This is a genomic window from Thioalkalivibrio sp. ALE20 (assembly GCF_000381405.1).
GTDB lineage: Bacteria > Pseudomonadota > Gammaproteobacteria > Ectothiorhodospirales > Ectothiorhodospiraceae > Thioalkalivibrio.
This window is the reverse complement of sequence record NZ_KB906473.1, coordinates 114,464-170,067: the sequence shown is the minus strand read 5'-3', so window position 1 is coordinate 170,067 and position 55,604 is coordinate 114,464. Positions and strand designations below refer to the sequence as shown.

The window sequence follows — 55,604 nt, the reverse complement described above, 5'->3', positions numbered from 1 at the left end:
ACGGCATCTCGCGCAAGTTCGTCAAGGAGCTGAAGGACACCTACACCGGTCAGGCCTTCATCACCACCGACCAGGACGACAACCAGATCACCGCCTTCCATCCGGGCGCGATGGGCTTCTCGCACCAGCAGAAGGTCACCGACGCCGACGGCATCAAGGTCGGCATCGTCTCCCCGGACGGCCGCGACGGCATGATCGAGCACGCCCAGCAGTTCGCCGACGCCGGGATCCCGTTCATGTTCGACCCGGGCCAGGGTCTGCCGATGTTCGACGGCGACGACCTCAAGCGCTTCATGGAGAACGCCACCTATGCCGCGTTCAATGACTACGAGGCGCAGCTGACCGCCGATCGCACCGGCATGAGCATGGAGCAGCTGGCGGAGATGGTGGACGCGATGATCGTTACCCGTGGCGGCGACGGCTCCGACATCTACACCGGCGGCAAGAAGATCACCATCCCGTCGGTGGAACCGGCCGCGATCAAGGATCCGACCGGCTGCGGCGACGCCTACCGTGCCGGCCTGCTGTTCGGTCTGGAGAAGGGCTACGACTGGGAGACCACCGGCCGCATCGCCTCGCTGATCGGCTCGATCAAGATCGCCCATTCCGGGACCCAGAACCACCACTTCTCGGCCGAAGAGTTCGCTGACAAGTTCGAGAAGGCCTTCGGCTACCGCTACTGAGGCAGCCCCTCACCGGATCCGGCCGCGAGAGCCGGATCCCGGCGAGCTTCCGGCCCGGGCTCCCCTTGGGGAGACCCGGGCTTTTTTTGTGATTCCTTCAAGGATTAAATGGATTTTGTTATTGTGGGAAATCGTTCCGGTTCCCGTATGGAACACCGACTCATTGACGAGGACAACGACATGGAAAAGCAGGAAGTCCTGGACCGTCTGCACCAGGCCAAACGTGCCCACCTCGCCTGGGTCGGCCGCGCCGAACTCCTCACTCAGGGCGTACCAGTGGAAAAGGACCAGATCCCCCGACTGCCCGTTCGGGCAGTGGTATTTCAGTGACGGTCAGGCGCTCAACGATTTTCCCGAGTTCCAATCGATCGACGAGGCCCACCGCCACCTGCATCAGGCGTACGCCGAGATCTTCAAGCTGGTCACCGAGGAAGAGAACGCCTCGATGTTTTCGAAAATGCTGGGTTTCGCCCGGCGCCAGCACGAGCGCAACGAACCACTGATCCGGATGCACATGGAGGCCCTGGAGGAGGCCTCGCGCAGCGTGGTGCACCACCTCGACGCGCTGGAGAGGAAGATCCGGGAGATGGACGAGGAACGGTTCGAGGAGGCGGTGCGCACCTGACCCCCGCCGGGTCAGGCGGTTGCCGACCCCGCCTGCGCCCAGGCCGCCTTCCAGCTCTCGTAGTCCGCGACCAGCTGCTCGACATCGGCCTCGTCGAACGGCCGCAGGCCACTCAGGACCAGGTGCTTGCTGCCCCGAGCGACCACCGCCCCTTCGGTCACCAGCTCGTAATCCAGGCGGATCTCGCCGCGCTTGCCGTTGACCGTCATGACCGCGTCCTTCAGGCGCGGCTCCGGCACGGCGGCCGCGGCCGCCAGCGGCTCGGGCAGTTCGAACCCCATGCGCTCGTACATCACCAGCGGACGTTTGGGGTTCACCATCACCTGATGCTCGCGCATCAGCGGCACCAGCACGTGCGGGAAATTCTGTCCGGAGAACGACACGTAGCTGCGAATCAGCGACTCGATCGCGGCCGGGTCATCAACCACCGCCCCCGAACGTTCGATCTCGATCACGCTCTTGCCATTCTCGTCGGTGATCGCCACCTGTTCGCCGGGGTTCTCCGGGAAATGCACCGGGGCGTTACCGCCCACCATGCCGGTAAAGCGAAAGTTCATCGAAGCGCTGGCCCCCCAGGCATCCAGGGCCAGGGCGAACAGCAGGTCGCCGGGCACGCAGAACCGCCGCGAATCGGCGTCATGGATGGGGTTGAAGTCCCCCGCCACGGTCTTGGCAAAGCGGCTCCCCTGCTCCGGGGTGACCACGAGCTGCCCGTCCCGATAGCGATAGAAATCTTCCAGAAATGATATGCGGGTCACTCGACTCTCCCCGAACTTCGTTCTCGTTATTCCCGGACTTCCAGTCCCAGGTGTTCGCGGATCGCTGCCAGGAAGGCCTCGCCGTAGCGATCCAGCTTGTGCTGCCCGACCCCGGAGATGCCCAGCAGCTCGTCCGGAGTGCGCGGTGTGCCGGCCACCATCTCCAGCAGGGTGGCGTCGTTGAAGATCACGTAGGGCGGCACGCCCTGATCCGTCGACAGTTTCTGCCGCAGCCTGCGCAGAGTGTCCCACAAGGCCCGGTCTTCCGCATCCAGACCGGCAACCGAACGTGCGGTTTCACCCCGCGAGGGCTGTGCGGGCCGCGCCCCGGCGGCCTCGTGACGCAGGTGCAGGGATTCCTCGCCACGCAGCACGGCGCGACACCCGGGGTCCAGGCGCAGCCCGCCATAGCCCTCGGGATCCAGCCGCAGCAGGCCGCGCGCCAGCAGCTGACGCACCAGGCCGCGCCACTGACGCTCATCCAGTTCGGTGCCGATGCCGAAGGTGCTCAGCCGGTCATGGCCCAGCCGGGTGAGGCGTTCGCTGCGGCTGCCGCGCAGCACCGCGATCACGTGCCCGGCACCGAAACGCTCGCCGGTGCGATAGACGCAGGAAAGCAGTTTCTGCGCGGCCACGGTGGCATCCCAGGTGGCCGGTGGATCCTGGCAGTTGTCGCAGTATCCGCAGGGCTCGGGCAGGGTCTCGCCGAACCACGCAAGCAGGGCCTGACGGCGGCAGGTGGTGAGTTCGCTGAAGCCCAGCATGGCCTCGAGCTTCTGCTGCTCGATGCGCTGGCGCTCCTCGCCGGCCTCCGAGTCCTGCAGCATCTGCCGCAGCGTGACCACGTCCTGCAGCCCGTAGAGCATCCAGGCGTCGGCCGGCAGGCCGTCGCGTCCGGCGCGGCCGGTCTCCTGATAGTAGCCCTCGAGGCTCTTCGGCAGGCTCAGGTGGGCGACGAAGCGCACGTCGGGCTTGTCGATGCCCATGCCGAAGGCGATGGTCGCGACCATCACCACACCATCCTCGCGCAGGAAACGGCGCTGGTGCTCGGCGCGGGTCGCCGCCGACAGCCCCGCGTGATACGGCAGCGCGGTCACCCCGCGCGCCGCCAGCCATTCGGCGGTCTCGTCCACCTTGCGCCGCGACAGGCAGTAGACGATGCCCGCCTCGCCGGGGTGCTCCTCGCGGAGGAAACGCAGCAGGCGTTCGCGCGGCGGTCCGGACGCGCCGTCGGCCGCCGCGACGCGATAGCGGATGTTGGGCCGGTCGAAGGAACTGACGAACATCCGCGCCGACTCCAGGCGCAGGCGCTCGCGGATCTCCTCGCGGGTGGGTTCGTCGGCGGTGGCGGTCAGGGCGATGCGCGGCACCGACGGGAAACGCTCCGCCAGCACCGCCAGGCGCCCGTATTCCGGTCGGAAGTCGTGCCCCCACTGCGACACGCAATGCGCCTCGTCGATCGCGAACAGCGCCAGCTCCAGCCCTTCCAGACGATCCAGCATGCCGGGCGCGAACAGCCGCTCCGGCGACAGATACAGGAGATCCAGCTCCCCGGCGTGCAGCGCGGCCAGCACCCCGCGCGCGGTGGCCTCGTCCTGGCCCGAATCCAGCCCGGCCGCGGCCACGCCGTTCTGCCGCAGGGCCTGCACCTGGTCCTGCATCAGCGCGATCAGGGGCGAGATGACGATGGCACAGCCGCGCCGCGCCAGCGCCGGGATCTGGTAGCAAAGCGACTTGCCGCCGCCGGTGGGCATCAGCACCAGGGCGTCGCCGCCCCCGGCGACATGCTCCACCACTGCCTGCTGCTGTCCGCGAAAGGCCTGGTAGCCAAACGTCTCGCGCAGGATGGTTTCCGGGGCGCTTCCCTGCGCCGGTGTTGCTGCGGTCTGATTCCCTTCCACCGGACGGTCCACCTGCGTTGCCATGAAGCTGTTCAGACTGCCCCAGGCCCCGCGCCGGGCGCAAGAACGGGCAGCGTCCCGATGTGCATAGTAGGCTACGCGCTCCCTTCATCCGGGTGACTTTCCATGCGCGGCTTCGGCTCTTCGGTCCACGACGCCCCCGACAACGCGGTCAACTGGCGCATCGTCCGCAGCCTGCTGCCGTACCTGTCCGAGTTCCGCGGGCGGATGTTCCTCGCGCTGGGGCTGATGGCGCTGGCCAAGCTGGCCACCGTGACGGTGCCGATCGCGCTGAAATACATCGTCGAACATTTCGAGGAGGCCGGCGCGGAGGCCCTGGTGACCGTGCCGGTGGCGCTGGTGCTGGGCTACGGCCTGCTGCGCTTCGGCGGGACCTTCTTCGGCGAGCTGCGCGACGCGGTCTTTGTGCGCGTGGCCGAACGCGCGATGCGGCGCGCCTCGCTGCGAGTCTTCCAGCACCTGCACCGGCTGGAGCTGGGGTTCCATCTGGCACGCGAGACCGGCGGCCTGGCCCGCGACATCGAGCGCGGCACCAGCGGCATGAGCTTCCTGCTGCGCTTCATGGTGTTCAACATCCTGCCGACCCTGATCGAGATCCTGCTGGTGGCTGGCATCCTGCTGTTCGCCGTCGGCCCGGTGTTCATGTTCACCGTGCTGGTCGCGGTGGCGGTCTACGCGGCCTTCTCCATCTGGATCACCGAATGGCGCACGCGCTTCGTGCGCGAGGCCAACCAGCGCGACAACGAATCCAATACCCGGGCGATCGACAGCCTGCTCAACTACGAGACGGTCAAGTACTTCGGCAACGAGGATTTCGAGGCCGACCGCTACGACCGCGGTCTCGCGGCCTGGGAACAGGCGCGTACCAAGAACGTGCTGTCGCTGGTGCTGCTGAACTCCGGGCAGGCCCTGATCATCGCCGCGGCGATCACCGTGATGATGCTGCTGGCCGCCGCGCGGGTGGCCGACGGCTCGATGTCGCTGGGCGATCTGGTGATGGTCAACGCCTACATGATCCAGCTGTTCATCCCGCTGAACTTCCTCGGCTTCGTCTATCGCGAGATCCGCCAGTCGCTGGCCAACATCGAGCGCCTGTTCGGCCTGCTGGAGAAGCCCGTGCAGGTCGAGGACCGCCCCGATGCCCCGGACCTGGAGGTCGGCGCCGGGCACGTGCGCTTCGAGCACGTGGATTTCCACTACCAGCCGGACCGACCGATCCTCGAGGACGTGACCATCGACCTGCCGGCCGGGAAACGGGTCGCGGTGGTGGGCCCCAGCGGCGCCGGCAAGTCCACCCTGTCACGGCTGCTGTTCCGCTTCTACGACGTGACCGGCGGGCGCATCACCATCGACGGTCAGGACCTGCGCGACGTGACCCAGGCGAGCGTGCGCCGGGCGATCGGCATGGTTCCGCAGGACACCGTGCTGTTCAACGACACCATCCGCTACAACATCGCCTACGGCGACCCCTCCGCCAGTGACGCGGCGATCGAGCGGGTGGTGCGCCTGGCCCATCTGGAGGGCTTCGTCGCGCGCCTCCCCGATGGTCTCGACACGGTGGTGGGCGAGCGCGGCCTGAAGGTGTCCGGCGGCGAGAAGCAGCGCATCGCGATCGCCCGCATGCTGCTGAAGGACCCGCCCATCCTGGTGTTCGACGAGGCCACCTCGTCACTGGATTCCGACACCGAGAAGGGCATCCTGCAGGCGCTGGACGAGGTCTCCGCGCGCCGCACGACACTGGTGATCGCCCACCGCCTGTCCACGGTGAAACACGCCGACCGCATCGTGGTCCTGGACCAGGGGCGGGTCGTCGAAACCGGCACCCACCGGGAACTCTTCGCCCGCAACGGCACCTATGCACGCCTGTGGCAGCACCAGCAGTCCGAGGCCAGTGACGCCTCGGAATTCACCGACAACTCGTGATACATTCTCCTAAAACTCGTGAACCGCGGTGGCGATGAACCCACTGATCCTCCTGCTCTGGTGTCTGCTGGCCGTCACGGCCATTGCACCCGCAGCGGCCGATGAACCCTACCGGGCGCCGGAGGCCATCGCGGACACCACGCGCGTCGACGCCGACGGCGCCTGGAGGCTGTTTCGCGAGGGGGTTCCGTTCGTCGACGTGCGCCTTTCAGCCGACTATCGCGCCGGCCGCATCCCGGGCGCAACCAACCTGACCATCATGCGCGACGCGGACGACCGGCGGAACCGCTTCACCCGCGAGCAACTGCTCGAAGTCGCCGGAGGCCGGGACCGGCCGGTGGTCGTCTACTGCAACGAGTTCGACTGCTGGCGTACCGAAGCCGCCATCCGCCGCGCACTGGAATGGGGCTTCGACGACCTCCACTATTTCCCCGGCGGCTACCCCCGAGTGGAGTCGCCAGAACTATCCCTTCGAATGAGATGGGATCCGGAGCGGGGGCGCGGGTGATCCGGCTGCGAACGGCCATTGCACTGGCTGCTTTCGCCGGTCTGGCCCTGCTGGCCGCCGCCCTGGCTACCGGTGCCCAACTCGCCCTGCAGCAGGCGGATCAGCGGCTCGACCGCTTTGCCATGGAAACCCAGGAAGCCGCCTGGCAACAGGTGCTGGAGGCCGAACTGCAGGCGCTGCGCAGCGAGGCCACCGCGATCACCCGCAACCGCGCGCTGCGCGAGGCGCTTGCCGGCGACGAGCCGGTGGCGGGCTATGCCGACCCGCTGCACAACCGACTGACCGCCGCGGGCGTCGCCAGCGGCCTGGTCATTTATGACGCCGACGGCGAACGCCGGTTTGACTCCGTTCTCGAGGACGCCACCGAGTTTCCGCTGGCGCGGGCCACGCTGGAAGACGGCCGCATCCACCAGGGCCTGCACCGCACTCCGGAGGGGCGCTATTTCGCCGGCCTGACCATCCCGCTGTACGACCAGGGGCAGCTGGTCGGCGTGGTCGTGCCGCTGCAATCGCTGGCCGGGTCCGCCCTCGACACCCTCGCGGGCAAGGCGGATACCCGCGCCGTGCTGCTGGACGCCCGGGGGCGGGAGGAACACACCGCACCCGCAGCGGCCCTGCCCAACCCCGGCCCCATGCTGAACCGGGCCGCGGCACGACGGACGACCGCCGCCGGACGTCATGAACTCGCGGTGCACCTGCCGCTGATCCCGTTCGACGGCGAGGACGTCACCGGCAACATCGTGGTCATCCGCGACATCACCGACTCGGTCACGACCCAGCGCTTCATCAACAACGCCACGCGCGCCGGGGCGATCATCGCCCTCCTCCTGATCGGCTAGGCGCTGTACTTCTGGCTGGGACGCGCCCTGCGACCGCTGCGCGAGGCGGTGGCCACGCTGGAGGACGTGGGCCAGGGACGGTTCACCACCCGCATCCGCCGCGATTCGCGGCTGCAGGAAGTCGCCACCCTGCAGGGAGCCACCCTAGATATGGTGGAGCGGCTGCGGCGCATGCTGGAGGTCGAAGAAGATGCCCGCCTCGCCTTTCTCGATCCGCTGACCGGCCTGGCCAACCGCCGCCTGCTGCACGAGCGCCTGGACCACGCCATCCGCACCGCCGAACAGTCCGGGCGGCGCTCGGCCCTGCTGCTGATCGACCTCGACAATTTCAAGACCCTCAACGACACCCGCGGCCATTCGATCGGTGACCGGTTGCTGACGCTGGTCGCACAGCGCCTGCAGGGGCAGGTTCGCCCGCAGGACACGGTGGCGCGCATCGGTGGCGACGAATTCGTGGTCCTGCTGGAAGAGCTCAAGCCCGATTCCGACCAGGCGTTCGCGGATGCCGGCAATGTCGCCGCCAAAATGCTGGACCGTATCCGGGAGCCGCTGATACTGGACGGGATCCAGCATGTCATCCAGGCGAGCATCGGCGTCAGCGTGTTCCCGCAGGGCGGCGACACCAGCGAGGAACTGCTCAAGCAGGTGGATTTCGCGATGTATCAGGCCAAGCATCACGGTCGCGACACGATGCGCTTCTACGACCCGGAGATGCAGCGCCAGCTGCAGCGGCGGGCGGAACTGGAACGGGCCCTGCGGGATGCGCTGGATGCCGATGATCTGCTCCTTCACCTGCAGCCGCAGGTGGACACGGACGGCAACGTGATCGGTGCCGAAGGCCTGATGCGCTGGAACCCGGGCGACCCCCGGGAGGTTTCACCCTCCGAATTCATCCCCGTGGCGGAGCAGAGCGGCCAGATCCTCGCGATCGGCCGGGTGGCCCTGCGCCAGGCCTGCGAGCACCTGGCCCGCTGGCGCAACATCCCCGGCGCCGAGGCCCTGCAGCTCGCGGTCAATCTCTCCGCTCCGCACCTGCGCGATGCCCGGCTGCTCGACGAGGTGCGCCAGCTGCTGCACGAGACCGGCGCCCCGCCGCAGCGACTGACACTCGAGATCACCGAGAGCGTGATGGCCGAGGAATCCGAACAGTTGATGACCAACCTGCAGGAGCTGCGGGCGCTGGGCATCGGCCTCGCGCTGGACGATTTCGGCACCGGATACTCGTCGCTCGGGTATCTCAAGCGGTTGCCGGTGACCGAACTGAAGATCGACCGCTCCTTCGTGCGCGACCTCGAACACGATCCGGGCGACGCCGAGATCGTAACCACCATCCTGGCCATTGCCCGCACCATGGGGCTGGAGGTCGTGGCCGAAGGGGTCGAGACACCCGCCCAGCAGGAGTTCCTCGGACAGCGCGGCTGCAGACGTTTCCAGGGCTTCCTGTTCCACCGCGCCATGCCGGCACAGAGCCTGGAAGCGCTGCTGCCCTGACGAGCTCAGTCGCCGCGCCGCTGCCAGCCGGGGCTGCGCCGCCGACGCACCAGGTAGAGGGCCACCAGTGCCATCAGCACGTAGGCCGCCACGGCCAGCAGCATCACGCCCGCGCCGCCGAGCATGGCCGTGCGGTGACGCGGTCGCTGCAGCATGCCCCAGGCCAGGATCAGCGCCCCCACCACCATGCCGCCGACCACGGCAAAGTCGGGGAAGGGCGTCAGCATCGTCCAGTCGAATTCCACCCGGGTGAAGGTGTCCAGGAGCTCCGCCTCCGGATCGAACGCCTGCTCGTTGTCCGCATCGCCATTCATGCCCCGTCTCCCGCATAAATCCTGGATACACACGGAAAAGCATGCCCGAAAGCACGGAGCCATGCCCCCTCCGGATGCAGGGCATGCCGCGGAGGTAAGGGGGCATCAGTCGGGGTCGACGCGGCCGCGCAGGGCCTTCCTGCGCCCGCGCCGGGTCTTGGCGTCCAGCCGGCGCAGTTTGGCGGCACGGGGCGGTCGCGTCGGGCGCCGCTTCTTCACCGGCTGTCCGGCCTCGCGCAGCAGCTCGGCCAGGCGCTCGAGGGCATCCTCGCGATTGGCCTCCTGCGTGCGGTACTGCTGTGCCTTGATCACGATCACGCCGTCGCGGGTGATGCGCCGATCGCGCCGGCGCAGCAGGCGTTCGCGATAGACCTCGGGCAGACTCGCGGAGGCATGGATGTCGAAGCGGAGATGGATGGCGGTGGCCACCTTGTTGACGTTCTGCCCGCCGGCGCCCTGCGCGCGGATCGGCGTCAGCTCGATCTCCGCGTCGGGGATGGTCACGTTACCGGAGATCTTCAGCATCGGGAGGCTCAGCGGAACTCGCCGTCGACGATACGGCCGTCGTCGTCGAGTTCGGCGAAGAAGCGGCTGTTGTCGGTACGGTATTCGTGCGTCGCGATGTCGCCCGGGAGCACCAGCGTCACATCGGGATAGACCCGCCGGAATTCCTCCGGGGTGGGCCGGGTGTCCAGGAAGGCATGAAACGGCTCCATTGCCTCGACGGTGCCCGGACGCGGCTCGAACCCGTCGTCCCGGCCCTCGCTCTTCTGCAGCGTGCAGCCGCCCATCGCCAGCCCCAGCATCACAACCACCAGCACCGGCATCCGTTGCAATTTCACCGCCATGCCCACCCCCTCGGGATGATGAACCGTCATTGCGAGCCCCCGGGACCCGTCATTGCGAGCCCCCGGGACCCGTCATTGCGAGCCCCCGGGACCCGTCATTGCGAGCGCAGCGAAGCAATCTCGGGACACGCCCGACGAAGCCGACCCGACCGGGAACCCGGTGGTTCCGGATCCCCATGACTTCGTCGCTTCGCTCCTCGCAATGCCCCGCACGTAGACCGCGCAGCGGGACGAATCCGTGCGCAGCCCGGGCGCTACTCCCCCGGCTGTCCGTGCTCGCGAGTGGCCAGGAAGCGGATCTCCGGCCATTTCTCCTCGGCCATCTGCAGATTGACCCGTGTCGGAGCGATGTAGACCAGATCTCCGGCGTGGTCCAGAGCGAGGTTGTTCGCCGCCTTTTCCTTGAACTCCGCCAGCTTCTTCGGATCGTCGCTTTCCACCCAGCGCGCGGTCTGCACGTTCACGTTCTCGAACTGCGCCTCCACCTTGTACTCGGTGCGCAGGCGTTCGGCGACCACGTCGAACTGCAGCACCCCCACCGCCCCCAGGATCAGGTCGTTGTTCGTCAGCGGGCGGTAGAGCTGGGTCGCGCCTTCCTCGCACAGCTCCTGCAGCCCCTTGGTCAGCTGCTTCATCTTCAGCGGATCCTTCAGCTGCGCGCGGCGGAACAGCTCGGGCGCGAAGTTGGGGATGCCCTTGAACGTCAGATCCTCGCCCTGGGTAAAGGTGTCCCCGATGCGGATGGTCCCGTGGTTGTGGATGCCGATGATGTCGCCGGGATAGGCGGTCTCCACGTGTTCCCGATCGGAGGCGAGGAAGGTCAGTGCGTCCGGGATCTTCACGTCGCGGCCGATGCGCACGTGGCGCAGCTTCGCGCCCTTGTCGAAGGTGCCGGAGCAGATGCGCATGAAGGCGATGCGATCCCTGTGATTGGGATCCATGTTCGCCTGGATCTTGAACACGAACCCGGTGAACTTCTCCTCGGTAGGCTCGACCACCCGTGAATACGCCGGACGCGGCAGCGGACCGGGGGCAAACTCGACGAAGTCGTCCAGCAGTTCCTCGATACCGAAGTTGTTGATCGCCGAACCAAAGAACACCGGGGTCTGCTCACCGCGCAGATAGGCGTCCGGATCGAACTCGTGGGAGGCGCCCTGCACCAGCTCCAGCTCCTCGCGCAGCTCTTCGGCCTGGGTCCCCAGGACCTCGTCGAGGCGCGGATTGTCGAGGCCCTCGATGATCTCGCCGGTGGACTTCTTGCCGCCCTGCTCCGTGTCGTACAGGTGCACCGCATCGCGGCGGATATGGTAGACGCCGCGAAAACGCTTGCCGGAACCGATCGGCCAGGTGACCGGGGCGCACTGGATCTTCAGCACGTCCTCGACCTCGTCCAGCAGTTCGATCGGCTCGCGCCCCTCGCGGTCCATCTTGTTGACGAAGGTCATGATCGGGGTATCGCGCAGGCGGCAGACCTCCATCAGCTTGATGGTGCGGTCCTCCACGCCCTTGGCCGCGTCGATGACCATCAGCGCGGAGTCGACGGCGGTCAGCGTGCGGTAGGTATCTTCGGAGAAATCCGCATGGCCGGGGGTATCCAGCAGGTTCACCATGCGCCCCTTGTAGGGGTACTGCATCACCGAGGAGGTCACCGAGATCCCGCGCGACTGCTCCATCGCCATCCAGTCGGAGGTGGCGTGGCGCGCGGACTTGCGCCCCTTGACCGTACCGGCGAGCTGGATCGCGCCGCCGTACAGCAGGAGCTTTTCGGTCATGGTGGTCTTGCCCGCGTCCGGATGCGAAATGATCGCAAAGGTCCGGCGGCGGGCGGTCTCGTCGACAAAGGACATCGGTCGGGTCCCGTACGGGCAGAAAGCCCGACATTCTAACGTATTCCGCCCGCCGCATTGGCGGCGGGCGGAAACGGTTCAGCGTACGGCGGCTTCGGTGCGCATGGCCGTGCGCTGCTCGGCGAGGCTCTCGCGCGCGGCCGCCAGTTCGGCCTCGCTCATGCGGGACTCCAGGCGTTCCACGTGCTCGCCATCGTCGCCGAGGCTGTACCAGACCCAGGCCTGGACGCGGTCGCGATTCACGCCGCGGCCGGCCATGTGCAGGCGCCCGAGCCCGCGCTGGGCCTGGGCGTTGCCCTGCTCCGCCGCGAGCACATACCACTCGACGGCGTCGTCCACCGAGCGCTCGACCCCGCGCCCGGTCTCCAGCAGGTAGCCCCAGTGATACTGGGCGGAGGCCAGCCCCTGACCGGCGGCGCGTTCGATCCATTCCGCGGCTTCGGCCGGATCGGCCGATTCGTCCGCCAGCAGGTCACGCCCGAGGTGATACTGGGCATCCATGTCGCCCAGTTCCGCCGCGCGACGGTAGTGTTCGCCGCTTTTCTCCGCGTCCACGGGAACCCCGCGTCCGGCGGCATGGAGGTAGCCGAGGAAGTAGTGCGCGCGCGCATGCCCCTGCTCGGCGGCCTGCGCGAACCATTCGGCTGCCGCCGCGTCGTCCTGTTCGGTGCCACGCGCGGTGTAATGGGCCATGCCTACGTCGAACTGCGCGTCACGGTCGCCGCGTTGCGCATTGCGTTCACGGATACCGAACCAGACACCCAGCAGTTCCTGCTGGCGTTCGGCTTCGTCGTAACCGAATTCGGTGGCCACCGCGGGGCCGGCGGTCAACAGGAGCGGCAGGGCCGCGGTCAGGGCAAGAAGGGACTTTTTCATCACAGCCTCGATACGGAACCGGTCGTAAGGCCCTGAGAATAGACACATGCCCGTGGAACCGCAAAACCGACAGTGCATTTTTGCGCACCCTGACCGCAGAATGCGCCAGGGAAACGCTGATCAGCGTTTCCCTAGGCCCCCGCCGGTTCCTCGCAGCTGCGGCGCAGCACCCAGGCATCCTCGCGGCCGCTGGGAAGCGGGTAGTAACGCGGCCGGGTGCCAATGTGCTCGAAGCCCTCCGAGCGGTAGAGCTGCACGGCCGCGGCGTTGGAAGGACGCACCTCGAGGAACAGGGCCTCGGCGCGTTCAGCGCAGGCACAGGCCAGCAGCCGGCGCAGCATGAAGCGCCCCAGCCCGTAGCCCTGCCAGCGCGGATCCACCGTCAGATTCAGCAGATGCGCCTCGCCGGCGGCCACGGTCAGGATCGCATGCCCCACCTGACGGCCATCGACGGACAGGATCCAGCCGTCGTAACCGACCTTCAGGCAGTCCTGGAAGATCCGCGCGGTCCAGGGATAGTCATACGCCTGGCGCTCGATCACCATCACGCGATCGATGTCGGCCAGCTGCATGCGCCGCAGTTCGGGTCGGGTTCGGGCTTCGGCACTCATCGGTCATCTTCCCTCGTGCAGGAGTCGACCCCCGGATGGAGCCGGTGGTTCAGTCGGTGGCCGCGGACGGCAGGCACGCACGCGCCCGCTGCAGGTCCTCCCAGGCACGCGCCTTTTCCCGCGGCGAACGCAACAGATAGGCCGGATGCCAGGTCACGACCAGCGGAATGCCGCGATACTCGTGGACGCGCCCGCGCAGGCGCCCCACCGCGGTCTCGGTCTCCAGCAGCTGGTGCGCCGGGACCCGCCCCAGCGCCACGATGACCTCCGGGGCGATCGCCTCGATCTGGCGATCCAGGAAACCGCGGCAGGCCCGTGCCTCCTCCGGCTTCGGATCCCGATTGTTGGGCGGCCGGCACTTCAGGATATTGGCGATGAACGCGTCGTGCTCGCGATCCAGTCCCAGCGCCGCCAGCATGTTGTCCAGCAGCTGCCCGGCCCGCCCGACGAAGGGCTCGCCGCGACGATCCTCCTCGGCACCCGGGGCCTCGCCGACGAACAGCCAGCGGGCGCCGGTATCGCCCACCCCGAAGACCGTCTGCCGCCGGCTGGCCGCGAGCTCGCTGCAGGCAGTGCAGCCCGCGACTTCGTCTCGCAGGGCCTGCCAGTCGATGCCCGTGGCCGCCACGGACGACTCCCGCGGCGCCTGCTCCACGCTCAGGCCGGCCATCGGTTCAGGTGGTGGCTCCGGGGACGCTTCCGGCGCGGCGCCGGTATCCGCCGACGCGCGCGCCCGCCACAACGGGATGCCCATGTCGGCGAGGATGCGCCGCTTGTGCCGCGAGAGTTCCACGCCCGCCTCCCCGCTCAGGCTTGCGGGGCACGGCCGCGACGCCGGTGGCGCTGCCAGCGCACCAGCGTCAGCAGCGGCCCGGACAGCGCGTACACCACGAACCCGGCCAGCAGCATCTTGGGCGGATCCAGGGCCGCCAGCATCAGCGCCCCGACCACGCCCAGCATGGCCAGGAACGGGACCCGGTGGCGGAAATCCATGTCCTTGAAACTGAAATAGGTCAGGTTACTGACCATTGCCGCCCCGGCGAGCACGGTGATGATCAGCACCGCCACCGCCCCGGTGTCCCCCAGCTCCGCGGCCATGCCGAGGTCCTCGACCACCCAGACGGTCCCCACCAGCAGTGCCGCACTGGCGGGACTGGGCAAGCCCTGGAAGAAGCGCTTGTCGGTCACCGCCAGGCGGCTGTTGAAACGCGCGAGTCGCAGCGCCGCCGCCGTGGCAAAGAAAAACGCGGCCACCCAGCCGAAGTTGCCCAGGTCCTGCAGCTGCCACAGGTACACCACCAGTGCCGGGGCCAGACCGAAGGAGACCAGATCGGAGAGCGAATCGAACTGCGCGCCGAACTCGCTCTGGGTATCGGTCATGCGCGCGACCCGGCCGTCCAGGGTATCCAGCACCATGGCCACGAAGACCGCGATGGCCGCGGTAATGAACTCCCCGTCGATGGCGGACACGATCGCCAGGAATCCGGAGAACAGGACCCCGGTGGTGAACAGGTTGGGCAGCAGGAACACACCTCGCCGCCGCCGCGAACGCGGAGGCTCGTCGTCCAGCTCGTCCTCGCCACGGATGATGTCGGGGTCTTCGTCGGGATTCATTCGGCCAGCTCCACGGCGCCGCCCTGATCACCCGGCTCGCGCGGCGGGAGCCCGCCCAGCAGGGTCGTCCCCGCCAGCACGACCTGCCCCGGCCGCACCATCACGTGCGAGCCCCGGGGCAGCCACAGCTCCGCACGACCGCCGAAACCGGCAAACCCGATGCGCTTGCCACGGCCCAGCCGGTTGCCGGGCAGCACCTCCGCCATGCGGATGAACCGCGGCCAGTGCGTCACGCCGAGAGCCAGGGTCATGCGGTCATCCTCGTCGGTGGCCAGCGCGAACGCAAGCCGGCCGGCGAGCTGCGGGTCGGGCTCGCGATCCGTCTCCTGCCCCGGCCAGACGCGCTCGCGCACCTCGACCTCCTGCGGGGCATGGATATTGTATTCGCCGAGATAGCGCTGGCGCATGCGGATGCGCTCGGCCTCGCGCCCGGTGAACGGGTCGGTGGTGGTCTCCACCGATTCCACCACGCCGTCGACCGGGGCCACCAGGCCCAGCGCCTGGGCCGGCGCCCGGCGCCGCAGGTCGCGGAACAGGGCCATCAGGGCCAGCATCAGGATGACCAGGAACAGGCCCAGATCCGCCAGCCCGGACAGCAGCGTAATCACCGCCATCCAGGCGGTGACGATGACGAACAGGCGGCCTTCCTTCGCTACCGGAAACAGCATGTCCCCTCCGCGGCCCGCACCCGGGGCCGGTGGTGCCGCGGATCAGTTGCGCGACTTGTCGACCAGCTGGTTGGCCTGGATCCAGGGCATCATCGCACGCAGCCGCTCGCCCACCTGCTCGATCTCGTGGGCGGCGTTGCGGCGGCGATGCGCGGTCATGGACGGGTAGTTGGTGTCCCCTTCCTGGATGAAGCGCTTGGCGTATTCGCCGGTCTGGATGTTGTGCAGGGCCTCGCGCATGGCCTCGCGGGACTGTTCGTTGATGACCTTCGGGCCGGTCACGTACTCGCCGTACTCCGCATTGTTGGAGATGGAGTAGTTCATGTTGGCGATGCCGCCCTCGTACATCAGGTCGACGATCAGCTTGAGCTCGTGCAGGCACTCGAAATAGGCCATCTCCGGGGCATAGCCGGCCTCGGTCAGGGTCTCGAAGCCGGCCTTGACCAGCTCCACCGCGCCGCCGCACAGCACGGCCTGCTCGCCGAACAGGTCGGTCTCGGTCTCGTCCTGGAAGCTGGTCTCGATGATGCCGGTGCGCCCGCCACCGATGGCCGAGGCATAGGACAGCGCGATGTCGCGCGCCTTGCCGGAGGCATCCTGCTCGATGGCGATCAGGTCGGGGATGCCGCCGCCGCGGGCGAATTCCGAGCGCACGGTATGCCCCGGTGCCTTGGGTGCGATCATGATCACGTCGAGGTCGCCACGCGGCTCGATCTGGTTGTAATGGATGGTGAAGCCATGGGCGAACGCGAGGGTGCCGCCCTGCTTGAGGTTGGGCTTGATCTCCTCGCTGTAGAGCTTCGCCTGGTATTCGTCGGGGGCCAGCACCATGACCAGATCGGCGGCGGCCACCGCGTCGGACACGTCGGCCACCTTCAGGCCGGCTTCCTCGGCCTTGGCACGCGAACCGGAACCGGCCCGCAGGCCGACGGTGACGTCCACGCCGGAATCCTTCAGGTTGTTCGCATGGGCGTGCCCCTGCGAGCCGTAGCCAATGATGGCCACCTTCATGCCCTGAATGATGGAGAGATCGGCGTCTTTGTCGTAATAGAGCTTCATTGCGGTTTCCTTGGCAAGCGGTGAAAGGTGTTCAGATCTGGAGCGTGACGTCCCCGCGCGCGATGCCCATGACCCCGGAGCGCACCACTTCCTGCACGGGGAAGGGCTCGAGGGCCTGGAGGAAGGCATCCAGCTTGGAGCCTTCCCCGGTGATCTCGATGACGTAGGTCTTTTGCGTGACGTCGATGATGCGGCCGCGGAAGATGTCGGCGAGGCGCTTCACTTCTTCGCGGTCGCCGGGTTCGTCCACGCGGACCTTGACCATCGCCATCTCGCGCTCGATATGCGGATAGGAGGTCAGGTCGAGCAGCTTGATCACGTCGATCAGCTTGTTCAGCTGCTTGGTGATCTGCTCGACGATCTCGTCCGAGCCGCTGGTGACGATGGTCATGCGCGAGAGCGTGGGATCGTCGGTGGGCGCGACGGTCAGCGATTCGATGTTGTAGCCGCGAGCCGAGAACAGGCCGGCCACCCGCGACAGGGCACCGGATTCGTTCTCCAGCAGGACACTGATGATGTGACGCATACGGAATCCTTCCCTGTCAGACCAGGATCATTTCGTTCTGACCGGCACCGGCCGGGATCATCGGGTAGACGTTCTCGGACTGATCGGTGATGAAGTCCAGGAACACCAGGCGGTCCTTCTGCGCCAGGGCCTCCTTCAGCGCGCCCTCCACGTCGCCCGGCTTGTCGACCTGGATGCCCACGTGGCCGTAGGCCTCCGCCAGCTTGACGAAATCGGGCAGCGCATCCATGTACGACATCGCATAGCGGCCCTGGTAGAAGAACTCCTGCCACTGCCGCACCATCCCCATGTAGCGGTTGTTCAGGTTCAGGATCTTCAGCGGCAGCTGGTACTGATAGCAGGTCGACAGCTCCTGCATGCACATCTGGATGCTGGCCTCGCCGGTGATGCAGCCCACCGTCGCATCCGGATGTGCCAACTGCACGCCCATCGCGAACGGCAGTCCCACGCCCATGGTTCCCAGACCGCCGGAGTTGATCCAGCGGTTGGGCTTGTCGAAGCCGTAGAACTGCGCCGCCCACATCTGATGCTGGCCCACGTCGGAGGTCACGAAGGCGTCGCCGCCGGTCAGCTCCCAGAACTTCTGCACCACAAACTGCGGCTTGATCAGCTCGGAATCGCGATCGTACTTCAGGCAGTCCTGGCCGCGCCATTCGCGGATCTGGTCCCACCAGGCCTTCAGCGCGTCGGCGTCGGGCTGGCCGCCGTTCTCGTCCAGCGCGCGGATCAGCTCGCGCAGCACCGGCTCCACCTCGCCGACGATGGGCACGTCCACCTTCACGTTCTTGGAGATGGAGGCCGGGTCGACGTCCACATGCACGATCTTCGCGTGGGGGCAGAACTTCTCGATGTTGCCCGTCACGCGGTCATCAAAGCGCGCGCCGATGGCAATCAGCACGTCCGCGTGGTGCATCCCCATGTTGGCCTCGTAGGTCCCGTGCATCCCCAGCATGCCGACGAACTGCTCGTCCGAGGCCGGATAGGCGCCCAGCCCCATCAGGGTGTTGGTGATGGGGTAGCCCAGCTTGCGAGTGAATTCGGTCAGCGCCTCGGAGCCGCGACCCAGCACCACCCCGCCGCCGGTATAGATCATCGGCTGTTTCGCCGACAGGATCAGCTCGATCGCGCGCCGGATCTGTCCGGTGTGGCCGCGGGTCTTCGGGTTGTAGGAGCGCATGTGGATGCTCTCGGGGTACTCGAACTCGCAGCTGTCGGCGGTGACATCCTTGGGGATGTCCACCACTACCGGGCCGGGCCGGCCGGTGGTGGCAATGTAAAAGGCCTTCTTGATGGTGGTCGCGAGATCCTTCACGTCCTTGACCAGGAAGTTGTGCTTCACGCAGGGCCGCGTGATCCCCACGGTGTCCACTTCCTGGAAGGCATCGTTGCCGATCATGCTGGTCGGCACCTGGCCGGTGAACACCACCAGCGGCACCGAATCCATGTACGCATCGGCAATGCCGGTCACTGCGTTGGTCGCCCCCGGACCGGAGGTGACCAGGGCCACGCCGGGCTTGTCCGAGGATTTGGCGTAGCCCTCGGCGGCATGGATCCCGCCCTGTTCGTGGCGGACCAGCACATGCGAGACCTGGCTCTGCTTGTACAGCGCATCGTAGATGTGCAGGACCGCGCCGCCGGGGTAGCCGAAAACCAGGTCAACGCCTTCGGCCTGCAGGCTGCGGACGAAGATTTCGGCACCGGTGATGGCGGTGGACGATGCAGAGGTCTCGGACATGACGGTTGTTCCTTACCAGGGGCTGTCGGGCGATCGTGATCCGAGCGGACACGCCGAATCAAAATAGCCCACCATACTAATATGAAATCGCCCGCGCTTCACGCCATACGGCGCGCCAGCGAGCACGGTCCACGTGAGGGGCGCAATGCCCTGGCATCCCCGCGGGCCTTCCCCGGCCGGGCGGAACCCAACGCCGGGGGCCCCGTCCGGAGATTGCCACGGCCCCTGGCGGGGCCTCGCAATGACAGGAAACAACCCGCGGGGCCCCGCGATGACAGGAAGCAACCCGCGGGGCCCCGCAAGGGCGAAAGACAACTGGCGTGGCCTCGCGATGACGGGACGCAACCAGCACCGTCATCGCGAGGCGCGCAGCGCCGTGGCGATCTCCGGGGGCGGCCCCGGCGGAGCCGATCGTCAGTCGGGTTCGGCGCCGGCCTGAGCGGTGGGCAGCTCGGCGAAGTGCTGGCGCGCGCGCGCCACCAGGTCCCCCGGCAACCCTTCCTTCTCCGCGATGGTCAGACCGAAGGACACCCCCGGCTCGCCGATCAGCAGGCGGTAGGTGGGCGACAGGGTATCCGGGTCGAACTGCATGGAGGCGTTGAGGATGCCCGCCCGCTGAGCGGCATAGTCCTTCAGCGGTGCCAGGTGGGTGTTGACGATCCCGCGGGTGCCGCGCGCGCGCAGCTCGTCCAGCATCGCCATCGCCAGCGCCGCGCCCTCGTCCGGGTCGGTCCCGGTCCCCAGCTCGTCCAGCAGGATCAGGCTCTCCGGGCCCGCGTTGTCCAGGATGCGCTTGAGCACCGCCACGTGCCCGGCGAACGTCGACAGGTGGTGCAGCAGGCTCTGGTTGTCGCCCACGTCCACCATCACCTGGTCGAAACGGCCGATGCGGCAGTCCTGCTCCGCGGGGATGTGCAGACCGCACCAGGCCATGGTCACCAGCAGCCCGAGGGTCTTCAGCGCGACCGTCTTGCCGCCGGTGTTGGGACCGGTGATCAGCAGCAGCGGCTGCTCGTCGTCCAGACGGATGGACAGCGGCACCGGCTGCGGCCCGTTGCCCTCCGCGAACTGCAGCAGCAACAGCGGGTGGTAGGCCTCCGTCAGCTCGACCCCGGGGCGGTCTTCCAGGACCGGCGCATGGGCGTTCATCTGCGCGGAGAGCTGCGCGGCGGCCGAGGCCAGGTCGATCCAGGTCAGCGCCGTCAGCATCAGATCCAGCGGCTCGCCGTATTCGCGCACGGTGTCGGTCAGTTCGCGCAGCAGCCGCTGCTGCTCGTTGTTGATCTGCCCGTTCACGGTATCCAGCTGGTTGTTCAGCGGCACCGCCTCGATCGGCTCGATGATGTGATCGCGCCCGCCCATCGCGGTGCCCCGGCGCACGCCCTTGACCGCGCCGGCGGCATCCCCGCGCAGCACCATCACCGCGCGCTCCTGATGCCACTGGACCTTCAGCGCTTCCTCGCCCGACTGCGCCAGGTCCGACTGGGTCAGGCGCTTGTGCACCACCGTCTCGACCTCGCCGCGCAGCCGGTTGCGCTCGCCGAAGGCCTGCACCAGCGATTCGCTGGCGTCCTCGCGCAAGGATCCGCCCGGGTTCAGGCAGGCGGACAGGCGCTGCTCCAGCGCCTCCGGCGGGTACAGCTTGTTCAGGTCCGCGGGGTAGATCTCCGGGGTATCCGCCAGCTGATCCGCCAGCTCGCGCGCATGGCGCATGATGGTCTGCAGGTTGTGCAGCGCCTGCACCGGCAGCGCGGAACCCGGATTGCCGGCCTGGCGCAGCGCCGCGCGCACGTCCGGCAGCTGCCCCAGACGCGGCAGCGTGCCCGCATCCAGACGCTGGCGGGCCACGGTCACCGCCTTCTGCAGCGCGCGCGCCGCCTCCAGGTTGGGGGCGGGCTCCAGTCCGCGCGCGGCATCGGCACCGTAGGGCGTGGCGGTCAGGCGTTCCAGCAGGCGCTGGATCGCGGGAAATTCGAGGGCCTTCAGATCAACCTGCATGGGCTTGGACCTTGTGGATGTCGTTTCTTCACGGCGTTTGTTCGAACCCCCGTCATTGCGTGGTTCTTCAACCCCCCGTCATTGCGAGGTTCTTCACCCCCCCGTCATTGCGAGGAGCGCAGCGACGAAGCAATCTCCTCGAGCTTGCAGAGCGCGTGCAATCGAGACTCCGGTGGTTCCGGATGGAGATTGCTTCGTCGCTGCGCTCCTCGCAATGACGGGGGGCGCCATGACGGGGGCCGGATGGTTCGCAATGACGCCGGGTGGATGGTTCGCCATCACGGGAGATGGCGGTCCGGTGCTAATCCTCCTCGGCCTTCTTGAACATGCCGAGGTAGGCCTTCTTGTCCAGCATCGGCTCGCGCATCACCGCCAGCATGTCGTCCAGATGCTCCGGCGTGCTCATGCCCACCAGCGAGGTTCCCAGACCCGGCGTCGAGCGATTGAACTGCATCGCACGCTGCGCCGGATTGGCCAGCCCCGCCAGCTCCTTCTCCACCACTTCCACCGACTGCTGCGCGAGGTGGCCCTTGAGCATGGTGTGCGAGGCCATCATGTAGATCTCCAGCTGATGCGCCGCCTGCAGCGGGCTGGCCACGTTGCCCTGCCCGGTGGCCGTATTGAAGCGCGTGAAGCCCTCCAGCATCACCTGATTGAACGGCAGCATCGCCAGCTTGAAATGATCGCGCGCGAACTCGTCGCCGGTCACGGTCTGCGCCGCACGCTGGGCCAGCCCCTGGATCGAAGTCAGCGACTGGAATACCGGGGCGTCGGTCTCCTCGCGAAAACCCTCGAAGGTCGAGATCCCGTAGGCGCGGATCTTCTTGTCGCGCACCGCACGTTCCAGCATCTCGAACACCGGCTCCAGCTTCCAGTTGGTGCGCTCCTTGCCGATCTCGTCGATGTGCACTTCCGGCTGGTCGATGATGAACGCATCCAGGGTTTCCACGCCCATCAGCGAGCGCGACAGCTCCATCTGGTAGTGGATGTATTCCGGCGTCAGCAGATGCGCGCCCTTGGCCAGGTCCTCCTTCGTGCCCATGCCCGGGGCCTCGATCTCGCGCTGGAACCAGGCGTCCATGTCGTCCGGCTGACCGCCGCGCAGGGTCAGGAAGCCTCCCTTGGAGATCAGGAACATCGCCTCGCGCGGGACCCCGGCCTCCAGCGCCGTGCGCACGCCCGCGCCCACGGCCGCCAGCGAGCGGCCATAGCGGTAATGCGCGGAGGTATCCACCACGTTGATGCCCTCGGTCAGCCCGCGGGCCACGATCGCGGAGATCGCCGCATCCACCTCGGCGGTGGCCGCCCCGCCAAAGGTGCCGATGCCCAGACTGGACAGGCGCATCCGCGCGCGCGAGAACTCGCTGTAATGGCCCTCGGCCGCGCGCCCGTCGGCGAGGAACGACTCGGCGTACTTGCGCGTCGCCTTGGCGTTGGCGTAGCCGGGAATCAGTTTCTGCGAAGCTTCCATATTCCTCTCTCGAACCGCCGCAACTGGGGCAACCGCCGGATCCTGGTCTTCCGGCGCATCGCATCGGAAATGCGAATCCTAGGGAAACACCGCTCGATGTGCACGTTTCCCTCGACAGACGGAGGGTGCCCGACCTGCGTCCCCCCGATCGTTTGCGGCCAGCCCCGGAATGCTGCGAAGCTGACGGCCCCATCGTGCCGCCCGGAATACCGCCCGAGATGACCGCCCCCGAAGACCCCGCACACACCCCGCAGACGGGCGTCGAACCGGAAGACGAAGCCGGCTTCGAGGCCCTGGAACGCGGCGACTTTGCCGAAGCCCACCGAATCTGGAGTGAACGCGCCGACGGACCGCATGCCGGCGCCCATCTCGGCCTGGGCGTGCTGTACGCCAGCGGCCTGGGCGTCGAATCGGACGTGCAGCAGGCCCGCGAGCACTGGAAACGCGCGGCCGAGCTGGGCCTGCCGGATGCCTGCTTCAACCTCGGCCTGCTGGCCGAACAGGGGGTCGCCGAGGGGGACCCCGCAGAGGAGGCCGAGACCTGGTATCGCCGCGCGGCGCAGGCCGGTCACGCGAACGCCCAGTACAACCTGGGCGTTCTGCGCTTCGCCAGCGAAGTCACCCCGGAAGCCGCCGCGGAGGCCGTCGCCTGGTGGGAGAAAGCGGCCGAACAGGGCGATCCCGATGCCCTGAACAGTCTGGGGGTGGCGTACGAAACCGGCCGCGGCTGCGATGCCGACCCCGCCGAAGCCGGCCGGCTGTACGCACGGGCCGCCGGCGCCGGTCATGCCGGAGCGGCCTGCAACCTCGCCCGGCTGCTGGAACAGGGCCACGGCGTGATCGCCGATCTGGCCGAGGCCGTACGCTGGTACCGCCAGGCCGCGGAGGACGGCGACGGCGAGGCCGCCGCCCGCCTCGGCAACCTGTACCGCGACGGCAAGGGAGTGGAATGCGATCCGGCGCAGGCGGCGCACTGGTATCGCGTCGCCGCCGATGACGGCCATCCCGCGGCGCGTACCAACCTGGGCGTGCTGCTGGACCGCGGTCACGGGATCGCCCGGGACCAGCGCGAGGCCGCCCACTGGTACCGGCTGGCGGCCCGCCAGGGGCAGATGCAGGCGCAGTACAACCTGGGCATCTTCCTGGCCGAAGGCCATGGCGTGGAACAGGATCCGGTCGAGGCCTGGGTATGGTTCTCGCGCGCGGCCGACCAGGGACACCCCTCGGCCGCCGACGCCCGCGACTATGTCCACCAGCACCTGTCACTGGAGCAGCAGCAGGACGCCCTGGCCCGCAAGTCGCGCGAGTAACCGCCATCGGCCGCCGGAGCGGCGTTTCCCCGGACCCGGCCTCAGCCGACCCAGGCCCCGCCCACCGTCAGACTGAGCGCCAGGCCCGCCACCGCACGCCTGGCGGGCTTGATCGGCCCGTCGCTGTGTGGACACTTCGCCCGCATGAGCGAGGAGATGCCCATCGACGCCCTGCACGGGGACTTTGCCGCGGCGCTGGCCGCCGGTCCGGTGGTGGTATCGGCGGCGACCGGTTCGGGCAAGTCGACGCGCCTGCCGGTGTGGGCGCGGGAACAGGGGCGCGTGCTGGTGGTGGAACCCCGCCGAGTGGCGGCCACCAGCCTGGGGCACTGGGTGGCCGGCCTGCTCGGCGGAAAGCCGGGGCGCGAGGCGGGCTTCGCCGTGCGCGGCGAGGTGCGCTGCGACCGCGACACGCAGATCGTGTTCGCCACGCCCGGGATGGCCCTGCAATGGCTGGCGCACCACGGCCTCGCGGATTTCGCGGTGGTGATCCTCGACGAGTTCCACGAACGCCGCTGGGACACCGACCTGCTCTACGCCCTGCTGACCGAGACCGGACGCCACCGCCTGGTGATCACCTCGGCCACCATCGACGGCGCGCGCCTCGCCCGCGATCTCGGCGGCACCTGTCTCGAGAGCCCCGGCCGCTCCCACCCGGTCGCGCTGGAGCACCTCGCCGCGGACCCGCAGGCGATGCCCCATGCGAAGGACCTGGCCACGCGCGTGGCCGAAGGCGTACGCACCGCACTCACGCGCACCGACGGCGACGTCCTCGCCTTCCTGCCCGGGCGCGGCGAGATCGCCGCCGCGGCGCGGGCCCTGACGAACGACCCGGTGGCCTGCATCGAGCTGCACGCCGGCGCCAGCGCCGAGGCGCAGCGCCGTGCCCTGCAGCCGGGGCAGGAACGCCGGGTGATCCTCGCCACCAATGTCGCCGAAAGCTCGGTGACCGTGCCCGGGGTGACCGCCGTGGTCGACAGCGGCCTACAGCGCCGCACGGGTCGGCGCAACGGCCGCACCGTGCTGGCGCTGCAGGCGATCGCCGCCGACAGCGCGGAGCAGCGCCGCGGGCGCGCGGGCCGCACTGCGCCAGGGCTGTGCCTGCGCCTGTGGGGCCACAATGCCCCGCTGGCTGCGAACACCCCGCCGGAGCTGCAGCGCGAGGAGCTCACCGAACCCGTGCTGGCGGCCGCCTGCTGCGACCGCCCGGCACGCGAACTCGCATTCCCCGATGCCCCGCGCGAGGAGGCCCTGGAGCGCGCCGAAGACCGGCTGCGGGCGATGCACGCGATCGCCGCGGACGGTCGCGCCACCGCGCACGGCCGACGCCTGTTCGCCCTGCCGGTGGACACCGCGCTGGCCCATCTGGTGCTGGCCATGCCGGATGCGGCGACGGCCACGTTCATGGCCGACCTGGCCGGCGCCCTCGGCAGCCGCCGCGCGGTCGCGGTGCCGCCCGACGACGAACGCGAACGGCAGGATGCACTCGCCGCCCTCGGACGGGCCTGTGATGCGACGCTGCGGGTCGCCGCGGTGCGCGGCCACGCACCCGAGGGGGTTCGCATTCGCCGGGAGGAACGCCGCGAGGCACGCCATCTGGCCCGTCAGGTGCGCGAGCTGGCCGGCCTGCCCGCCCGGGAATCGCAACAGGAACCGCAGCAGGAACCGGAGTCGGAGCCGCTCGCGGCCACCGCGCCCCGGGCCCTGACCGCCGCGGTGGCTGCCGCCCCCGAGCTGGCGTTCGTGCGCCGCGAGCGCCGCCGCTTTGCGCTGGGCAACGGCGGCGAGGAGGCGGAGATCGGTCGGGATTCGCTGCTGGCCGAGGATGTCGAGGCGGCCGTGGTGTTCGACAGCCACAGCCTGCCCGGCAGGGGCACCCGCGACACCCGCACCATCGCCACGGTGCTCGCGCCGCTGGAGCCCGATGCCCTGATCGACGCGGGGGTGGCCACGCCGGCCATCGCCGATCCCGAATGGTCCGCGGACGGACTCGTGGTCCGCCGCGACTGGTGGCATGCCGGGCGCGTACTGCGCAGCGACCGCACCCGCCCCGCAGGCGCCGCGGCGCGCGAGGCACTGGCCGCGCTGATCCTGGAGGACCAACTGCTCGCCCCCGCCGGCTCGCGCCTGCGCGACGACCTCGACGCCTGGGCGCTGTATCTCGCGCTGGGCTTCGAGCAGGGCGAGGTCCCGGACGCCCGCGACTGGCTGGCCCGCCGCCTGCAGACCCTGGGCGTGGAGTCGGACGAGGACGTGGTCCTGCTGGAACCGGAGGACCTGGCGTTCGAGGGCGTACCCGAGTGGGAACGCGAACGGTTCGATCGCCGCTATCCGCGCGAGGTGCGGCTCTCGGGCCTGCACATGCGCATCCATTACAACGTCGCCCGCCGTACCGTCACCGCAGAGAAAATCGACGGCAACCGGCGCGACGACCCGAAGCGCTGGGAACTGCCCGCCTGGCAGGGCTGGCACGTTCGCTTCCAGCGCGCCAGCCGCGTGGTCGACGTGCGCTAGGCGCCGGGCGGTCGCGAGATCACGTAGCGGTTGCGCCCGGCCGCCTTGGCCCGGTACATCGCCTGATCCGCCTCGCGCAGCAGCTGTTCCGGGCCCGGTTCGGGGTCGTGCCCGTAGAATGCGACGCCCAGGCTGGCGCTGACCCGGAAAACGCTTTCGCCGTCCTCCACGGGCGCCGCGGCGGCCGCCAGCAGGCGTTCCAGCAACGGGACGGTGGCTCCCGGGTCCACGTCCTCAAGGATCGCGACGAATTCGTCGCCCCCCAGCCGGGCGAAGGTATCGCCCTCACGCAGGGAGACCCGCATGCGTTCGGCGACCACCCGCAGCAGACGATCCCCGGCATCGTGGCCGTAGCCGTCGTTGACCGCCTTGAAACCGTCGAGGTCGAGGAAAACCACCGCCAGCTGGGTTCCCCGGCGCCGGGCCCGGACCATGGCCTGATGCAGGCGATCGAGCAGCAGGACCCGGTTGGGCAGCGCGGTCAGGGCATCGTAATGGGCGCCGTGCTCGAACTCGCGCAGCAGATCCTTCTGCCAGGTGATGTCGGTCGAGATGCCCAGCAGGCTGTCGGGAAGGGTGTGAGACGAGTCCGTGTAGACCGGGGTCTTGACCTCCCAGTAGACCCGGTGGCCACCGCCCTCTTCGACCGCCTCGATCTCCTCGCGGCTGTCCTCGCCGGCGAGCACCCGGCTGTCCACCTCGTGCAGACGGGCGACCGTGGCCGGCGGGAAGAAATCCTCGTCGCCGCGTCCGTAGAGCTCGTCCGCCGTGCAACCGAACACCCGCAGGGTCTCGCGGTTGCCATAGGTATAGCGACGCTGCCGGTCCTTCACATAGACCGCGACCGGCACACGGTCCAGGGCCTCGTGCAGCACCTGGATATGATGCAGGGAACGGTGCAGCTCCTGTTCCGCGGCCAGACGCGCGGTGATGTCGTAACAGAAGCCGACATAGCCCCGGAACTCGCCGTGCGGGTCATGGCGCGGCCCGCCCTCGTCGAGGATCCAGCGATACTCGCCGTCGGCGCGGCGCAGGCGGTATTCCAGGGTAAAGGGCCGGTGCGCGGCGACGGCGGTTCGGTAGCTCTGCATGCAGGCGACACGGTCGTCGGGGTGGACCCCCTCCAGCCAGCCGTCGCCCTGCTCCTGCGCCAGTCTGCGGCCGGTGAAACGCAGCCAGGGCTCGTTGACATATTCCACGCCCCCGTCAGCCCCCGAGACCCAGATCAGGACCTGACCGGCGTCCGTCAGCTGACGGTAGTACTCCCGGCACTCCTCCAGCTCGCGGATACGTTCCGCCGCGTCCCGGAGCACCCGTCGCCAGGCGACCGGGATCGGCTCCTCGGGGAGATCGGTAAAGGGAAGCGCCGCACGCAGCTGCGACTCGGATTCGTCGTCCATCCGGGGCACCTGATCCATGCCCGCCTGCGCGGGGCCATCCCTTGAGCTTATACCATGACCGGGCACGGTCAACGGCGCCGGCGGGCTATCACCCCCCAGCGGCACTGCGCAGCAGGGGGTGGGTGCGGAACAGCCGCTCCAGGCGCTGTTCCAGTTCGGCGCGCACCGGGCCGCTGCGGTCGGCGTCGAGGCGGGATACGAACAGGTTGTCGTACCACTCCTCTTCCTCGTCCATGTCCCAGTCGACCTCGCGCAGCAGGGCCTGCCCGGCCTCGGGCAGCAGGGCGGGCAGCTCGCGGCCGGTGAGCTGTGCCCACACGCCGGTCCAGCAGCGGGCCAGCGCCAGCGGATGGTAGCCGCCGCCCCCGAGCACCAGCAGCTTCGGCGTGCCGTCGCCGTGGCGCGGGCTGGTCTCGATCACGTCGTCGATGCAGGCGAGGAAGCACTGGGTGGAGATGCCGAACTTGCCCAGCGGGTCCGGCAGCAGCGCATCGGTGCCGGCCTGCACCACCACGTAATCCGGCTGCCACCGGGTACGCGCCGCCTCCCAGATGCGGCTGAAGGCGCTGTGGAATTCCGTGTCGTTGGTCTCTTTCGGCAGCGGCAGGTTGACCGCGTTGCCCAGCCGGCCGGTGTCCTCGATGCGCCCGCCCTGGAACGGATAGCCGTATTCGGTATCCATGTGCAGGGACACGGTAAGCACGTCCGGGTCGTCGGCGAATGCCGCCTCCACACCGTCGCCATGATGGGCGTCGATATCCAGGTACAGCACCCGTGCCCCCCTCTGGCGCAGGCGCATGATGCCCAGGGCGCAGTCGTTGAAGTAGCAGAAGCCGCGCGCCTGGTCGGGGGCGGCATGGTGCATGCCGCCGGCCGGATTGAAGGCCATGCCACCCTCCAGCACGACCTCGGCACCCTGGATGGAACCATAGGTGGCGGTGGCCGGGGTGGAGAAGAAGCCGGCGAAGAACGGGTTCTCGAAGTTGCCGATGTTGTGGCGGTCGCGGTAGCGCTGGAACACCTTGCCCAGCGCCTCGGCGCGCTGCATGGCGGTCACGTAGTCGCGGGTATGCAGCCACTCGAGCTCGGCGGGCATGGCCTTGCGGGTCACCGCCATCTCGCCGGGGGTGACGGCATCGTAGGCCTCAATCAGGTCGATGGTCAGCGACACCCGCGGGATGCCGAGCGGATGGTTGTCGCCGTAGCTGTGCCCGCGATAGCGCGGGGCGTGCAGCAGCGTCGCGTGGCGGCGCGCCGGACCGGATGCGGCGTCCGGGGCAGCGACGGGGGCGGCTTCGGGGGCGGCTTCGGGGGTGGCATTCACTGGTGGCGCAGCCTCAGGTAGATCTCGGGCAGACGGCGCGGCAGCTCGTCCACGTGGTCGATGATGGTGTAGTGGCCGGGGCCGAAGATCGCCGGCAGGTATTCCGAGCCGGATGGGTCCAGGGTGACGCAGAACGGGTGCACGCCGGCGTCCACCGCCTCTTTCATGGCCATGCGCGTGTCCTCGTGCAGGTAGCGCTGATCGCCGCCGTCGTCGTAGTCGGCCGGGCGGCCGTCGGACAGGATCAGCAGCAGGCGGCGCTGGGCCGAGCTGCGCCGGAAGGCCTCCAGCGAGTGGCGAATGCCCGCGCCCATGCGCGAGGCCAGGCGCCCGGAGACCCCGGCGATGCGGTTGCGCACGGTGGCGCTCAGGTCTTCGTTGAAGTCCTTCAGCCAGTAATAGTTGACCTGATCGCGCTGTTTGGAGGCGAACCCGGCGAGCGCACAGGGATCGCCGACCCGGTCGATGGCCTCGGCGAACAGCATCATGCCCTCGCGCACGCGGTCGACGATCTTGCCCTGCCCGCCCGGATGACGCGCCATGATGGAGGTCGACATGTCCGCCAGCATCAGCACCGAGGTGTCGCGGTGCTGCACCGCGCGACGGCGGTAGATGAAGGCCTTGGGCGACAGCCCCGCCTTCTTGTCGGCGACATAATCGATCACTGCCTCGGTATCCAGCTCGTCGCCGTCCATCTGTTTGCGCAGCGGCGCCGGGCGCATCGGGCGCTGCATCTCCAGACCCCGGGTCAGGCGCTTCAGGGTGTCGGCATGCCGGGTGAGGATCTCCGCCGCGCGGTCGGGCTCTTCGTCGTCCAGCACGCGCTCGTAGAGGTTGACCCAGTCGGAGATGTAGCGCTGCTCGCGGTAGTCCCACTCGGGGTACAGGATGCCGTCCTTCTTCGGCGTGTACGGCGCCGCGCGCTTGGCCACCTGGGCCGGCTGCGGGATCCCGGTGCCGATCCGCCCGCCGGTGCCGGAGGTCTCCTGCTGCGGGGTCTGGATGTCCGCGTCCGGGTCCTTCTGTGCGTCCTCCGGGGCCTGCTGCGGCTGCTCTTCCTGCTTCTCGTGCTCGAACTTGTGCTCGTCGTGCGCCTCGTGGTCGCGGAAGTCCGCCAGCTCGCCGTTACGCTCGCGCTGGGGATAGACCGGCAGCGCCGCGTTCAGCGACAGCCCGGGCAGGTAGGCCTCGGCGCGTTCTTCGATGGTGATCTCGGGGAAGGCCCCGTCGGCGAACAGCTCCTCGGCCACCTCCCAGGCGGTCACCACGTCGGCCTCGGGCGCCAGCATGCGCGCGAGCCGTGGATCCTCCGGCTCACGCCCCTCCAGCAACGCCCGGTGCGCCCGCAGGGCGAAATCGAAATAGGTGCCGGCCGGTTCGGCCGGGCGCTCGTAAGCCTCGGCCAGCCGCACCAGCCGTTCGAGAAAGCGCGGGATGCGCGGCGCGACCCGGGCGTTCACCCGCAGGTCCTCGGCCAGGTCGAACAGGATCTGGAAACGGAACATGCGCTCGCCGAAGGCGGCGAACAGCGGCCGCCAGGTGATGCGCGAGCGGTCGTCCAGCGGCGGGTGCTCGCTGCCCGCGCGCTCGAACAGGCGCTCCACGCGGGACAGGGCGTAGGTGTCGTAGGCCAGATGGGCGGCGGCGTGCTGGGTGGCCACCAGGGCCTCCTCGCGCGAGTCCATCACCGCCGGCATGAACAGCCGCCGGCCGTCGGTCTCCAGCATCGGCCGGCCCTCGCCGGGCTTCCAGCTGGAATCCGCCAGCGGGATGTCGGCGTCCAGCCAGGCCAGCATCACCAGCCGCAGGAAGCGTCCGTGCATGCGCGGACGGAACCCCGGCAGCGCGTCCAGCAGCAGCTTCAGGCTCTCGTCGCTCTCCAGGCGGAAATACGCCTCGCCGCGCGAGCGCCCGGCCTTCAGCAGGTCGGCCCCGCGCCGCGCCCAGGACAGCAGACCACCATCGCCGACCAGGTTGCGCGCGATCGGCGCCCCTTCGAGGTAGCAGTCCAGGGTCAGGCCGCGCTCGTCGAACAGGGTCTCGGCCGGGTCGATCAGGGCCCGCAGCCCCTCGATGCCGCGACCGGCCGCGAGCCTGTCGAAATCGGTCTCGAAATAGGCCCGCGCGTCCGGCAGGCTGCGCTCGCACCAGCGCAGACCGGTCGCGTACCACTCGCGCTCGCCGTCCTCGCCCCAGGCGGCGAACACCCGGTCGGCCTGGCTCATGAACCCCTCGAGCGCATCGGCGGAATTCACCCAGCGGGCGAACTCGGCGGCCTGCGCGCGCCACGGTTCCACCCCGCCGACGTGTTCGGCCATCCGCGCGGAATGCCGCATGAAGCTCTTGCCGGCCTCGCGGTCATGGAAGAACAGGTCGCGCGCGGTCTCGATCCACCGCCGGGCGGGACCGGCACCGAACTCGCGGATCGCCGGCAGGGCCTCCTTCGCGTCGCGGTGGGCGACGAAGCTCATGTCCTCGAGGTGCTGCAGGATCTCCTCGATCTCGACGAGATCCTCGGCCTCGGTGTTCGCGCCCCCGTCGTTGCGGGCCTGCTCGCTCACGCGGCTTCCGACTCGGGGAAGTGGGCGTCGAAGATCTCCTCCAGCGCCTGGATCAGCTCGGGGTCATCGGTGATCGGCGCGATCATCGCGGCGCGGCACGCCACCCGCGGGCTCAGGCCCGCCTGCATCAGCTCGCCGGCATAGGCCAGCGCGCGGGTGGAGGTGGCCTCTTCCAGACCGTGGTCCTTGAGGGCACGCGCCTTGCGGCCGGCGGCCACCAGCTTCTCCACGCGGTCGGCATCCAGGCCACCGGATTCCTTGGCAACGATCTCGCGCTCGACCTCTTCCGAGGGGTAATCGAAGTGGATGCCGACGAAGCGCTGCTTGGTGGACGGCTTCAGGTCCTTCAGCACGGTCTGGTAGCCGGGGTTGTAGGAGATCACCAGCATGAAGTCCTCGTGCGCATCGATGATCTGCGACTTCTTGTCCAGCGGCAGCTGGCGGCGGTGGTCGGTCAGCGGGTGGATGACCACGGTGGTGTCGGTACGTGCCTCGACGATCTCGTCGAGGTAGCAGATCGCCCCCTCCTTGACCGAGCGGGTCAGCGGCCCGTCCTGCCACACGGTCTCCTCGCCCTCCAGCAGGAAGCGCCCGACCAGGTCGGAGCTGGTGAGGTCCTCGTGGCAGGACACCGTGACCAGCGGCTGGCCGATGGTATGCGCGACATGCTCCAGAAACCGGGTCTTGCCGCAGCCGGTCGGCCCCTTGAGCATCACCGGAAGGCGCTTGGCATAGGCCGCCCGGAAGATCTCGACCTCGTCGGCCTGGGGCTTGTAGAAGGGCGCGCCGCCCTGGCTGCCATCCTGGCCGGGCTTGTCGATGACGTCGCGTTCCACTCCGCGCATGCGGTTGATCAGGTTCTTCATGCTGGCTCCTGTAGGCCGCCTGGTATGTCGCGTCGCATGACGATTCCGGGCACATTCCCGGGGGGGCGCACCCCGGAATCGTCATCGCGCGGGGATTGTTGTATGATTTCGGGTTTGATTATACCCAACCAGTTCACTCGGATTCAGCGCGTAAATAGAGGACCCGCAATGAAACTTGTCAAACTCGTCAAGCTGAACAACCTGCAGTACAACCCGAACCGCGACCCGGAAGTGTACCGTCGCCCGGTGAACGAGGAATTCCGCCTGCAGGCCATGCTGAACGGCTCGGGCACCGCGCAGTGCCGCTTCACCGTGGAGGGCGAGACCCTCTGCGAAAGCAGCGTGTCCCTGCCCGGCAGCTTCGACTGCAAGTTCAGCTACGACACCGCGGGGACCCGCATGGGTGACCTGGAGATCGAGGGCAACGGCGAGACCTACCACCAGAAGATCCGGATCGACGTCCTCGAGCACGCCTGGATCGGCTGAGGCCGCGCCATTCGCCGGTCCGCGGCACACGCGGACCGACGAAGCGAAAAGGCCCCGTGGCTTGAGCCCGGGGCCTTTTCTGTTGGGGGCCTTTCTGACGGGGCACTCAGCCCCAGTCGTACATGCGGATGAACTCGGGGAGCTTTTCGACCATCTCGTCCCGGTCGAAGAAGCGATCCGCCCGCGCCAGACGCATCTCGTCACGAATGTCCGCATCTCCGCCGAAACAGAACACCGGCAGGTTGATCTGGTATTCCATGCGCAGGGTGCGGATCACGTCCAGCGGATCGAACACTTCGATCTCGTCCAGATCCAGCAGCAGGAAGCGATACAGCAGGACCTCGTTCCAGTCTCCCAGACCCTCCAGATCGGTGGTCGCTTCCATGTGCCAGTCGTCGGGCAACGGCGCCCGCAGGCGCTCGGTCATCTCGCTGTCCCGGCTCATCAGGATCATGCGCTTTTCCAGCCGGCGCTGGATCGTCGGTTCGGCCATCTCGATGTCTCCTTGGAAATTCAGGCGATGCCGCGGTACAGCGCATCGATGCGGGCGCTGACCGCATCGGCCACCGCAGGGTCGAGGCAGCCGGCCAGGCGCGAGCGCAGATGCAGACGTTCCGGCAGCTCGCCCGCCACGCGCTCGCCGAGGACGCGGTCCACTGCGGGGTCCTCGCACCAGACGCGGGCGATGTGCTGTCCTTCGACGTGCAGGCGCAGGCGCCCGCAGGCCACCCGTGTCTCGAACACGTGATTGTCACGATTGACCCGGATCCCCTCCGGCACGGACGGACGCGCATCCCCGTCCGCGAGATCGTCCAGTTCCTCGTAACCGGCCGCCAGCCAGGCCTCCAGGGTCGGCGCGTCCGGCGTCACCTCCACCGGCGGCGCCTCGAAGCGGCGTTCCGTGACCCGGCGCAGCGAGTCGCGCAGGGCCGCGGAATCCGGCGCCCGCCCCAGCTCCCCGGCGCAGTCGGTCATGCCGGCCTCCAGTACCGGGCGCAGCCATTCGCGATACCCCTCGCTGGGGGCCCGCACACAGGCGAGGAAATCCTCCACCGGGAAACGACCGAGAAAGCTCGCGCCGAATACCGAGCCCTCGTTCAGGGTGGCCGCACCGGTACCCATGATCTTGCGGCCCTGCACCCAGACATCCTGTCCGCGGGGTTCCACCCCCTGCAGGCCCAGCTCGCGCAACACGTCCACGGCCATGGCCAAGCCCTGCGCGAACAGATGCCGGGGGCCGCGCTTGAGGACACGGCTCGGCCGGATCACGAAGAAGCAGTCCTGGTCGGCATCCACCCATACCGAACCACCGCCCAGGGGGCGCCGCACCACCGGGATGCCACGCGCGGCACAGTGGTCCAGATCGAGGTCGGCTTCGGGGTCCTGACTGCCGCCCACCGAGACATGCGCCTCGCGCGAGCGCGCCCACAGTACCCGGGGCGGAGCGTCCGGCGGAGTGGACGCCGCCAGCCCGGTATACAGGGCATGCAGCTCCGTCGCCGACCGCTCCCCGGCATCGATCCATTCCGGAGCGGCCGGGGTCGTCATCGCGCCTTATTCCTCCGACGGCTGGCCGGCGGCCGCGTCGCCCTGCTGCTCCTGATCCTTGTCATCGTTCCCCGGCTTGTAGAAATAACGGAAATAGAAGTCGGAGCGCGACAGATCCTCGTACAGCTTGGCCCGTTCCTCGACCCCGGTGCGCATGATATCCACCAGCGCCTCGGCCTGCTGGCCATCGATGATGTGCATGCCGCCCAGCAGCTCCTGGTCGGTGTCGAGGAAATGCTGCGCCAGCTCCTCGGGCTCCTGCACGAACACCAGGAACGCCTTGCATTCGGGATCTTCGAGGTCCAGCGGCTGCATCACCAGTTTGCCGAGCCACGCCTGACGCGCGACCTGGTTGAACTGATGGATGTCCAGCTTGCGACCCTTCTTGTACTTGTTGAGTTCGTTGCGGATCTCGCCCATGTTGGCGATTTTCATTGATTTCATGGCCTGCTTCCTGCCGCGAGTGAACGGGGAGGATAAACAACCCCGGCCCCCCTACGTAAGAAACCCCGGCGGACCGGGGTTCTTGAGTGCAACCAGGGGTTTTTCCCGGGCCGGGATTCAGTCATCCCACTGGAAGCCGGAGGACGCGAATCCGGTGGCCTCCTGCAGCGCCTCTTCCACGGCTCCCGGGGCATTGCGCAGCTGGATGAAGCTGTTCGACCCCAGCATGCTCAGGTCGGGGAAATGCAGCGCCATGCGAAAGCGCATGTGGAGCGCCTCCACGTCGCCGCCATTGACCAGGACCTCGTAGGGCACGTAGGCGGTGTGGCGACGCGCGTTGACGTCCACGGTCTCCAGGGCGTTGCGATCGGACGCATCCTCCTCGGCCCCGTCCGCAACGCGGATCGCCACGCCGACCAGGGTTGCGTCGCGCCCCGGGATATCCACCCGATAGACCTCGCTGACACCGCCGGCCCGCTCCTCCAGACCTGCACTCAACGCCTCGAGCGCTTCCGCACGCGAACCCCGGCTGCCCAGCTCGTAGGGCGCGTCGAAACGTTCCATGCCGAACGCATAGCGATACCGGTTGAGGTCACGCTGGCTCTTGCCGTCCTCGTGGCCGAAGGTCTCCTCGGCCCCGAGGGCCTCTTCCAGCGACGCCGCGACACCGTCCAGTGGCACCTCGACACGGTAGGCGTGCTGGAAGTAAACCGGATGCGTGTAGCTGACCTGCACTTCGCCGTCGACCTCGGTGATGCCGACGCGCATCGGCGCGACATAAGCCGCACGGTCATGCGAGGCGGCAGCCTCCAGCAGGTCGTCGCTGGTCGCCACCAGCACGCGGGCCGAATCGGTGACGTCGTACTCACCGAGGATCTCGAAATCCGCGCCTTCCAGACGCTCGCGCGCCTCGTCGGCCACGTCGGAGACGCCGGCCCCGCCGTCGGTCCAGGCCAGCACAAACGGGCGATACTCGTCCGCGGTGGCGGACGCAGCCGCGGCCATCAGGGTCACGGCCGCCAGCCCGGCCGTCAGAGACCGGACGATCCCGGTCGAGCCGCCGGCTTGCAGCGGCTTGCGATGAAACAATGACATGGATACTGCTCCTTCGATCAATGGGAAGCGGGACATCGCCGTCGACCCCGGCCGGGGCCGCAACCCCGGGGCCGGTGGATCGACGGGCCGACCTCAGAAGCGGTAGCTGTAGCCCAGCTCCAGCTCGTACTGCTTCATCTCGATCTCGATGTCCTGGTCCTCATCAAACGCGTTCGATCCGGAGACCGAATTGCTGGGCGCGTACATGGCCGCGAAGCTCAGCTCGTGCTGGTCGCCGAAGGACTTGGTGAAGCCCGCGGTGTAGTGATGCTTCATCACCCCCGGGGCGAGGATGTTCATGGTCACCTCGTCCGAATCGATCGGGTTGTCGCCGCGGTTGTAGCCCACGCGCACCTGCCAGTCGTTCGGCAGCTCGAACTGGGCACCGATCTTGTAGACATTGATGTCGTCCCAGCCGAAGCCCCGACCGTCGGAGGTACCGAAGAACGGAGCCGACCCTCCCTGCATCTGCGCACCCATGGCGGCCTGCAGGTCCTGTGCATCGGGGCCCGAGTTGGAGATCGCGTCCACGTCGGAGTAGTTGATGCGCTGGTAGTCGGCCACCAGAGTCACGGTGGGCGTCACCTCCCAGGCCACCCCCATGCCCCAGGTCGACGGGATGTCGAATGACCCGCTCTCGGCGAACAGCCCGGCATAGTCGTCGAAGTCGGAGTTGCGGATCTTGGAGCGGTAGTTGGCACCCAGCCGCACCCCTTCGGCCACCTGGGCCTGGATGCCGATCTGCGCGCCGTAGCCCCAGGAATCGTCCGTGCCGTTGCCGCTGAAATTCTCCGAATCGTCGGACGCCCCGAAATCGGCAAAGGTCTGGATCCCTTTCGCCTCGAACCGCTGATAGGAGATGATCGGGCTGAAGCCCACGCTCACCCGGCCGTCGGCGAACTTTTGCGCGTAGGTCGGGATGATCGCCAGCTGTTCGAGGTCGACGCCGGCTGATCCATCGCAGAACACGCCGGTCTGGCTACCGATGGGCAGCATGTTACCGGTGGGCTGCCCGGTGTTCGGATCCATCTCGGGCATCTGACAGAACTGGCTGTTCTCGAACCCCGGGTAATTGGTGTTCATGCCACCGTTGCCGAGAAAGGCGATACCCCAGGAGCGGTCTTCATCGATCTGCTGGACGAAACCCAGCGACGGGATGAAGAAGTTCTTGCTGTCGCTCTCGACCTCGCCCGGGGCCAGAGGGAAGGTCCCCGCTTGCCCGGGCTGGCCCGCCTCATACGAACGTTCGGGCCGAAAGTAAGTCAGGGCCCCGTCGAAGCGGGTTTCCATGCCGGCGATGCCGGCCGGGTTGATGCCCGGGGCGTAGGCGTCCTGCGAGATGGCCATGCCGACGCCGCCCATGCCCTTGGCCTTGATGCCGTAGCCATGGGCGAAGTAGCCGTTGGTGGCCTGTGCGGTACCGGCGGCCCCCAGGGCCAGGCCGACCGCCATCGTCATCGCGCTGCGGCGAATGAAGCGTGCTTCCATTGTTGTCTCCTTTGGTGGTCTTCTTGTTGTAGCCGGGGGCGGATTGGCTCCCCCATCGGCTCGGGATACCCGCACCGCTGACCATACGGACGGGCATCTTTTTCGGCGGCCCCCTGCCGCTCGAAATTTCGGCGGCCCCCCTGCCGCTCGAAACCTGAATATTCAAAACCGCTTATCGGCGCCCTGACGTGCGAAAGCCCCGCAGGGCGGGGCTTTCGTCGGGGACTTGATTGTTATGCTTACCGGGCCGATGTTTCGTCCTCGGCCTCATCGTCGGCGTCGAAATCGAAGGTGCCGACGTCTTCGCCATCCATCTGCCGCTTCACGAATCCGACGTCACTGCTGTTCAGCGCGAACGGGAACGACAGGATGTCCGTCGGGCTGGAATCGCCATAGGGGCGATTGCAGGCCGAGACCTCCTCGTCCGACTTGCCGGGGCAGCCGGAGGTCTGGAACGGCTTGCCGGAGGCGATCAGTTCCTCGACCTCGGACTGCGGCAGACCGAAGTCCACCACCTGACCGTCGTCGTTGAACTTCATGTCGTCGATGCGGCCGCCGGCGTAATCGATGATGAAGCGGCCCAACTGCACGCGGCGCCACTGGTCGCGCGGGACCGGCTTCCAGTCTTCCATCAGCGAGCCTTCCTCGGGGAAGAAGGCGAACATGTGGTTGTGGCCACCCAGGTCACGGATGCGCTGGCAGACCTGCAGGATCTCTTCCTCGGTCTCGCCCATGCCGCAGATCAGATGCGCGCCGAACTTCTCCGGGCCGAAGATCTCGGCGGCCCACTCGATGGACTGCCAGTACTTGTCCCAGGTATGCGGGCTCTCGACCGACTTGCCGCGGGTACGCTCGAAGATCTCCGGGGTCACCGCGTCCAGCGCGACGGTGAAGATGTCCGCGCCCTTGTCCCGCAGGAGCTGGAGGTCTTCATAGCTCATGGTGGTCGGGTTGGACAGGATCGACACCGGGATGTGATTGACCTCGGCGACCCACTTCTCCAGCAGCTCGACGGTGTCGGCATCGGAGTTGGGATGGGTGATCATGGAGATGCACATGCGCTCGAACTGGCCGGCGTCGGCGTTGTTCTTCACGCGTTCGATCACCTCGTCGTATTTGGCGGTGGGCCAGTCGACGCGGATGAAGTTGCGGTCGGCGTAGTCACGCGATTCCTCGCGGTGGCGCGCCAGCCCGCAGTAGGAACAGTTGGCGCGGCAGCCTTCCGGATAGGTGACCAGCAGGTTCAGACAGTGGGTGCAGGACGTGCGATGCATGGTCCCCGGCACCAGGCCAAGCGTAATCGCGGCCGCCGTGGACATCTGCACGTACTCCGGCGAACGCATGTCCGGGGTCTTGATGTGATAGTCCGGCCGATAGAAGTTTACCGGCGCGACCATCTCCTCTGCACTTGCACTCATTGTTTTCCTCCAGCGTTGTCTCGGGGATGCGGGGCATCCATCGACCGGGCCCGATTACGCGGCCCGATCACCATCGTCGAAATACTCGGAAAATGCAATCCATCCACGACGCTGCGTTGCGTCTTCGTTCGCCCGCGGCGTGCGCCAGTGCTGATTGAGAAACGCACGCCGGCGGCAGGCACGCTCCAGCGCCGGCCCGTACTGGCTGCGCATCTCGTCGTCGTAGTCCTCCAGCGCCTCGTCATCGCCGCCCAGGTCATCCACGATCGCCTGCGCGGCCGCCTCGCCGGAGACCACCGCCGCGGCGATCCCGGCCCCGGTGATCGGATGGGTCAGCCCGGCCGCATCGCCCACGAACAGCACCGGCCCGTGCACGAGGTGTTCGCGCAGACCGCCCACCGGGATGGCACCGCCGGTGCGATGCACGATCTCGGTGCCCAGCAGCCCCTGCTCCACCAGCTGCGCATGCAGCGTCTCCAGCGGGGTCTTCATGTCGCGCTCCAGGCGCTTGTCGGCGCCCAGGCCCAGGTTGGCCCATTCGCCCTTGGGGAACAGCCAGGCATACCCGCCGGGGAAATCGTCCGACAGCCAGACGTCGGTCGCGGTGTACGGCCGCAGCAACGGCACGGTGTACTGGCGGGTCTGCACCACCGGCAGCGGATCCAGCCCCAGGGCCGCGGCCACGGGGGAATGCGGGCCGTCGCCGGCCACCAGGAAGCGAAAGCCGACCTCGACCGCCTCACCCGCGTGCTTCACCCGGGCCACGCGCCGGTCCACATCCACGTCGGTCAGCGGAGTGGACATCGCCACCTGCGCCCCGGCAGCCTCGGCGGCGCGGATGATCGCACGGTCGAACTCGCCGCGATCGACCATCAGGCCGGGGAAGTCGGACTGCTCTACCGCGCCGGAGGGCAGGAAGCTCTGCATGGAATCGATGCGCTGATGCAGCACGCCGTCCGGCTTCGCATAGGCGCCCATGGGGTTGGGGATGAACTCGGCGCATTGCACCGGCTCGCCGCGTGCACGATTGCGTTCCACCGCCAGCACCGACAGCCCCGCTTCGGCCGCCACGCGGGCGGCGGAGGCCCCGCCGGGCCCCAGCCCGACCACCAGTACGTCGACCGAAGCGGGCAGCATCAGGCGCACCCCGCCGGGTTGGGGACACCGTTCATTATTCGGCGGCCTCGTCGGTTTCCGCCTGCGCCAGGGCCTCGCGCAGGGCGGCGATGAAGTCTTCCGGCGTCAACTGCAGCATCTCCACCTCGCGTTCGGCGAAGAAGGCGCGCACACGGTCCTCCATCTCGGTGACGGGAGTATCCTTCAGGCTGGCCTCCAGATCCGCGATGGTGCGGGTCGGCTTGACGAAGACATCGCCGGTGATCCAGACCTGCTTGAGATGGCTGCGCTCAGGGTCCACCGCCGCGCCCACGCGCATCAGGCCCCCGTCGCAGCGATACACCGCCTCGTGCAGCGGGGCATCGGTCGCGGGGCGGTTGCGCTGGTACACCCATTCGTCGCTGTCGATCTCGGCCAGCGCCTCGCGGAACGCGGCGTCTTCTTCTGCCAGCAGGCCGGCCGGGGCCGCCTCCACCGCGAACTCGCGCGCGATCGCCTCGGCGATGGTGCTCTTCACGTGGTCCAGATCCGGGGTCTCGCCGAGCAGGGTCGCCATGTTGGCGACGCGATCGCGCGCCGACTCGATCGCCTTGTCGGAAAGCTTCTCCGCCGGGATGCGCAGGATGCGCAGCATGTCCTCAACGTCGAACTCGATCAGCAGGGTGCCCTGATAGAGGATGGACTCGCCGTCGAAGGCGCCGCCGGTCCCGGAGATCTTGCGGCCGTCCACCTCGATGTCGTTGCGCGGACGGAAGCGCGCATCCACCCCGAGCTTCTGCATGCCCTCGGCCGCCGCGGTGCAGATCCGTTCGGCGATGCGCCCCATGTCGGCGGTGCCGAGGAACTGCTTGTCGAGGTAAAGCTCCCAGCCCAGCTGGGTGCTGTCGAAGTAGATCGCGCCACCACCGGTGATCCGGCGCTGGATCGCGATGCCATTCTCCCGGCAGTAATCGGCGTGGATCTCCTGATCCACGTTCTGGTGGAAGCCCACCAGCGCGCAGGGCTCGAACTGGAGGAAACGCAGGGTATGCGGCGAATGGCCCTCCTGGTGGCACTCCAGCAGGGCGCGGTTGAACGCCATGTTCTCCGCGGCCGGGCGCAGGCCGGTATCCAGGATGCGCAGCGTCTTCTGATCACGTTCAGGCATGACAGCCACCCCCCGAGGCCACGGCCCCGCCTTCGGTCACGATGCGAATACCGCCCAGGCCCTCGCGCGCCTTGCGCTCCTGTTCGCGCCGGCGGGCCTCTTCGGCAACGATGGTGTCCAGATCCAGTTCAACCCCGCTGGCGTTGTCCGCGGCCTCGGCCATCACCTCGTCGCCCACCGCGATGGAACAGCAGGCGGGCGTGACGCGGACGTTCTTGCCCAGCCGCGCAGCCAGCTCGACCACGCCCTCCGCCGGATGCGCGATCCCCGACAGCCCGGCCATCACCGCATAGCTGTCGATCTGACTCTTGGCCTCGCCCGGCGGCCGGGCGCACCCGAGCAGCAGCGGGGTATCGCCCAGGCGTTCGCGGGCGTCATGGAAGAACCGGCCCACCGCGTGCACGTCCGGGGTTTCGAACGGCCGACTGGCCGGGGCATAGAACGGCATGACCACCACCAGCACCACCGCATCGGGCAGATGCCGGGCCAGCATCTCGAGCGCGTTCCACTCGCCGAGCAGCTTGCCGTAGTGGAGACCGACCACGATGTGCGGCACCACCTTCATGTTGGTCTTGACCAGGCTCTCCAGGGTCCGCTCGAAGTCGTCGACGCTGCGGCGCAGGTGATAGACCTGCGTAATGGTGTCCTGTGCACCGATCACGTCCATCATCGCCGCGTCGATCCCGGCCTGCTCCATGGACAGCGCGATGTCGTCGTCCACCAGGGCGGTGTGCATCGCGATACGGAAATCCGGGAACTCGTCCTTGATCCGACGGATGGTCGAGTAGTAGGGCCCGTACTCCACCTCGTTGCGGTGGTTCGAGCCGCCAGTGAGCAGCATCCCCTGGGCGCCGGATTCGATCACCTGATTGACCTCCCGCCACAGGTCTTCGGGGCTGCGCACCGGAATCATCGGTTCCAGGATCTTGGCCTTGCAGTGGTCGCAGGCCAGCTTGCAGTCCCCGCCGGTGATCGACATCGCGGGCCAGGCGCTTTTCCCGCAGTCGGCCAGTTCGCTCGTCTGGTAGGACTTGAAGGTCGGGGTGTAAAAATGGACCGAGTCACTGCCCGCAATCGCGCCGCCTCCCCGGGCCTGAAGATCCTCCACCAGCAACGGATCCACGGGGACGTCTTCCAGGGGTTCAACCCGCCGGATCACATCGTTCCAGCTCGTCATCGGCTCTCTCCGGGTGCGCGCAATTTGTTGAACGTTTTACTGCGGTATTAGTGACAAAAAAGAGGCCGTCGATCCCTCGGGAACGACGGCCCCTTCGCGAAAGACCTTCAGCAGCCGCCGAAGCCGTCCGCTTCCATCTTGGCTTCGAACGCCGCCAGGGCGTCGGAGCCGGTCTTCAGCTCGGCGCTTTCGCCGTCCCAGTCTTCCGGCTTCAGCTTGATCAGCCAGCCTTCGCCGTAGGGATCTTCGTTGATCAGGCCCGGGTTCGCGGCGACTTTGTCGTTGGTCTCGGTGACTTCGCCGGTGACCGGGGTCTTGGCCGGGCCAACCCACTTGCCGGATTCAACCGTGGTGCAGGACTTGTCCTTCTTGACCGACTTTCCCACTTTCTTGGGAGTGTACGACACGATCGTGCCGGCCAGCGAGCAGGCATAGGAGGTCAGGCCGACGGTGGCGGTACCATCGCTCTCCTTGCGCACCCAGACGTTGTTTTCAACGTTGTACATCAAATCTTCCGGAATATCACAACCCCGAACAGCGCCCATAATTACCTCCTGGATGAGTAAAGCGGGAAAGACTAGAAAGTTATCGTTTTGTCACTACGCAGGATCAGGTCAGCGAGCTCGCTGGCCCGATTGACTTCATCGACCTCGTCCACGAGATCGGAAGACGCGTCGATTCTATACCCCGGCAAAGCGGGCTGGCAAACGTGCAAACGAACCCCGGCACGCTTTGCGTCCCGGATGAACTCGCTGATCGGCTTGCCCCCTTCCATGGCCCTCAGATTCTCCGCCACGCCCTGCTCCATCAGCTTCACCCCTTCCATGGTGAAAAAGATGTACACGTCCACGTCCATCGACGCCATCACCGCGCCCAGATAGAACGGCGTGGCGCAGCGCGCGGGCGTCGACGGGCCCGAAGTCATCACGAACACGACGGTCTGTTCGTCGTTATCGAGATAGTAGTCGTCGTCGAGATCGGCCATGGGCACCCCTCAGCGCAGCTTGCGCTGGCACTCGATATCGTCTTCACGCGCCCGCCGGCAATAGCCTTCGTGCGCCTTGTCACCGGTGACGAACTCCGCCAGCGCCGCATCCGCCCCGTTGGTCGCCTCGACCCGCGCGATCCACGCGTTGTACGGGTCCGAATTCAGCAGGACCGGGTTCTCCAGCACGTCCTCGTTACCCTCGACGATCTTGCAGTCGATGAAGTTGGGGATCGGGCCGGCCCACTTGCCGCTTTCGATCGTCGCAACCGGCTTGCCCGGCGGCCGCCGGGTCCCCGGCCGCCGCACGCGCACGTGGATGATCTTGCCCGCGATGGTCTGGGACAGATCGGTCATGCCGACGGTCAGCGTGTCGTCGTCCTCCCGCCGCAGCCAGATCTGGTATTCGTCGTCGTAGAACAGTTCAGGATGGAACTCGCAGCCGTTGCAATCCATGATTCGCCTCGTTCCCGGACGCACGCGCGCCCGTGCTCCACAAAAAAACGGGCGCAGCGCGCCCGTTTTGTCGTATCAAGCCTGGATGCCGAAAGAAGGGGATCAGAGGACCCCCTTCTCCTTCAGCAGGCCGATCGAGTCACTCACGTTCTCGTGAATGCCCAGCTTGCGCGGCGACAGGCCCATGGCCAGCCCCAGCAGCTGCGTGAAGTAAAGCACCTTCACGTCGGTCTTGATGCCGAACTCGGTCTCGGCACGGACCTGGTGCATCTCCAGACCGGAGTGGCAGGTCGGGCATTCGGTCGCGATCACCTCGGCGCCGGAATCCTCGGCCGACTGCAACAGGTTCAGCACCAGCTGGGTCGAGGTATCCGAGTCGGACAGCGTATGAGCGCCGCCGCAGCAGGAGGTCTTCAGCGGGAAGTCCACGTTGACGCCGCCGGCGGCCCCCAGCAGGTCATCCATGAAATGCGGCTGATAGCTGGAATCCGACCCGGGACCATTGTCCTTTTCCGGGAAGATCTGCCGCGGCCGGGTGTACATGCAGCCGTAGTAATTCGCGATCTTCAGGCCGTTCAGGCTCTTGGTCATCTGCTGCTTGATGCCCTCGGGACCCAGCTCCTCCATCAGCCATTCCAGCAGATGCAGGGTGCGCACGTCCCCGGAATACACCGGATCGTCCGACTTCCGGGCCAGGTCCTGGACCGTGTTCATCGTCTCGTCGGACGTGGCGGTCTCGTACTCGGCCTTCTTCAGGTTGTGATAGCAACCATTGCACGGCGCCATCACCGTGTCCATGCCCATCTGTTCGGAGGCGATGGCCATGTTCCGGGCCGACAGATAGGTCTGCAGCATCGGATGGACGTTCTTCACCTCCATCGCCCCGCAGCAGTTCCAGTCGCGCAGGTTCTCCATCTCGAGGCCCAGCGCCTTGACCAGCACGCGGGTCGAACGGTCGTAGGGACCGCCGGAGCCCTCGAGGGCACACCCGGGATAGTAAGCAACCTTAGCCATGAGCGGCCTCCTTCTGTTCGCGCACGTAGTTCTTCAGCACGTCCCCGGTCTTGCCCCAGGACTTGGTGCGCGGCGTATGTACGGTATTGAAGCCCATCGCCATCAGGTGCTTCACCGGCAGGTGCTTCATCATGCGGAAGATGAACACCTTCAGCCATTCCTGGACCAGCGGCTGGCCGGACTTCTTGAAGAAGTTCTGCATGACCTTGCCATCTTCGATGCGGCCGGTCTTGTAGATCTGGTCGGCGAACTCTTCGTCGAACATCGTGGAGGGGGCCTTTTCCGTGATGCCCTCTTCCTCCATCCAGTGCGCCAGCGCCTTCATCACGCCCTCGGGCTTCACGTCCTTGGGGCAGATGTTGGTGCACTTGTTGCACGACACGCACTGCCAGATGATGTCCTTGTCCTTGACCAGCTCTTCCTTCATGCCCAGGCGGGTCAGGTAGATCCAGTAGCGCGGATTGAACTGCACGTTCTGCGCATACATGGTGCAGGAGTTGGTGCAGGACCCGCACTGCCAGCAGCGGTGCACGTACTCGCCGCCGGTGTAGCTCTGGATCTTCTTCTCGAAATCGTCGTCGTAGTCGCGGACCGTGCGCGGGGCAATCATGGTGTTCCAGTGCCCGGACACGTCCACGCCGTCGACCACCAGCTCGTCGTGCTGCTGGAGCCGCTCGTCCTCGATCAGTGCCTTCTCGTGTATTGCCATGACGTCTCTCCGAAAACCTGTCCAACCAGGCTCAAACTCGATTCAGTTATTATTCAGTGCAACGAAGCCTGCTCGCCCTTCAGGCGCCCCTCGGGAGAATCGATCCCGAGCAGTTTCACCACAAGCTCCAGCGGATCCTCGCGGGCCCCGAACTGGGCATCGATCAGCCCCAGGCTCATCGACAGCGACCTGGCGTAGTCGGAATACGCCTGCACCCAGAGCAGATCCGTCACGAAATGGAGATCCCGATAGAACCCCATGTCGTGCAGGGCCTCGTAGAACCATTGCCGCATGCCCAGCAGCGCTGCATAGCCGTCGTCGATCGGGATCTCCCGCAGGGTGTCGTTCCCGCGGATGAATTCCCGCATCGCGCCGGCCGTGGTACCGGAGTCCCACACCCAGCGATTGGCCAGCGGCAGCGCCTCCGGATCCGCGAAGTGCAGGATCTCCGAACCGAAGTCCCACAGTCCGCGCCGCAGCTTGCGATCGTCGCCGGCGAGATCGGCGAAGGCCTGCACCCGTTCATCCGGATGAACATCCGGCCGTACCAGACTGCGTACGCCTTCGACCACCGCGCCCTGACGCTCCGCCAGCAGCGGCCCCAGCTTGCGCCGCACCGAGAACACCAGGCCCCCCAGGGTCCGCACGTCGGCATCGTCGATCTCGTCACCCTTCGCGACGACCTCGGCGAACACCTCGTGTTTGGACTGCAGCGCCTCAATGAAGGTCTGCAATCCCTGAACCCCGCCGGCGTCGGCGATGTTCTCCTGCAGCGTGTTCAGCTTCGTTGCAAGGATGTCCCTGTCAAAGGTGACACGAGGCGGTACCGGCGTCAGATCCGGCACCGCCTCGTCCTTGACCACCTCAGCCGGCTTTCTGAACCAGCGCATGCAGGTCCGCCACGGCCCGGCCACCCGCGGCCGCACCCTGGGCGATCGAGTCGTCGATCGTCTCGGGGCCGTACGCCGCGCCGCAGGCATAGATGCCCTTGCGCGTGGTACCGCAGGTGTTGGTGTACTGCTCGGCCTTCTCGAGGAAGCCGTGCTTCTCGAGACCAACGCCGAACACCTGGGAGATCTCCGGGTTGTCGGCGTTGGGGTCCATGCCGATCGCATGCACGACCATGTCGAACGGGATCACGATCGGGCGCTTGACCAGGGTGTCCTCGCCCTTGACCAGCAGGCGGCCGTCACCGGAGGACGTCACTTCGGCGATACGCGCCTTGACGAACTTGGTCTTGAACTCTTCCTGGGACTTCCAGTAGTACTTGTCCTCGTACAGACCGAAGGTACGGATGTCCATGTAGTAGATGAACACGTCGGTCTCGGGGGACAGTTCCTTGATCTCCATGGCCATGTTCGCGGACACGGTGCAGCAGATCTTGGAGCACCACTCGCGACCGATCTGGCGGTCACGCGAGCCCACGCACAGCAGGATGCAGACCCGCTCCGGCACACGGCCGTCGGAGGGGCAGGCGATGTTGCCCGAGGCGACCATCTGTTCCACCTGGGTGGTGGTCAGCACGTCCTCGTAGGTGCCGAAGCCCCACTCCGGCTTGTTGATGGAGTCGAAGTGGGTAAAGCCGGTGGCCAGCACGACCGAGCCGGCCTGCACGGTTTCGCCATTGGTCAGCGTGGCGGTGAAGTTGCCCGCCTCGCCGTCCAGCTTCTCGACCTTGGCACTCTTGTGCACGGCCACGCTGGAGTCGTCCTCGACGCGCTTGACCATGCGGCCAATCGCCTCGGAAGCCCACTCGCCGGAGGGGACCAGCTTGGCATAGCCCGACAGGATCGGGGCACCGCCCAGGACGTCTTCCTTTTCGACCATGACGGCCTTGTAGCCGGCCGAGGTCACGTTCGCGGCGGCGGACAGGCCCGCCGGACCTCCGCCAACAACCAGTACAGTATCTTGCATCACACCTTGCCCCCGTATGCGAGTTCAGGATTGTAGAGGTATTCGATGTTCCCGGCCTCGACCTCCTTGAGGTACTCCTGGAAGGTCTTCTTGGCTTCGGACCAGGACATGCCCATCTTCTCGACCAGATCTTCGCAGGGCGACGCGTGCCACTGCAGCTGGACGATCTTGAACGGATCCGCGCCGCAGGCCAGGGCCGCGAACTGGACTTCCGCCATGATCGGGATCTGGAAGTTCTGGTTATGCGCCTTGCCGATCCACTGGTTCTTGTCCATGGTCGTGACGCAGCCGGTGTCGTTGGCCAGCATCACGTCGGCATTGGCCTCTTCGCGTGCCACCCGGATCTTGCGGTCCATCGTGAACGAGCGGGTGAACTCACGCTCGGAGATGATGTGCCGGAAGCCGAAGCCGCAGCAGTCGTACCAGGTGGAGTAGTCGATCACCTGAGCACCCAGTGCCTGGGCGGTGGAGGTGATGATGGCGGTACGGTTGCCGCCCAGCACGGACTGATCGTAGACCGCGTCCTCGTGCACCATCTTGTAGTAATGGCAGGCCACGTGGGCGGTGGTGCGGATGTTGGACACGTCGATGGTCTGCAGCTCGGACGCGATGCGGTTGCGCATCACGTGGACCCACTCGGAGTAGTGGATGATCTCTTCAGGGATCACGAGCTTGCCGTCGACCAGACGGCCCAGCTTGCCGAGGATCTTGGTGACCTTCTCGCGCAGTTCCGCGGACTCCACCAGGAACTTGCGGATCTCCTTGTAGTTGCCGAAGGAGGTGCCGCAGTGGACCAGCGGATAGAAGTGGCCCAGGTCGTGGCCGTGCTGCTTGCCGGAGACGTAGGCCTGGTGGAAGTTACGCAGGAATACCGCGGCCAGCGACTCGACGTTGCCGATGCCGGAACCGTGGTAGTTCCACGCGGTGCAGGACGTCTGGTCGGTCTCGTCGAGGTAGTCCTTGCCGGGTTCGAAGCCGAACTGGTTCATGAACCACAGCAGCGATGTCGGATAGCCCGGGATGTTGCCGCACTGGCCACAGGACTTGTGGTGCCACAGCTGCTTGGTCGGGACCTGCTTGTCCCAGCCGAACAGGGTCTGCACGGTCGCCGGCTCGTGACCGTCGGTGATGCGGTGGATAATGATCTGACCGTCCTTCTCGAGCTCGTACATGTGCTCGCGGACGTCATCCATGCGGTCGCCGAGGTCGATGGTGCGGCGGTCGACGTGCTTGCGCACCCAGTCGGTGGCCTTGACGGCTTCTTCCTGCGACAGATCGGTCGCCTGGAAGAAAGAACCGTGACCGGCAACGCCCTGGCCGTCGGTGTTGTGATAGCCCGGCTTCATGGCGCCGGCGCCGGCACCTTCACCGTTCTGGTTGTGATTGCCTGGGGTCTGTTCACTCATAACGCTTCTCCTGATGTCGCGGAACCGGAGGGACAGAGACGATTACTCGTCGTCTTCCTCTTCCTGCTCCTCGAGCCAGTCTTCGTAATCCTCGCGCTTCTCGTCGATGAAGTCCTCGATCACGTCGAAGAGGTTTTCATCCATCAGTTCGAGGGACTTCAGAACGCCGGTCATTTCCCAGATGGTGTACATCTCGACCGAGGTCTTGAGCGAGACCTCCCAGGCGGTTTCCACGGTCTGCAGAGTCTTCACCGGGATGGCCTTGCGCAGGACCTGGAGATCGCCTTCCACCTTCTGGATGTTGGGACCCCAGTCCGGGAAGTGATCGGGCTGGATCATGTCGGGCGAAAGCTGGTTACCCGTCGTGATCAGCTTGAGCATCACGCGCCCGAACGGACGAAGCACGTCCTTGGCCGACTGCATCTCGTGCTTGATGGCCACCTCGCGCATGATCGCGACGAGACCGCCGGGGGAGTTCTTGAACGGGCAGCGGGCGGCGCAGGTCATGCACTGGGCGCAGGCCCAGATCTTTTCCTGCATCGCGTCGTAGATCTGCTCGACGTTCTCGGTCCAGAGCAGCTGGACGATCTCGCGCGGGGAATAGTCGTAGAACTGGGCGGAAGGGCACGTCGCCGTGCAGATCCCGCAGTTCAGGCAGCCGTTGAGATCATGGTCGTAGCGAAAATCTCCGCGGATGTCGTCGAAGATTTGCTGCATCTCAGCATATGTCGCCATATGTCACCTCTTCGCTGTGGGCGAGCAGGCCTCTTTTGTACGGACCTTGCAGCCAGCCTAGATCGGGTCCAGGCATCAATCCAGTTACCTCACGGTAACCGCGTCTACCGGCAGCCCGGGGCCGTTCGCGGGACCGGACCCGGGCTTCGATGCGTCAGGAGACCTCAGGCCTTCTTGACCAGGAAGTAGAACTTGCCGCCCTCTTCCTTGTGCTCCATCAGTTCGTTGCCGGTCTGCTTGGCGAACGCCTCGAAGTCCTTCACCGCGCCCGGATCGGTGGCGATGATGTGCAGCACCTGACCGGCGTCCATGGAGGCCAGCGCCTTCTTGGCACGCAGGATGGGCAGCGGGCAGTTCAGGCCGGAGGCGTCGAGCTCTTGATCGAAGTTGGCCATGGCTTTCTCTCCTTTGTGAGTCTTCGTAATGGTTGACCGTTACCGGTCGTGGATCCGCCGAACTCCCCCTTATAGGGGAAACGGAATCGGAATACAACCAGATGCTAATCGGGCGTGACAATCGAGCGGCCGGACTGCGCCCAGCCCATGATGCCGCCCCGCAGGTTGTAAACGCCCTCCACGCCCTGCTGGGACATGAAGGCGCAGGCCTGCGCCGAACGCGCCCCGCTCTGGCAGTAGAACACCACGGGGACTTCGTCCTCGGTGAACTCGTCCTTGCGCGGCGGCACCGCCGCCAGCGGCACAAGTTCGGCGCCGGGGATCACCCCGCGTCCGGTCTCGCCCGGCTGGCGCACGTCCACCAGACGGAAGGCTCGACCTTCCGCGCGCCACTGTTCCAGTTCATCCGGGGTGATTTCCGAGAATCCGTACACGGCCAGCTCCAGTTTCCGGTTAACGTCCGGGCGGTGTAGCAGGTGCGAGGCTTCCTTGCAGAATGGCCACGCACACGGTGGGCGCGGAGCATAGCGAAACGGGCGACAAATGCAAATGGCATGACGGCATCCGCGAGGCCCGGGGAGGAGGGTGCGGACCGCACTGCTCCGGAACCGCTATCGCCCCCCGCGGTCAGACATGATAAGGTCACGCCCGCCTAAACAGTCCTGCGGAGGATTTTCCGGTGGAAAAGAGTGATTTCCAGGTAGACGGCCACTACGCCGTGACGATGAAGGACGCCCAGGGCAAGCTGCGCCCGGCGAACATCTACGTCCATCGCATGGAGGACGATCACATGATCGTTCGTTACACCTCCGGCGGCGACGTGGGCCTGCTGTTCAAGCTCAAGTACGACGACGTGGTGAAGATTGCACGCACCCACAAGGTTCTGGACCGCAAGAAGTTCATGGTCCCCGATTCCGTGCTGGATCCGAAACTGTGGAAGGACCGCGACAGCATGCGGGCCTACTCCTCGGCCCCCGGCTTGGGCAAGTAACCCGCAAGCGGCAGCACCACGCTGCGGGGGCCGGCACACCGCCGGCCCCCGTATCATGAAAAAGACCCTCCTCACGTTCCTGATCCCGCTTCTTCTGGTGCTCTTTCTGGCACCGGCGAGCACCTCTGCGGATACCTCCCTCCCGCGCCTTGGCGAAGCCTCGGGCGGCGTGCTGACCCCCGCCGAAGAAAGCGAGCTCGGCCGCTCCCTGCTGCGCGAAGTACGACGCTCCCTGCCGGTCGTGGACGACGCGGAAATCCGCTTTTACGTAGAATCGCTGGGTCAGCAGCTCGCCAGCCACAGCGATGGCGAGGGCATCACCTTCCACTTCATCCCGATCGACAACGATCAGGTCAACGCCTTTGCGATGCCGGGCGGCATCATCGGTGTCCACACCGGGCTGATGCTGGAAACGCGGGACGAGGCGGAGCTCGCCGCGGTCATGGCGCACGAGATCGCCCACGTGACCCAGCGCCACCTCGCACGCATGTTCGCGCGCGGGCGCGAGGTCAATTTTCGCACCGGCCTGGCGATCCTCGCCGGGGTCCTGGCAGCGGGGATCGACCCGCAGCTCGGTCAGGCGGTGATCACCGGCGGCGTCGCCAGCGGCATGCAGTCCCAGATCAACTTCACGCGCGCCAACGAGGCGGAAGCCGACCGCGTCGGCATGCGCATCCTGGCCGCCAGCGATTTCGACGCTGATGCGATGGCCGATTTCTTCGAGCGCATGCAGGAGCTTTCCCGGGGGGCGGGCGACGCGGTACCCGAATATCTGCGCACCCACCCGGTCACGCTCGACCGCATCACCGATGCGCGCAACCGTGCGCGCGACAAGCCCGAAGGCGTGCGCAACCAGGGCCCGGAATTCGCCTGGATGCAGGCCCGCGCCCGGGCGCTGAGCGATCCGCGGCGCGCGCTGCACCGGATCGGCGAGGATGCCTCCGCCGCCGAGCTGTACGGGGGCGCCATCGCACAACTGGAACGCGGCAACCCGCGCGAGGCCCGCCAGCTGCTGGAACGGATCGACGCGCCCGACGCCCCCACACTCACCCTGGAACTGGCGCGGATCGCCGTGGAACGCGCAACCGGGGAACACGCCGCGGCCCTCACCAGTCTCGAGGACCTGGACGCCGTCTACCCCGGCCACCCGGTGGTGCGCGAGCGCATGGCCCGCGTCCAGCGCGACCTCGGAAACTACGACCGGGCCCTGCGGATCACCTCGCGCATGATCCGCGAAACCGAAGCACCGGAACCGGCCCTGCTGCGCCTGCAGGCGGACATCGCCAGCGAGGCCGGCCGCGAGGCCCTGCGCCACGAAACCATGGCCGAGTATTTCTTTCATCGGGGCCAGTACGAAGAAGCCGTACGGCAGTTCGAGGTGGCCCTGGAGGCCGGGGACGCCAGCGAGCGCGACCGCCAGCGCATCGAGGACAAGCGCGAGACGGCCAGCCGCACGGCACGCGAATTCCGCGAGGAGCGGTAATGCCCCTGCGCGCGCACGCGGACGGCACCCGCGAGGTCAAATGTCAGCGAGGAACTCGTCCTCGTCGTACCGCGCAAGCCGTTCGAGGACCTCGAGGTTCTCAGAGACGGCCTCGATGCGTCTGCGGATGACTTCAGGCCTGACCATCGAGCAGCCTTTCCTTCAGGGCCTCGCGCTGGACACGGAGGTAGGGTTCGAAATCGAAGTATTCCCGCAGCGCAAGCGAGTAGTAACTGCCCCGATCGAAGTCGGGCCCGGCATGCAACAGGCAGTTCGGCCGTACGGCCTCGAAACGCAATGCCGGATCCGCGCCATCGAGCAGCACCAGATCCACCGCATCCAGCCCTTCCCGCGCCAGATCCGTCAGGATGTCCAGGCGGCGCGGCTCGATCGCCCCGGCGGGGCCGACCAGCGCAAGATCGATGTCACTGTCCTCCCGCGCCCGACCCTCCGCGCGAGAGCCGAACAGAAAGACCGCATCCACTTCACGGTAGCGCGCGAATACCCTTTTCACCCGCTCGGCGATCGTCTCGATTGTCAGGGCAGCCGTCATTGATCGTGTTCCACACCGGAGTATCCATCAATGTAGCACGGCGCGATCCGGCTCCGGGGCCATACCGCCGGTGGGGTACGCATGCGGGGGGGGGGGCACTCATGGCGCGGCCTCGAGGCCAGTGGCCGCCGGGGCGTTCACGATCTCCCCGTCCGGGAGCTGCCAGACAGCTCGGGCCAGGATGCAGAAATAAAGACAAGGATGGTGGGCCGTGAAGGAATCGAACCTTCAACCAATGGATTAAGAGTCCACTGCTCTACCAATTGAGCTAACGGCCCCCGGTACGGACGAGTACAAACGAGGGATGGGGTGACCGATGGGACTCGAACCCACGACAACCGGAGTCACAATCCGGGACTCTACCAACTGAGCTACGGTCACCACCGTATTGTTTCACTGCTTCGGCCATTGCCGATCCGGGCTCTGGCGCGCCCGGCAGGACTCGAACCTGCAACCGCCGGCTTAGAAGGCCGGTGCTCTATCCGGTTGAGCTACGAGCGCGTTTGCCGCCGGGCATCCGGGTTGTTCCAGCCGGTTGCGTCCGCCATGGTCGGGGTAGAGGGATTTGAACCCCCGACATCCTGCTCCCAAAGCAGGCGCGCTACCAGACTGCGCTATACCCCGTCGAGCCGTTCCCGCAATGGGTCCTGCACAGCGAGTGCAAAATCGTAGCGCCGGGAGGCCCCCGGGTCAAGCCATGGCCCGCGTCGCAGCCCCCGGGGATCGTGTCCGACCTTCCTTGAGGACCCGGCTGTGCCATGGGATCATCGCGTTCAGCCCTCCTGCCGGACGAGACCGAATGACAGCCCAGACCATCGACGGACGCGCCATCGCGCAGACCCACCGCGCCCGCATCGCCACCGAGATCGAATCCATGACCTCGCGCGATCTGCGCCCGCCGGGTCTCGCTGTGGTCCTGGTGGGGGCCGATCCGGCTTCGCAGGTGTACGTGCGCAACAAGCGCAAGGCCTGTGAACAGGTCGGCGTGGTCTCGCACTCCTACGACCTGCCGTCGGGCACGCCGCAGACCGATCTGCTGGCGCTGATCGACCAGCTCAACGCCGACCGCACCATCGACGGGATCCTGGTCCAGCTGCCGCTGCCGGAGCACATCGACCCGGAGACCATCATCGAGCGCATCTCCCCGGCCAAGGACGTGGACGGCTTCCACCCCTACAACGTCGGGCGGCTGGTGGCGCGCATCCCGCGCCTGCGGCCCTGCACGCCCTGGGGCGTCATCCAGCTGCTGCGGCATATCGAGGAGCCGTTCAAGGGGCGCACGGCCTGCATCATCGGCGCCTCCAACATCGTTGGCCGGCCAATGGCGCTGGAACTGCTGCTGGCCGGCGCCACGCCGACCATCTGTCACCGGTTCACCCCGGATACCGCGGCCATCGCCCGCCAGTCCGACATCCTGGTGGCGGCGGTTGGCAAGCCCGGGCTGGTCAAGGCCGACTGGGTCAAACCGGGGGCCACGGTCATCGACATCGGCATCAACCGGCGCGATGACGGCACCCTGTGCGGCGACGTGGAATTCGACGGCGCGGCGGAGCGCGCGGACTGGATCACCCCGGTCCCCGGCGGCGTGGGCCCGATGACGGTCGCCATGCTGCTGGACAACACCCTGCGGGCGCGCGCGTTCGGCACCCACGAGGCGGCCTGAACGGCCACCCCGCCGACCCGGCGGATCAGTCGGCGGCCGCGGCCGCCACGTCGCGCGCGGCCTGCAGCCGGACCCGGGTGCGCTCCGGGCCCAGATATTCGCGGATGCGCGGCAGCTCCGGCCCGAAGGTCTGCCCGGACAGCGCCGCGCGCAGCGGCATGAACAGGCCGCGCCCCTTGCGACCCGTGGCCGCCCCTGCCGCCTTCGCCACCTCGGGGAAGTCCGTACTGGTATCCAGCGCCTCCAGGGCGGCCTCGAACAGGGCCGGCCCGACGCCCGCGATCTCGTCGCGGGCCGCGTCGCTCAGCGGCGCCGGATCCTCCGCAAAGGCCGCTACCCAGCACCGCGCATCTTCCACCGATGCGATGTTGTCGCGCGCCAGCGCGATCCAGGCCGCACGCGTCGCTTCCGGCAGCGGGTCCAGCACGCCCAGCCCCGCGAGATGCGCCTGCAGATCCGTGTCCGACAGCGCGCGCAGGGCCTCGGCCTGCCAGTGTTCCAGCTGGCGCGGGTCGTGGCGCGCGGCGGAATGGCCGATGCGCCCCGGGTCAAACCCCTGCGCCAGCCCCTCCAGCGACAGCAGGCCCTCCTCCTCGTAACGATGACCCAGCCGCGCGAGGTGGTTGAGGATCGCCAGCGGCAGCACCCCGGCCTCGCGCAGTTCGCGGATGCTGGCCGAACCGTTGCGCTTGGACAGCGGAGCCCCGTCGTCGCCGTTGACCAGCGGCAGGTGGTGATAGCCGGGCGCCGGCAGTTCCAGCGCCTCCAGCAACAGCAGCTGGCGCGGGGTGTTGGCGATGTGATCCTCGCCGCGCACCACGTCGGTTACCCCCATCAGGGCATCGTCCACCGCGTTGGAGAAGAAGAACGCCGGCGTACCGTCCGAGCGCCGGATCACGAAGTCGCCGATCTCGTCGGTGCGGAACTTCACCGCGCCGCGCACTCCGTCCTCGAAGCGCACCGTGCGCCCCAGCGGCACGCGGAAACGCAGGGTCGGACGCTGCCCTTCGGCCTCGCGGCGTCGCGCCTCCTCCGGGTCCAGTCCGGCACAGGTGCCGGGATAACGCGGCGGCTTGCCCTGGGCACGCAT

General features: G+C 67.3%; 52 protein-coding genes, 4 tRNA genes and 2 pseudogenes (2 of these 58 running past the window's edge). 12 read left to right on the top strand and 46 right to left on the bottom strand.

Going from position 1 to position 55,604, the window contains the following annotated elements; all coding sequences use genetic code 11:
• The 3 genes from F790_RS0106330 to F790_RS14790 form a co-directional block, all read left to right on the top strand.
• Positions 1-683, top strand: partial view of a carbohydrate kinase family protein gene (locus F790_RS0106330; protein ID WP_019021826.1) — the 3' portion only. Its footprint begins 250 nt before the window's first position; the window shows 683 of its 933 coding nt (coding positions 251-933); the start codon falls outside the window, past its left edge; its stop codon occupies positions 681-683.
• 147 nt (positions 684-830) lie between these two features.
• Positions 831-1,013: a hypothetical protein gene (locus F790_RS14800; protein WP_232199255.1), complete on the top strand. Its 183-nt coding sequence runs from the start codon at positions 831-833 to the stop codon at positions 1,011-1,013.
• Between the two features lie 115 nt (positions 1,014-1,128).
• A complete protein-coding gene (locus F790_RS14790) occupies positions 1,129-1,308 on the top strand; it encodes a hypothetical protein (protein ID WP_232199254.1) in 180 nt (59 codons plus the stop codon).
• 11 nt (positions 1,309-1,319) lie between these two features.
• Here the strand turns inward: F790_RS14790 and F790_RS0106320 are convergent, their stop codons facing one another.
• Both F790_RS0106320 and recQ read right to left on the bottom strand, forming a co-directional pair.
• Positions 1,320-2,066, bottom strand: coding sequence for a DUF3581 family protein (locus F790_RS0106320; protein WP_019591137.1), 747 nt, complete (start codon positions 2,064-2,066; stop codon positions 1,320-1,322).
• 26 nt (positions 2,067-2,092) lie between these two features.
• The gene (gene recQ / locus F790_RS0106315) at positions 2,093-3,991 is read right to left on the bottom strand and encodes a DNA helicase RecQ (protein ID WP_019591136.1); all 1,899 of its coding nucleotides are present in this window, start codon (positions 3,989-3,991) and stop codon (positions 2,093-2,095) included.
• 102 nt (positions 3,992-4,093) lie between these two features.
• Here recQ and F790_RS0106310 point away from each other — a divergent pair, with 102 nt between their 5' ends.
• From F790_RS0106310 to F790_RS13745, 3 genes and pseudogenes are all read left to right on the top strand, one after another.
• Entirely contained in the window at positions 4,094-5,911 is a 1,818-nt protein-coding gene (locus F790_RS0106310) for an ABC transporter ATP-binding protein/permease (protein WP_019591135.1), read from the top strand.
• Between the two features lie 34 nt (positions 5,912-5,945).
• Positions 5,946-6,390: pseudogene (locus F790_RS13750) on the top strand (rhodanese-like domain-containing protein).
• A gap of 1 nt (position 6,391) precedes the next feature.
• Positions 6,392-8,749: pseudogene (locus tag F790_RS13745) on the top strand (putative bifunctional diguanylate cyclase/phosphodiesterase).
• 5 nt (positions 8,750-8,754) lie between these two features.
• Here F790_RS13745 and F790_RS0106295 read toward each other — a convergent pair.
• From F790_RS0106295 to F790_RS0106230, 14 genes are all read right to left on the bottom strand, one after another.
• On the bottom strand, positions 8,755-9,063 hold the full coding sequence (locus F790_RS0106295; RefSeq protein ID WP_019021819.1) for a hypothetical protein: 309 nt from the start codon (positions 9,061-9,063) through the stop codon (positions 8,755-8,757).
• Between the two features lie 105 nt (positions 9,064-9,168).
• Positions 9,169-9,588: an alternative ribosome rescue aminoacyl-tRNA hydrolase ArfB gene (gene arfB, locus F790_RS0106290; RefSeq protein ID WP_019021818.1), complete on the bottom strand. Its 420-nt coding sequence runs from the start codon at positions 9,586-9,588 to the stop codon at positions 9,169-9,171.
• 8 nt (positions 9,589-9,596) lie between these two features.
• Positions 9,597-9,890 (bottom strand): hypothetical protein, encoded by a 294-nt coding sequence (locus F790_RS0106285; RefSeq protein ID WP_019589737.1) that lies wholly within the window; start codon positions 9,888-9,890, stop codon positions 9,597-9,599.
• 275 nt (positions 9,891-10,165) lie between these two features.
• On the bottom strand, positions 10,166-11,758 hold the full coding sequence (locus F790_RS0106280) for a peptide chain release factor 3 (RefSeq protein ID WP_019591130.1): 1,593 nt from the start codon (positions 11,756-11,758) through the stop codon (positions 10,166-10,168).
• A gap of 78 nt (positions 11,759-11,836) precedes the next feature.
• Positions 11,837-12,634 (bottom strand): tetratricopeptide repeat protein, encoded by a 798-nt coding sequence (locus F790_RS0106275; protein ID WP_019591129.1) that lies wholly within the window; start codon positions 12,632-12,634, stop codon positions 11,837-11,839.
• 131 nt (positions 12,635-12,765) lie between these two features.
• The gene (rimI, locus tag F790_RS0106270; RefSeq protein WP_019021814.1) at positions 12,766-13,245 is read right to left on the bottom strand and encodes a ribosomal protein S18-alanine N-acetyltransferase; all 480 of its coding nucleotides are present in this window, start codon (positions 13,243-13,245) and stop codon (positions 12,766-12,768) included.
• A gap of 49 nt (positions 13,246-13,294) precedes the next feature.
• Positions 13,295-14,038, bottom strand: a complete 744-nt coding sequence (locus tag F790_RS0106265; protein WP_026332873.1) for a uracil-DNA glycosylase — start codon at positions 14,036-14,038, stop codon at positions 13,295-13,297.
• A 14-nt stretch (positions 14,039-14,052) separates the two neighbouring features.
• Positions 14,053-14,859, bottom strand: coding sequence for a CDP-diacylglycerol--serine O-phosphatidyltransferase (gene pssA, locus F790_RS0106260; protein WP_018870293.1), 807 nt, complete (start codon positions 14,857-14,859; stop codon positions 14,053-14,055).
• Positions 14,856-15,527, bottom strand: coding sequence for a hypothetical protein (locus F790_RS0106255; protein WP_019569660.1), 672 nt, complete (start codon positions 15,525-15,527; stop codon positions 14,856-14,858). Before F790_RS0106255 ends, pssA begins: the two co-directional genes overlap by 4 nt.
• A gap of 42 nt (positions 15,528-15,569) precedes the next feature.
• Positions 15,570-16,586, bottom strand: a complete 1,017-nt coding sequence (gene ilvC, locus F790_RS0106250; protein WP_019591127.1) for a ketol-acid reductoisomerase — start codon at positions 16,584-16,586, stop codon at positions 15,570-15,572.
• 31 nt (positions 16,587-16,617) lie between these two features.
• Entirely contained in the window at positions 16,618-17,112 is a 495-nt protein-coding gene (gene ilvN / locus F790_RS0106245; protein WP_018870296.1) for an acetolactate synthase small subunit, read from the bottom strand.
• Between the two features lie 16 nt (positions 17,113-17,128).
• Positions 17,129-18,847 carry a biosynthetic-type acetolactate synthase large subunit gene (gene ilvB, locus F790_RS0106240; protein WP_019021808.1) on the bottom strand — a complete coding sequence of 573 codons (1,719 nt, stop codon included), beginning with the start codon at positions 18,845-18,847 and terminating at the stop codon, positions 17,129-17,131.
• A 414-nt stretch (positions 18,848-19,261) separates the two neighbouring features.
• Positions 19,262-20,845, bottom strand: coding sequence for a DNA mismatch repair protein MutS (locus tag F790_RS0106235; RefSeq protein ID WP_019591126.1), 1,584 nt, complete (start codon positions 20,843-20,845; stop codon positions 19,262-19,264).
• Between the two features lie 301 nt (positions 20,846-21,146).
• Positions 21,147-22,316, bottom strand: coding sequence for an aldo/keto reductase (locus tag F790_RS0106230; protein WP_019591125.1), 1,170 nt, complete (start codon positions 22,314-22,316; stop codon positions 21,147-21,149).
• A 218-nt stretch (positions 22,317-22,534) separates the two neighbouring features.
• On the opposite strand from F790_RS0106230, the gene F790_RS0106225 reads away from it, so the two are divergent.
• Together F790_RS0106225 and F790_RS0106220 are read left to right on the top strand one after the other, a co-directional pair.
• Complete coding sequence (locus F790_RS0106225; protein WP_019591124.1) at positions 22,535-23,626, top strand: SEL1-like repeat protein; 1,092 nt, start codon at positions 22,535-22,537, stop codon at positions 23,624-23,626.
• 156 nt (positions 23,627-23,782) lie between these two features.
• Entirely contained in the window at positions 23,783-26,140 is a 2,358-nt protein-coding gene (locus tag F790_RS0106220; RefSeq protein WP_019591123.1) for a helicase-related protein, read from the top strand.
• Here F790_RS0106220 and F790_RS0106215 read toward each other — a convergent pair.
• From F790_RS0106215 to F790_RS0106200, 4 genes are all read right to left on the bottom strand, one after another.
• Positions 26,137-27,558 carry a diguanylate cyclase domain-containing protein gene (locus tag F790_RS0106215; RefSeq protein ID WP_019591122.1) on the bottom strand — a complete coding sequence of 474 codons (1,422 nt, stop codon included), beginning with the start codon at positions 27,556-27,558 and terminating at the stop codon, positions 26,137-26,139. The two genes, F790_RS0106220 and F790_RS0106215, sit on opposite strands and share 4 nt — an antisense overlap.
• Positions 27,559-27,628: 70 nt before the next feature.
• Entirely contained in the window at positions 27,629-28,864 is a 1,236-nt protein-coding gene (locus tag F790_RS0106210) for an acetoin utilization protein AcuC (protein ID WP_019591121.1), read from the bottom strand.
• Positions 28,861-31,425 (bottom strand): VWA domain-containing protein, encoded by a 2,565-nt coding sequence (locus tag F790_RS0106205; protein WP_019569642.1) that lies wholly within the window; start codon positions 31,423-31,425, stop codon positions 28,861-28,863. Before F790_RS0106205 ends, F790_RS0106210 begins: the two co-directional genes overlap by 4 nt.
• Positions 31,422-32,291 carry a CbbQ/NirQ/NorQ/GpvN family protein gene (locus F790_RS0106200; RefSeq protein ID WP_018870305.1) on the bottom strand — a complete coding sequence of 290 codons (870 nt, stop codon included), beginning with the start codon at positions 32,289-32,291 and terminating at the stop codon, positions 31,422-31,424. Before F790_RS0106200 ends, F790_RS0106205 begins: the two co-directional genes overlap by 4 nt.
• A gap of 168 nt (positions 32,292-32,459) precedes the next feature.
• Between F790_RS0106200 and F790_RS0106195 the strand changes: the two genes are divergently transcribed.
• Complete coding sequence (locus F790_RS0106195) at positions 32,460-32,777, top strand: hypothetical protein (protein ID WP_018870306.1); 318 nt, start codon at positions 32,460-32,462, stop codon at positions 32,775-32,777.
• Between the two features lie 106 nt (positions 32,778-32,883).
• Here F790_RS0106195 and F790_RS0106190 read toward each other — a convergent pair whose 3' ends face one another.
• The 20 genes from F790_RS0106190 to F790_RS0106095 all read right to left on the bottom strand — a co-directional run bounded on the left by F790_RS0106190 (position 32,884) and on the right by F790_RS0106095 (position 50,258).
• Positions 32,884-33,270: a hypothetical protein gene (locus F790_RS0106190; protein ID WP_019591120.1), complete on the bottom strand. Its 387-nt coding sequence runs from the start codon at positions 33,268-33,270 to the stop codon at positions 32,884-32,886.
• 20 nt (positions 33,271-33,290) lie between these two features.
• A complete protein-coding gene (locus F790_RS0106185) occupies positions 33,291-34,325 on the bottom strand; it encodes a lipoate--protein ligase family protein (protein WP_019589749.1) in 1,035 nt (344 codons plus the stop codon).
• A 6-nt stretch (positions 34,326-34,331) separates the two neighbouring features.
• Entirely contained in the window at positions 34,332-34,769 is a 438-nt protein-coding gene (locus F790_RS0106180) for a hypothetical protein (protein ID WP_026279531.1), read from the bottom strand.
• 117 nt (positions 34,770-34,886) lie between these two features.
• Entirely contained in the window at positions 34,887-35,864 is a 978-nt protein-coding gene (locus tag F790_RS0106175; protein ID WP_019591119.1) for a hypothetical protein, read from the bottom strand.
• Positions 35,865-35,957: 93 nt separating this feature from the next.
• On the bottom strand, positions 35,958-37,352 hold the full coding sequence (locus tag F790_RS0106170; RefSeq protein WP_019591118.1) for an OmpP1/FadL family transporter: 1,395 nt from the start codon (positions 37,350-37,352) through the stop codon (positions 35,958-35,960).
• 239 nt (positions 37,353-37,591) lie between these two features.
• Positions 37,592-38,770: a radical SAM protein gene (locus F790_RS0106165; protein ID WP_026300820.1), complete on the bottom strand. Its 1,179-nt coding sequence runs from the start codon at positions 38,768-38,770 to the stop codon at positions 37,592-37,594.
• Positions 38,771-38,824: 54 nt separating this feature from the next.
• The gene (locus F790_RS0106160; protein ID WP_026332871.1) at positions 38,825-39,907 is read right to left on the bottom strand and encodes an NAD(P)/FAD-dependent oxidoreductase; all 1,083 of its coding nucleotides are present in this window, start codon (positions 39,905-39,907) and stop codon (positions 38,825-38,827) included.
• Between the two features lie 34 nt (positions 39,908-39,941).
• A complete protein-coding gene (locus F790_RS0106155; RefSeq protein ID WP_019589754.1) occupies positions 39,942-41,033 on the bottom strand; it encodes a biotin/lipoate A/B protein ligase family protein in 1,092 nt (363 codons plus the stop codon).
• Positions 41,026-42,210, bottom strand: a complete 1,185-nt coding sequence (locus F790_RS0106150) for a radical SAM protein (RefSeq protein ID WP_018870315.1) — start codon at positions 42,208-42,210, stop codon at positions 41,026-41,028. Before F790_RS0106150 ends, F790_RS0106155 begins: the two co-directional genes overlap by 8 nt.
• Before the next feature lie 107 nt (positions 42,211-42,317).
• On the bottom strand, positions 42,318-42,755 hold the full coding sequence (locus tag F790_RS0106145; RefSeq protein ID WP_077244523.1) for a glycine cleavage system protein H: 438 nt from the start codon (positions 42,753-42,755) through the stop codon (positions 42,318-42,320).
• A 32-nt stretch (positions 42,756-42,787) separates the two neighbouring features.
• Positions 42,788-43,195 carry a DsrE family protein gene (locus tag F790_RS0106140; RefSeq protein ID WP_018870317.1) on the bottom strand — a complete coding sequence of 136 codons (408 nt, stop codon included), beginning with the start codon at positions 43,193-43,195 and terminating at the stop codon, positions 42,788-42,790.
• Between the two features lie 9 nt (positions 43,196-43,204).
• Positions 43,205-43,651: a glycine cleavage system protein H gene (locus F790_RS0106135; protein ID WP_019569634.1), complete on the bottom strand. Its 447-nt coding sequence runs from the start codon at positions 43,649-43,651 to the stop codon at positions 43,205-43,207.
• A gap of 102 nt (positions 43,652-43,753) precedes the next feature.
• Entirely contained in the window at positions 43,754-44,665 is a 912-nt protein-coding gene (locus F790_RS0106130; protein ID WP_019589755.1) for a CoB--CoM heterodisulfide reductase iron-sulfur subunit B family protein, read from the bottom strand.
• Positions 44,658-45,374, bottom strand: a complete 717-nt coding sequence (locus F790_RS0106125; protein ID WP_018870320.1) for a 4Fe-4S dicluster domain-containing protein — start codon at positions 45,372-45,374, stop codon at positions 44,658-44,660. The genes F790_RS0106130 and F790_RS0106125 overlap by 8 nt, the downstream gene beginning before the upstream one ends.
• Before the next feature lie 53 nt (positions 45,375-45,427).
• Entirely contained in the window at positions 45,428-46,300 is an 873-nt protein-coding gene (locus F790_RS0106120; RefSeq protein WP_019021793.1) for a hypothetical protein, read from the bottom strand.
• The gene (locus F790_RS0106115; RefSeq protein ID WP_018870322.1) at positions 46,239-47,288 is read right to left on the bottom strand and encodes a CoB--CoM heterodisulfide reductase iron-sulfur subunit A family protein; all 1,050 of its coding nucleotides are present in this window, start codon (positions 47,286-47,288) and stop codon (positions 46,239-46,241) included. The genes F790_RS0106120 and F790_RS0106115 overlap by 62 nt, the downstream gene beginning before the upstream one ends.
• Entirely contained in the window at positions 47,288-48,694 is a 1,407-nt protein-coding gene (locus tag F790_RS0106110; protein WP_019569632.1) for a heterodisulfide reductase-related iron-sulfur binding cluster, read from the bottom strand. Before F790_RS0106110 ends, F790_RS0106115 begins: the two co-directional genes overlap by 1 nt.
• Positions 48,695-48,736: 42 nt before the next feature.
• Positions 48,737-49,411, bottom strand: coding sequence for a 4Fe-4S dicluster domain-containing protein (locus tag F790_RS0106105; RefSeq protein WP_018870324.1), 675 nt, complete (start codon positions 49,409-49,411; stop codon positions 48,737-48,739).
• A 182-nt stretch (positions 49,412-49,593) separates the two neighbouring features.
• The gene (locus tag F790_RS0106100; protein ID WP_019021791.1) at positions 49,594-49,824 is read right to left on the bottom strand and encodes a sulfurtransferase TusA family protein; all 231 of its coding nucleotides are present in this window, start codon (positions 49,822-49,824) and stop codon (positions 49,594-49,596) included.
• A 104-nt stretch (positions 49,825-49,928) separates the two neighbouring features.
• The gene (locus F790_RS0106095) at positions 49,929-50,258 is read right to left on the bottom strand and encodes a rhodanese-like domain-containing protein (RefSeq protein ID WP_019569630.1); all 330 of its coding nucleotides are present in this window, start codon (positions 50,256-50,258) and stop codon (positions 49,929-49,931) included.
• A gap of 245 nt (positions 50,259-50,503) precedes the next feature.
• Between F790_RS0106095 and F790_RS0106090 the strand changes: the two genes are divergently transcribed.
• Entirely contained in the window at positions 50,504-50,815 is a 312-nt protein-coding gene (locus F790_RS0106090) for a hypothetical protein (protein WP_018870327.1), read from the top strand.
• Positions 50,816-50,870: 55 nt separating this feature from the next.
• Positions 50,871-52,298 carry a M48 family metalloprotease gene (locus tag F790_RS0106085; protein ID WP_019591116.1) on the top strand — a complete coding sequence of 476 codons (1,428 nt, stop codon included), beginning with the start codon at positions 50,871-50,873 and terminating at the stop codon, positions 52,296-52,298.
• Between the two features lie 133 nt (positions 52,299-52,431).
• Here F790_RS0106085 and F790_RS0106075 read toward each other — a convergent pair whose 3' ends face one another.
• The 5 genes from F790_RS0106075 to F790_RS0106055 all read right to left on the bottom strand — a co-directional run bounded on the left by F790_RS0106075 (position 52,432) and on the right by F790_RS0106055 (position 53,475).
• On the bottom strand, positions 52,432-52,851 hold the full coding sequence (locus tag F790_RS0106075; protein WP_019021787.1) for a nucleotidyltransferase domain-containing protein: 420 nt from the start codon (positions 52,849-52,851) through the stop codon (positions 52,432-52,434).
• A 202-nt stretch (positions 52,852-53,053) separates the two neighbouring features.
• Positions 53,054-53,129 (bottom strand) — tRNA-Lys (locus F790_RS0106070).
• Between the two features lie 27 nt (positions 53,130-53,156).
• A tRNA-His gene (locus tag F790_RS0106065) sits at positions 53,157-53,232 on the bottom strand.
• Between the two features lie 43 nt (positions 53,233-53,275).
• Positions 53,276-53,352 (bottom strand) — tRNA-Arg (locus F790_RS0106060).
• A gap of 46 nt (positions 53,353-53,398) precedes the next feature.
• Positions 53,399-53,475 (bottom strand) — tRNA-Pro (locus tag F790_RS0106055).
• 175 nt (positions 53,476-53,650) lie between these two features.
• Here F790_RS0106055 and folD point away from each other — a divergent pair.
• Entirely contained in the window at positions 53,651-54,514 is an 864-nt protein-coding gene (folD, locus tag F790_RS0106050) for a bifunctional methylenetetrahydrofolate dehydrogenase/methenyltetrahydrofolate cyclohydrolase FolD (RefSeq protein ID WP_018946862.1), read from the top strand.
• 25 nt (positions 54,515-54,539) lie between these two features.
• On the opposite strand, the gene gltX is transcribed toward folD, so the two are convergent.
• Positions 54,540-55,604, bottom strand: partial view of a glutamate--tRNA ligase gene (gltX, locus tag F790_RS0106045; protein WP_019591114.1) — the 3' portion only. It continues 378 nt past the right edge of the window; 1,065 of the gene's 1,443 nt are visible here — the last part of the coding sequence; its start codon lies beyond the right edge, outside the window; its stop codon occupies positions 54,540-54,542.

What these genes read in the sequence shown, in the direction of transcription:
- F790_RS0106140 (WP_018870317.1), bottom strand. Translation starts at nt 43,195, where the DNA reads ATGGCCGATCTCGACGACGACTACTATCTCGATAACGACGAACAGACC.
- F790_RS0106180 (WP_026279531.1), bottom strand. Translation starts at nt 34,769, where the DNA reads ATGAAATCAATGAAAATCGCCAACATGGGCGAGATCCGCAACGAACTC.
- recQ (WP_019591136.1), bottom strand. Translation starts at nt 3,991, where the DNA reads ATGGCAACGCAGGTGGACCGTCCGGTGGAAGGGAATCAGACCGCAGCA.
- F790_RS0106225 (WP_019591124.1), top strand. Translation starts at nt 22,535, where the DNA reads ATGACCGCCCCCGAAGACCCCGCACACACCCCGCAGACGGGCGTCGAA.
- F790_RS0106190 (WP_019591120.1), bottom strand. Translation starts at nt 33,270, where the DNA reads ATGGCCGAACCGACGATCCAGCGCCGGCTGGAAAAGCGCATGATCCTG.
- F790_RS0106155 (WP_019589754.1), bottom strand. Translation starts at nt 41,033, where the DNA reads ATGCCTGAACGTGATCAGAAGACGCTGCGCATCCTGGATACCGGCCTG.
- F790_RS0106135 (WP_019569634.1), bottom strand. Translation starts at nt 43,651, where the DNA reads ATGGATTGCAACGGCTGCGAGTTCCATCCTGAACTGTTCTACGACGAC.
- F790_RS0106170 (WP_019591118.1), bottom strand. Translation starts at nt 37,352, where the DNA reads ATGGAAGCACGCTTCATTCGCCGCAGCGCGATGACGATGGCGGTCGGC.
- F790_RS0106130 (WP_019589755.1), bottom strand. Translation starts at nt 44,665, where the DNA reads ATGGCTAAGGTTGCTTACTATCCCGGGTGTGCCCTCGAGGGCTCCGGC.
- F790_RS0106085 (WP_019591116.1), top strand. Translation starts at nt 50,871, where the DNA reads ATGAAAAAGACCCTCCTCACGTTCCTGATCCCGCTTCTTCTGGTGCTC.
- F790_RS0106220 (WP_019591123.1), top strand. Translation starts at nt 23,783, where the DNA reads ATGCCCATCGACGCCCTGCACGGGGACTTTGCCGCGGCGCTGGCCGCC.
- F790_RS0106125 (WP_018870320.1), bottom strand. Translation starts at nt 45,374, where the DNA reads ATGGCAATACACGAGAAGGCACTGATCGAGGACGAGCGGCTCCAGCAG.
- F790_RS14800 (WP_232199255.1), top strand. Translation starts at nt 831, where the DNA reads ATGGAACACCGACTCATTGACGAGGACAACGACATGGAAAAGCAGGAA.
- F790_RS0106230 (WP_019591125.1), bottom strand. Translation starts at nt 22,316, where the DNA reads ATGGAAGCTTCGCAGAAACTGATTCCCGGCTACGCCAACGCCAAGGCG.
- F790_RS0106285 (WP_019589737.1), bottom strand. Translation starts at nt 9,890, where the DNA reads ATGCCGGTGCTGGTGGTTGTGATGCTGGGGCTGGCGATGGGCGGCTGC.
- F790_RS0106295 (WP_019021819.1), bottom strand. Translation starts at nt 9,063, where the DNA reads ATGAATGGCGATGCGGACAACGAGCAGGCGTTCGATCCGGAGGCGGAG.
- F790_RS0106160 (WP_026332871.1), bottom strand. Translation starts at nt 39,907, where the DNA reads ATGCTGCCCGCTTCGGTCGACGTACTGGTGGTCGGGCTGGGGCCCGGC.
- F790_RS0106165 (WP_026300820.1), bottom strand. Translation starts at nt 38,770, where the DNA reads ATGAGTGCAAGTGCAGAGGAGATGGTCGCGCCGGTAAACTTCTATCGG.
- folD (WP_018946862.1), top strand. Translation starts at nt 53,651, where the DNA reads ATGACAGCCCAGACCATCGACGGACGCGCCATCGCGCAGACCCACCGC.
- F790_RS0106200 (WP_018870305.1), bottom strand. Translation starts at nt 32,291, where the DNA reads ATGAAGAACCTGATCAACCGCATGCGCGGAGTGGAACGCGACGTCATC.
- pssA (WP_018870293.1), bottom strand. Translation starts at nt 14,859, where the DNA reads ATGAATCCCGACGAAGACCCCGACATCATCCGTGGCGAGGACGAGCTG.
- F790_RS0106195 (WP_018870306.1), top strand. Translation starts at nt 32,460, where the DNA reads ATGAAACTTGTCAAACTCGTCAAGCTGAACAACCTGCAGTACAACCCG.
- ilvB (WP_019021808.1), bottom strand. Translation starts at nt 18,847, where the DNA reads ATGTCCGAGACCTCTGCATCGTCCACCGCCATCACCGGTGCCGAAATC.
- F790_RS0106235 (WP_019591126.1), bottom strand. Translation starts at nt 20,845, where the DNA reads ATGCAGGTTGATCTGAAGGCCCTCGAATTTCCCGCGATCCAGCGCCTG.
- F790_RS0106150 (WP_018870315.1), bottom strand. Translation starts at nt 42,210, where the DNA reads ATGACGAGCTGGAACGATGTGATCCGGCGGGTTGAACCCCTGGAAGAC.
- rimI (WP_019021814.1), bottom strand. Translation starts at nt 13,245, where the DNA reads ATGAGTGCCGAAGCCCGAACCCGACCCGAACTGCGGCGCATGCAGCTG.
- F790_RS0106115 (WP_018870322.1), bottom strand. Translation starts at nt 47,288, where the DNA reads ATGCAAGATACTGTACTGGTTGTTGGCGGAGGTCCGGCGGGCCTGTCC.
- F790_RS0106145 (WP_077244523.1), bottom strand. Translation starts at nt 42,755, where the DNA reads ATGGGCGCTGTTCGGGGTTGTGATATTCCGGAAGATTTGATGTACAAC.
- F790_RS0106275 (WP_019591129.1), bottom strand. Translation starts at nt 12,634, where the DNA reads ATGAAAAAGTCCCTTCTTGCCCTGACCGCGGCCCTGCCGCTCCTGTTG.
- F790_RS0106075 (WP_019021787.1), bottom strand. Translation starts at nt 52,851, where the DNA reads ATGACGGCTGCCCTGACAATCGAGACGATCGCCGAGCGGGTGAAAAGG.
- F790_RS0106100 (WP_019021791.1), bottom strand. Translation starts at nt 49,824, where the DNA reads ATGGCCAACTTCGATCAAGAGCTCGACGCCTCCGGCCTGAACTGCCCG.
- arfB (WP_019021818.1), bottom strand. Translation starts at nt 9,588, where the DNA reads ATGCTGAAGATCTCCGGTAACGTGACCATCCCCGACGCGGAGATCGAG.
- F790_RS0106105 (WP_018870324.1), bottom strand. Translation starts at nt 49,411, where the DNA reads ATGCAGCAAATCTTCGACGACATCCGCGGAGATTTTCGCTACGACCAT.
- ilvN (WP_018870296.1), bottom strand. Translation starts at nt 17,112, where the DNA reads ATGCGTCACATCATCAGTGTCCTGCTGGAGAACGAATCCGGTGCCCTG.
- F790_RS0106175 (WP_019591119.1), bottom strand. Translation starts at nt 35,864, where the DNA reads ATGTCATTGTTTCATCGCAAGCCGCTGCAAGCCGGCGGCTCGACCGGG.
- F790_RS0106280 (WP_019591130.1), bottom strand. Translation starts at nt 11,758, where the DNA reads ATGTCCTTTGTCGACGAGACCGCCCGCCGCCGGACCTTTGCGATCATT.
- F790_RS0106110 (WP_019569632.1), bottom strand. Translation starts at nt 48,694, where the DNA reads ATGAGTGAACAGACCCCAGGCAATCACAACCAGAACGGTGAAGGTGCC.
- F790_RS14790 (WP_232199254.1), top strand. Translation starts at nt 1,129, where the DNA reads ATGTTTTCGAAAATGCTGGGTTTCGCCCGGCGCCAGCACGAGCGCAAC.
- ilvC (WP_019591127.1), bottom strand. Translation starts at nt 16,586, where the DNA reads ATGAAGCTCTATTACGACAAAGACGCCGATCTCTCCATCATTCAGGGC.
- F790_RS0106215 (WP_019591122.1), bottom strand. Translation starts at nt 27,558, where the DNA reads ATGGATCAGGTGCCCCGGATGGACGACGAATCCGAGTCGCAGCTGCGT.
- F790_RS0106185 (WP_019589749.1), bottom strand. Translation starts at nt 34,325, where the DNA reads ATGACGACCCCGGCCGCTCCGGAATGGATCGATGCCGGGGAGCGGTCG.
- F790_RS0106310 (WP_019591135.1), top strand. Translation starts at nt 4,094, where the DNA reads ATGCGCGGCTTCGGCTCTTCGGTCCACGACGCCCCCGACAACGCGGTC.
- F790_RS0106255 (WP_019569660.1), bottom strand. Translation starts at nt 15,527, where the DNA reads ATGCTGTTTCCGGTAGCGAAGGAAGGCCGCCTGTTCGTCATCGTCACC.